Below are 56958 nucleotides of genomic sequence, written 5' to 3'. Positions count from 1 at the left end.
CAAGGTCAACCCGTTGGCCCAGGCCTCGGACGCCGTCGTGCTGGACACCACCGAGCTGGGCATCGACGAGGTCGTGGCCCGGCTGCGTGACCTGCTCACCGAGCGGGGAGTGGCATGAGCGAGGGTGGTTCCTGGGTCGAGCTGCGCGAGCCGGACCTCGTCGTCGAGGAGCCGACCGGCCCGCAGCCGGTGGTCGCGGTCGTCGGCCGTCCCAACGTGGGCAAGTCGACGCTCGTCAACCGGATCATCGGCCGCCGGCAGGCGGTCGTCGAGGACATTCCCGGCGTGACCCGGGACCGCGTGCCGTACGACGCGCAGTGGAACGGCCGGTCGTTCACCGTGGTGGACACCGGCGGTTGGGAGCCGGACGCGAAGGACCGCGCGGCGGCCATCGCCGCGCAGGCCGAGACGGCGGTGGTCACCGCCGACGTGGTCCTCTTCGTGGTCGACGCGATGGTCGGCTCCACCGACGTGGACGAGGCCGCGGTGAAGATGCTGCGCCGCAGCGCCAAGCCGGTCATCCTGGTGGCCAACAAGGCCGACAACAACTCCATCGAGATGGAGGCCGTGTCGCTGTGGTCGCTCGGCCTCGGCGAGCCGTTCCCGGTGTCCGCGCTGCACGGGCGCGGCTCCGGTGACCTGCTGGACGCCATCCTCGCCGCGCTGCCGGAAGCCCCCGCGATCGTCGAGAACCGGCCGCGCGGGCCGCGCCGGGTGGCGCTGGTCGGCCGGCCGAACGTGGGCAAGTCCAGTCTGCTCAACCGGTTCTCCGGCGAAGATCGGGCGGTTGTCGACTCGGTCGCCGGCACCACAGTGGACCCGGTCGACAGCCTGGTCGAGATCGGCGGCCAGACCTGGCAGCTCGTGGACACCGCCGGTCTGCGCAAGCGGGTCGGCAAGGCCAGCGGAACCGAGTACTACGCCAGCCTGCGCACCGCCGGCGCGATCGAGGCCGCCGAGGTGGCCGTCGTGCTCCTGGACGCCAGCGAGCCGATCAGCGAGCAGGACCAGCGGATCCTCACGATGGTGACCGAGGCCGGCCGAGCGCTGGTCATCGCGTTCAACAAGTGGGACCTGGTCGACGCCGACCGCCGGTACTACCTGGACAAGGAGATCGACCGCGAGCTGCGCCGCATCCCCTGGGCGATCCGGCTGAACCTGTCGGCCATGACCGGCCGCGCAGTCGACAAGCTGGCCCCGGCCCTCAACAAGGCCCTGGCGAGCTGGGAACTGCGCGTACCGACCGCGCACCTCAACCAGTGGCTCACCGCGCTCGTGCAGGCCACCCCGCACCCGGTGCGCGGTGGACGGGCGCCCCGCATCCTGTTCGCCACGCAGGCCGGGGTGGCGCCGCCGCGGTTCGTGCTCTTCACCACGGGCCCGCTCGACGCCGGATACCAGCGGTTCGTCGAGCGCAAACTCCGCGAGGAGTTCGGGTACGAGGGCAGCCCCATCGAGATCTCCGTACGCCCCCGCAAGAAGCTCGGCCCCGGTGGCCGGGGCAAGGCGCACGGGTAACTCGCTTCTCTTCGAGGGTGGGTCAGGCGTTCTCGCCTGACCCACCCTCCTAGGACGCTTTAGGGGTTGTGGGGTGGTTCTCCGCTCCGACAACGCGGGTGGGGCCTGTGCGGACGGGGCAGGAGTGCTGCGCTAAGCTGTACCGGCTGTCGCAGGGGGAACTCTGCGGGGGCGGGACGTGGCGCAGCTTGGTAGCGCACTTGACTGGGGGTCAAGGGGTCGTCGGTTCGAATCCGGCCGTCCCGACGCAGGTAAGGGGCCATCTCGGAAGATCGAGACGGCCCCTTTGTCGTACCTGGGTGACCAACTGAGTGACGACGAGCGCGAGCAAGGCACGGACGTCTGTGGACTCCTACGTACTGCTCGACTGCTCCCGTCTGCTGTTGGCGCAGATCACCAACGGCTAATGGTTCCTTCGGGACGAAGCGGTAGAAGGTGAAGTGGGGATCGCTGTCGTGGCAGCATGCGGCGGTGACCTTCGATGATGACCGGTACCTGGATGCCTTCGTCGACTACAGCAGGGGGCATCATTTCGTTCGGTTAGACGTCGAAGTGCCAGCGGAGACTCTGACCGAAGGGTTGGCCGGTCCCGATGACGACGTGCCGCACGGCTCGCTGTGGTTGTCGGCGGACCGGGCCGAGTCGCTGGCTAGGTCGTTGCTCAGTTGCGCGGCAGAGGTGAGGGAGCAGAGCCGCAGGCGCGAGGCGTGAGTGACTAACCGGGTGACGATCGGGTTAGACGCCGACGGACGAGCATGGACACCGTGGGACCCATCCGACAGCTCAGCGCAGTTGAAACAGCAGGTCACCGATCCGTGTTGGTTGCCTGGGGGTCTCACAAACACCGGTTTGAGGGTGTCAGCGCACCACGGCGCGGCGCGGAGCCGACACCACTTTAGTGAGCACACGCCGCAGCACCAGCCCATGGTGTTGAGCCAAGCCCAGCAGGGCGGGCGCGAGGGCGGTGGTCGCCGTGGCTAAGCACCGCGCAGACAGTGTCGGCAACCCCGACGAGCAGAGCACGACGACTGCCTCCACGAGCGCCAGCCCGATCGGACGTCGTCGGGCTGCTGCCGGCCCCCAAGGCCTGTCGGTGTGGGCGACCGCCCAGTCCACCGGCCCGGTCCAGCGCCGCGGCCGGTACGTCCGCGAGTCCGTGCGGCGCTCGGCGCGGATGCTCCCGGCGATCGCCGCGCACGCCGTCACCGCCTACACGCGACCAGCGGACTTGGTGCTCGACCCGATGTGCGCTATCGGCACCACTGTGGTCGAGGCGATCCACATCGACGTGCCGGCGAAGCGTACCGACACCCTCCGACAGCATCGGGCCGGCCGGGGAAATATCGATACTCGTCTAATTGGTCGTTCCTCGCTCCATCTGACGGTGACGGGTCCCGCCGGGCGTATCAACCGCGCCGCGCCGCGCTCCTGAACAACGTCATCGCGTCGGCCCGGTAGGAGACAACGCGGGTCGGCGGTCCCTCGACGATGGGAGAAGCCTGTCATGGGCAACGTAGGAAGATACGTCCGCCGCTCGGCGCTGGCCGTGCTTACCGGCACGGCGCTGGCCGCGCTGCTGGCGGTCACCACGGCCGCCGCCGCGCCGGTCGACGCGCGGCAGGACAAGGCCGCGGCGGCCCGCACCGACGTCTACATCCGGGACGTCACCGCCGACGTCGGCGTCCAACCCCACTCGCTCAACCCGCTGTGGGCCAGCCCCGACATCAAGGTCTGCCCGACCGCCGTCGAGTGTGCCGTCAGCCAGAACCCGATCGTCGGCGTCACCAACTACATCTTCATCAAGCTGCGTAACCCCGGCCCGTACGGTTCCGGCACCGGCAGCGGCGTGCTGCGGATTTACCGGACGACGCCGGGTGGCGGTGCCGTCTGGCCGACGCACTGGACCCAGATCGGCGCGATGAACGTGACCGTCTTCGCCGGCACCACGACCGTGACGATCCCGTGGACCGGGGTGCCCGGACCGGGCCACTTCTGCCTGCTGGCCAGGTGGGTGTCGTCCACCGATCCGATGACCTTCGAGGGTCCGGACATCAGCACCAACACCCGCAACAACAACAACATCGCCTGGCGCAACGTCGACTCGGTGCGGCTCGTCGCGGGCGGGACGCCGGTCGTGCGGCCGTTCGCCATCGGCAACTCGCTCCGGGTGGCGACCAAGAACGACCTGGTCTTCACGCAGCCGGGGGAGCCGATTCAGGGCGTGGGCGGCCGGGTCGTCGTCGACCTCGGGCCGACCCTGTTCGAGCGGTGGCAGGCCGGTGGCAAGGTCGGCACCGGCATACGCGAGGTCGGCAGGAACCAGCTGGAGGTCGTCGAACCGGCGAAGGCCCGCCTCGGCAACCTGCTGCTGGAACCGGGTGAGCGGGTCGAGTTCTCCCTCACCTTCGCGGCCGCGGTCGCCTCGGACAAGGAGTTCGCGCTCGATGTGACCCAGTTCGGTCCGGACACGAGCGGCGCGGAGCGGACCGACCTCGGTGGTGTGGAGTACCTGATGAGCGTCGGGAAGCAGTAGCCCCGGCCACCAGCGGGGGTCGTGGGCCTGGGCAGCCCGCGACCCCCGTCGCCGCGCGCTCGCCGGGACGCTCTGGGCGTCCCGGGTGCGCGCCGCTGTCCCGGGTGGACGGTGGGTCAGCGCAGCGAAACCCAGGTGGTGGCCACCGAGTAGCCGTCGGTGTGGGCGCGCAGCCGGACCGGGCCGGGCGGGGGAGCGCCCAGCGAGAAGAAGCCCACCGCGTCGACCGGTGCCTCCGCGTACGTGCCCGAGGCGGTCTGCGCGGACACCCGCCCCCCTCGGGGCGGGGCGAGTTGACCGACGATGCCGGCATCGGTCACCTCGATCTCCAGCGTCACCACGGCACTGCGGAACGACAGCGTCCGCGTTGACTCGGCCGACCGGGTCAGCGCGGGCGCCGCGTCGCACGCCGAGTCGAACGTCAGCTCGGCGAGCGCCACCTCCGCGTCAACGTTTCGCCAGGCGAACGCCGCCCGCGCGGCGGTCAGGAACTCCTCCGGGACCGACCCGACCTCCCGCAGCGCCGCACCCAGCTCGGCGGTCAGGGCCGCGTCATCGGCCGGCGGCAACGGCTCCATCGCGTTCACCTCCGTTCGTCCGGGTTGCGGCCGTTCCGAGAAACGGGGCGAGCGCCGGGCAGTCCCGTAGCCGACGCAGGCATCTGGCCTGGGTCGGCCCGATGCTGCCGACCGGCACGCTCAGCCGTTCGGCGATCTCCCGGTAGCTGGCCGGCGGGTCGGCGGTCAACAGGGCCAGGAGCTTCTGGCAGCGCGGTGGCAGCTGCGCGAAGCCCTCCCGCAGTGCCTGCCGCCGCTCCGCGCGCAGCAGCTCCTCGTCGGGGGCCGCCACGTCCGCCGTGCGGGAGAAGCCATGGTACGCGTCCAGCGCGTCATCGTACGGGTCGAAGAGCTGGGTGCGACGGCCGAGGCGGGACATCCGATAGCACTCGCGCCGGGCCGTGGTCGCCAGCCAGGAGGCGAGCGCCTGCGGGTCGCGTACCCGGCTCAGCTGCTCGACGAGACGCAGCCAGACGGTCTGGTTGACGTCGGCGGCGTCGGCGCGGCTCAGGTCGTAGGACCGGATCACCGAGTAGACGAGCGGGGTGTACCGGTGGACCAGCTCCACCCACGCCGACTCGTCCCCGCCCGCCGCGGCGGTCACCAGGTCGGTTGCGCTCGGGTCGGTCACGGCGACGCCGTCCGCCGGCTGGTGCGGCACTGCTCCGTCGCTCGCGGCCGCTCGTTCCCGCCGCGGCAACGCTGCACCCGGCACCGGCCGGGGCCACCGCACGGTGCTGCTGATCGGCTCGCGGCCCGGTCGCTCATTCGACGAGCACGCCGTAGTCGGGGTGCCAGCGCGGCGCCGCGAGCAGCGCCAGCCGGGCCGCGTCGGCGCTCAGGCCGCCGGCGGTCATCAGGGCGGCGAGCCGACCGGAGACGTGCGCCGTGGCGAACGAGGTACCGGCCCAGGTGGCGAAGCCATGGAACACCCGGGTCGGGCGGCCCGGCAGCGGCATCTGCCCCTCGACGTACGTGCTGTGGCGCTCGCCGACCGCGCAGACGTCGACCCACGGCCCGTACCCGCTGTAGGTGGCCGGCACCACGCCACCGGAGCCCTGGCTGACCGCCGCCACCGCAACGACCTGGCCCAGCGCGGCGGGCCAGATCGGCCGGCTGGTGCCGGCGTTGCCCGCCGCTGCGACCACGGCGTTCGTCGCGGGTAGCGCGGCCACGGCGTTGGCCAGGGGCAGCGACGGCCTGTCGTCCTGGGTGAATCCGCCCAGCGACAGGTTGACCACGGACACCGCCGGCGCGAGCCGGGCCATCGCGGCCACCACCGACGCCTCGTCGCCAATGCCGGTGGCGGTCAACGCCTGCTCCGGGTCGACCCGGACTCCCGGCGCGGCCTGCCGAACCACGCCGGCGATGAAGGTGCCGTGCCCGCCCTGCGGGGCGAGTACGTCGGTGTGCACGTAGAGCGGGTCCTCGTCGTCGACCTCCGGCAGGTACGCCCCGCCGAGCCACTGTGGGTGGTAGCCGCCGGCCTGCCGCCAAATGCCGGTGTCGCAGATCCCGACGGTCACCCTGGCGCCCTCACCCAGCCGGGCCGGGTCCGGCGGCGGCAGCGCGGCGACCGTCGTGGGCGGGCTGCCCGGGTTGCCCATGATGTTGCCGCAGCCCAGCAGCACGTGGTGCGGCTGCACATTCGGCACCGGCCGCCCCGGCCACTGTTGGGGGTCGCGCAGCTTGGTCACGAGCGCGGGAACGTCGGTCTCCCGGTCGAAGAGCAGCCGGGTGACCCCGGCGAAGCCGTCGCCCACGGCCACCACGTGTCCGCGGGCACGCAGCCAGGCGGTGACCCGCTGGGCGTCGGCGTCGGCGGCGAGCAGCTGCCGTGGCCGGTAGAGGAACTCCCGGCCCGGTGTGGTGTGCCGGCGGACGTTCTTGTCGGCAGCCAGCGCCTCGTCGAAGGCGCGCTGGTAGGCGTCGTCGTCCCCGCTGCCGGCGCGGGCCGGGGCCGCACGGGACCCGACGGCGAACGACGCTGCGGCGGCCAGCGCGGACGCGGCCAGCAGTCGCCGTCGGGACAGTTGGCCGGCCGGGCGCGGCGCGGCGGGATGGTCAGGCGACACGGGTCCTCCATGCGGTCGGCAGAAGCGCCCGCCACTGGCCGGTGTGGCCACGTTTCCCGGGTGTCGTCGATTCTTCCAAAGCATAGGTGCGTGTCAATGGCGTTAATGGTGGGTGCAGATTCCCGACAGGCCCGCAGAGACATTGACGGCTGGGCATCAGTTCGGGGACTCTGTGGGGCATGCCCGACAGCACCGGTTCCGGTGCCGGCACGGCTCAGGCGGCGCTTGACGCCGTCCAGCGCTACCCGCGCGAGGCGATCGCGATCGCCCAGCGGGTGCTGGCCGCCGCGCCCACGGCCGGGGCCGACGAGCGCTCCACCGCTGAGCGGGCCGTCGGTCTGGCCCTGCGAGAGCTCAACGACCTGTCCGGCGCCCTGCGCCACCTGCGCCGCGCGGTCCGGGCCGCCGGCACGCCCCGGAACCGGGCGTTGGCCCGGATGAGCCTGGGCTACGTGTTGGCCAACGCCGGCCACACCGCTGCGGCGCTGCGCGCGGTGACCGCCGCGCTGCCGCAGCTCGTCGGTGCCGACGCGGGGCGGGCCCGGATGCAGCGGGGCGTAGTGCTGCACTACCGAGGTCGCTACGACGAGGCGGTACGCGACTACGGCCTGGCCGTCGACATCGCCCTGCGCGAGGGTGATCTGTTGCTGGAGGCGCGGGCGCGCAACAACCGGGGGCTGCTCAACGCCCACCGGGGCGCCGCCGGCGGCACCGACGACGACCTGTCCCGCGCGGCAGCCGCCTTCCAACGGCTGGGCCTGGACCTCGCGGCGGCCGACGCCCGTTGGAACTGCGGCATCGCGGCCGGCCAGCGCGGCGACATCGCCGGCGCGCTGCGCTGCTTCGCCACGGTCGACGAGGAGTACCGGCGGCTCGCCGTACCCCGGCCGGCGCTGCTGCTGGACCGCGTTGAGCTGCTGCTGTCGGTGCCGCTGGTCGACGAGGCGGTGGTGGTCGCGACGGCGGCCGTCCGGGAACTGCGGCGCCGGGGCATGGCCTCCGACCTCGCCGAGGCGCTGCTGGCCCGGGCCCGCGCGGCGCTGCTCGCCGCGGACCTGGATACCGCGACCGAGGCCGCCGCCGCGGCCCGGGCCCGGTTCCGTCGCCAGGGCCGGCGCACCTGGGCCGTCTTCGCCCGGCACGTCGAGCTGCGCGCCGAGTACCGCCGGGGCACCCGCTCGGCACCCCTGTTCACCGCCATGGTGCGTACCGCCGATCAGCTCGACGCCACCGGGTGGCCGGGTCCGGCGCTGACCACCCGGATCGAGGCCGGCCTGGTGGCCGCCGCGCTGGGACGGCCAGGCCGGGCCCGGAACCTGCTGGCGGTGGCCGCCCGGGCCCGCCGTCGCGGCACCGCCGACCGGCGAGCACAGGGCTGGTACGCCCTGGCCCTGTCGCGCCGGCTCGACGGGGACGAACCCGGGGCCGCCCAGGCGCTGCGCCGCGGGCTGGTCGTGCTCGACCGGCACCGCATGTCGCTCGGCGCCACGGAGCTGCGTGCCCACAGTGGAGCGTACGGTCAGGAATTGGCGGCCGAGGGCCTCGACATCGCGGTCCGGGCGGGCGCGCCGGGGCGGGTCCTGGCGTGGGCGGAGCGGTGGCGGGCCAATGCGCTGCGGGCCCGGCCGGCCCGGCCTCCGGCCGACCCCGACCTGGTGGCGGCGCTCGCTGAGCTCCGACTGGTCAGCGGCCTGCTCGAAGACGAGGTGCTGGCCGGCCGCCCGGCAACCGCCCTGCGCGGCCGGCAGGCCCGGCTGGAGCAGCGCATCCGGGACCTGGCCCGGCGGGTGCCCGGTGGGGGCCCCGTGCTGGCCCCGCCCGGGGTGGGCGCGCTGGCCGCGCGGCTCGGCTCCCGGGTGCTGGTCGAGCTGGTGGCCCATGGCGACCGGATCCGGGCGGTGCTGGTCCGCGACGGCCGGGCCAGCCTGCACGACCTGGGCCCGCTCGCTGCCGCGGCGGACCTGGCCCGCCGGCACCGGTTCGCCCTGCGCCGGCTGGTCACCACCGGCGACGCGGCCGCCGCGCGGGCGGGGGCCGGCGACGCGGCGGCGGCCCTGGACCGGCTGCTATTCGCCCCGCTGCGGCGGTGGCTGGCCGACCGGGCCCTGGTGATCGTCCCGGTCGGGGCGCTGCACGCGGTGCCCTGGTCGGCGCTGCCCACCTGCGCGGGGCGTCCGGTGACCGTCGCCCCCTCGGCCACCGCCTGGCTCGGGGCGGATCGGCGGGAGCTGCCGGCCGGGCCGCCGGTCCTGGCCGCCGGCCCGCGCCTGCCGGCCGGGCACACCGAGGTATGCCGGCTCGCCCAGGTCCTGCCCGGGGCGCGGCGGCTCACCGGGCCCGACGCCACCGCCGCGGCGTTGACCGCCGCGCTGGACGGGGCGGGGCTGGTGCACATCGCCGCCCACGGCACGTTCCGCGCGGACAACCCACAGTTCTCCACCCTGGAACTGGCCGACGGGCCGCTGTTCGCTTACGAGTGGGAGGCGGTCGCCCGGCCGCCCGGCTGCGTGGTGCTCTCCGCCTGTGACTCCGGCCTGACCGGGCTACGCCCCGGCGACGAGGTCATGGGGTTCACCGCGGTGCTCCTGGCGCTCGGCACCCGGTGCCTGATCGCGACCGTGTTGCCCGTGCCGGCCGAGCCCACCACGGCACTGATGCTGGACCTGCACGCGCGGATGCGGGCGGGTGCCGGCCCGGCGCGAGCCCTCGCCGACGCGCAGTGGGCGTTCGGTGCGGCGGGCGACGGTCCGGCCCGGGCCACCGCGGCGGCGTTCGTCTGCTTCGGGGCTGGCTGACCGGAGCGGGAGCGGTCGCTCAGCCGGCCATGACCAGCCGCAGCGCGGCGGTGCGCGGTGCGGGCAGGCGCAGTGGGCCGGCGCCGGGCACGATGGCGCCGAGCACCCGGACCCCGACCTGTACTGTGCCGGAACTCGTTCAACGCAACACTTAATGGCAGACCGCGCGCCAGGCGGGAGAGCGCAGGGTGCGCCGTTCACCGCGATACTCGCCGTCGACGGCCGGGACATTGGAGCGTCGCCGAGGCTGACCTGGTCCCCCTCGGAGGAGGGATCGCAACTGGCGACCGTTCCGGGCGCCCGGCGGGAGAGACGATGACAACACCACCAACGCCCCCGAAATCTGGCCGGCAACGTCGCTTGTGGCGGGCTCTGGCCGTGCTCATCACCGTCGTGGTGGTGGTTTGCGCCGGTGCCGTTGGCTGGGTACGACAGTTCGGCGTTCCGATGATGGATACCGACAGTAGTGCGGAAACGTTCGTAGTGGAGAACCATCTGGCGAGCAAGCTGACGGTTGAGGAGACGGGTGGCGTCCCCATCACCCATAGCGTGTCTGCCACGAGCTCGGCATTGATTCCGCTGCGAAGCAGTTGCGCGCGTTCGATGCGGCTGGTGGCCCGAGATCCAGCCGGTCGAGAGATCGCCAGTCTGGATGACCCGCTGTGTGAGCCGCGTACCTGGGTGATCGAGGCCGACGGTTCGACGCAACTGCTGCCTGAACGCCGCTGGCCCTACCCTGGATAGTGCGCGCTCAACCCGGCCGCGCTGGCCGCGAGTTCCGTCTGGAGCGATTGATGATGTGCCGTGGGCTCGCAGGGCTTCACGGGTTGTCGCCGACGAAACCTGGCTGTAGATCTCCGTCGTGATCAAGGCGGCCCGCTTCGCAGGCCGCCCGCGCCGCCGACCAGGGGCCGACCGACCGGTCGCCGATCGGGGACCCCGCGCCTCTTAGCGCAATCGCACGAGGCGCACCCCGAACGGTTGCAGCCCCGCTGGCGACGCGACATACGAAGAAGCCCCGGGCCGCCATGGTGAGTGGCAGATCCGGGGCTCCGATGTTGAAGGCGACGACCAGGGCGAGCCTCCGGCGGGGCCCTCAGGCACTCCAGGATGGTTGGCGCCATCCCGACACCGTCCGTCCGGGCAGGCCCCACCCACTCCACCAAGGTGCGGCCGAAGGCCGACGGGCTGGCTAGCAGGCGGAACTTGCCTCGGTGTGCCAACATCGGGGTCCGTCGGAGCAGTGTTGCAGGACTTAACCGCCGGGGTTTTGGGGCTAATGACGTCGTCTTGGTGGGCGGTGCCGGCGTTATCCGGTGCTATGGCTCTTGCCGGTGTCCTCGTCGGCCAGGTTGTGGTCACGGCCAACGAACGGTGGAAGGCGAAACGCGAGGATCTGCATCGCTGGCACGCCGAACGCCTCAAGCTCTACTTAGAGTTCACAGACGCATTCGAGACGTTCCGGAATGAGCTTTCCGACTTCCTGAAGTACGGGCCTAAACAGGTGGATCTAGGTTTCGAGCATGGCAGGCCCATGTATGACATGACCAACAGGACAAGGCTGATCTCGACCACGCTCGTGCATGATGCCGCCGTGGGCGCATGGGCGGCCGCATTTTGTTGTCTTGGTGATGTCCTCAAAGAGTTTAGTGCACATGTCGAGTCACTTGACGCGGAGGACCGCGAAGCCTTTGTTGCATCACTGGAGGACGAACCCGAAGAGGCGCTGGCTTTTTTGAGAGAGGTCGTTTCTGCTCACAGCGATGCCTTGAGCAAGGCCAGTGTGATCTTCAACGACGCGGTGCGGGCTGAGCTCGGTGTGCCCGGGCGCACGGCACCGTGCGAGTGGAAACAGCGCAAGAGGCCTGCACTGAAACGCATCCTCCCTAGGAGTGCGAGAGGTGTTTGAGCGCGCGCCGGGGCGTAGCCCCTACGGCGCCACGTCCAGCAGGAGGGTCCGGCTGACCCAAGCGGCATATTCGTCCGAACTCATCACGATCGGCACGGCCGCGATCACGAGTTTCTGCCAAGGGTGATGGTCTTGGAGGAAGGCTCGTAGATCCTCGAAGCGCTGGGCGTGCGTCTTCAGGAGGAGCTGCCACTCTTCGCCGGTGAAGGGACTGTCCAGGGCTGCCCGCTGCCAACGTCAGCGGCGCGACTTCCGAGCCGGGGCCGACCCTCATGCCAGGACGTAATCGTTCGCGGACGCCACAGATGGGTCCGGCCGAGGGTCTTGTCAGGCTCCGGCATCTGGCGCGGTTCCGGTAGGAACTCACGGTGCCGACTTGGACGCCGAGGTACTCAGCGACCTCCGACGTCGTCCACCACTCCGCGTCTGGATCAGGGTTCGTCACGTAAGCCATTCTGCCTGCGTTGAACGAGCGCACCTCACCATCCCTCAGCCTCAGGACGTCGATGGCATGCCAGACGATCGCCGGAGGATGCACATCGCCAGCACCCGTGCACGGGTTGGCACGGGCTATCCAGCCGAGAAGATTTGGCTACGATGCCGTCGTGGATGACGATTCGATTGGCACCGTAGCGAACAAGCGCCGAAAAGAGCTTGCCAAGTTCGGCCGTGATGTTTTGGTCAATGTCCTAGGCGGCATTATTGCAGCGCCTGCGATTTACCTTGCTGGCGCGGCTGTGGGTCTCTTTCGCCGAACGCCAGCCGCCCTAACTCTATCGGCATCGATACTCGCGGCGGTGCTCACGGCGACGTCCTTTGTGGCAATGTTCTTTGCTTCCCGGACGTCGGGTTTTGCCAGGAAGGTTCCTAGAGTCTTCTTTGCTGCGGGCATGTCCGCGCTCGCTCCAGGCATCCTATTCTTGACGCTCGGCTTGGATAGAATTCATCGCACGCCTGTTGGTGCAACAATCTTTATAATCCCCGGCGTTTCCTTTGTGGTGATTGCGGCCGGGCTGCTGCATTCTGGTTTAAGAAATCGCCAAAACCCCGTTGAGTAGAGTGAATGCCGCAGATCACCTGGCGGACGCGTGCCGCACATCAGCCGACGGAGGACGCGCTGCTGCGTTTTGCCTGGTCTCCCATGATGGTTGACGAAGCGGCGTCGCAGGACCCTTCGCGCAGGGCCTTGATCGAATAGGTCTGGTGCCTGCTGTCGACGGTAAGGCTGGTAGCGCCGGGAGGCAGAAAGGCTAGGTTTTGCGTGTGCCTGAGGAACCTGACGGAGACCTACTGATGCACGAGGAGTCGGTGTTGGCCGGTTTGGTCGAGCTGTCCGGCGTCGAGATTCTGTGGTGCGACGACTTCTACGACGGAGCGATCGACGGGCTGGCCCGGTGGGATGGGCGGGAGTTCTGGTTCGCGGGGGTCTATCCACTCGACCGTCGTCCCCGGCGGTATGTCCTGCACGAGATCAGCGCAATGGACGTCGAGGCGGCGTCGGCGCTGCACCGCTTGCTGGGCGAAAACGCTGACGCCGCCCGGCACGGACGTCTCGACTCGACGCAGGAGCGAGCGTGGAGCCAGGCGTGGGCGAGCCGGCCGGATTACCGCCGCGCCTCGGCCGTGGGGTGGTTCTCCGCCTAACCTCAGGCTCATGTCTCAGCCAGTCGGGTGATGTGGTGGTGCGCCTTGGTGCGGTTCAGGTTGGTGGTGCTGCGGCGGGGGACGGCCGCGACCGGAGTGTTGGCGTCGTAGACGGTGATGGTGTGCCCGTCGAGGGCGACGGATACCAACTTGCGGGCGTGGACCTTGCCGACCTAGATGCGTTGCCCCGCGACCTGGATGCTGCCGTTGCTGGACACGACCCGTTCCACCTCAGGGATGGCCGCTGGCGGCGGGACTGCGGACGCTGGGCGGGCGTCGCGGATGCGGCCGAGCGCGGTGGGCGGTAGTGGACAGCGCAAGGTGCCGCGCAGCTGCCCGGCGTCGTCGATGACGTGCAGGAGTATGCCGTCGAGGCGGATCCGGACCCGTTGACCGGCGAGTGGCATGCCGACGCTGATCTGCCGGCCGGCGATGCTGATGCCGCCGCAGGCGTTGACGATCCGGTCGACCTCGACGGCGGTGGTCCGTGGTTCGGGCTGCGGCAACGGAGGCGGTCCGGCCGGTGCACCGCCCTCGGCCAGGAGCCGGGCGAGATCGCGTTGGGACAGCCTTGATGGGCTGGACTTGATGCGGGCGCCGTCGGCGGTCAGGACGTGCAGCCGGTCGGTGTCGACCCAGATTGTGACCGGGGTGCCGGCGAGGGTGGGACCGAGCCACACCTGCTGCTGGGCCACGGTCAGGTTGCCCGACGGTGGCACAACCCGGACCAGCTGCACCGGCCGGGAGTCACAGGCCGGCGAGGAACAGTGCGCCGGCGGCGAGTAGCCCGATTTCTACCAATAGGACGAACAGCCGATCGCTGATGCGGCCGACGACCTTCTTGCCGACCCAGGCGCCGGCGAGGGTGGCGGGGATGAGGGCGGCACCGTAGAGCAGCACGGTGCGGGTGAGCAGGTCGCTGGCGCCATAGGCGGCGATTTTGGAGAGGTGCATGGTGAGTGCGCTGGCGGCTTCGGTGCCGATGTAAGTGGCGCGGGTGAGGCCGTAGGCGAGAAAGAACGGGGCGGTCAGCGGGCCGACTGAGCCGAGGAGGGCGGATCCCAGGCCGGAGGCCGCGCCCACGGCGGCGAATGTCCGGTCGCGGGGTTTGCGGGGGTGTGGGGTGAGGCCCCGCCAGATGACCACGCCGATGAGGAACACGCCGAGCAGGCGCTTGAGGGGGCCGAGGGGGGCGTGGGCCAGCAGCAGCCCGCCGGCGATGGACAAGGGGACGGTGCCGACGGCGAACCAGCCGATCAAGGGCCAGCGCAGGTGGTGGCGGTTGAGCCAGACCCGGGAGGCGTTGCTGGACAGTTGGGTGAGGGTCAGCATCGGCACGGCCACGCGCAGCCCGAACAGGGCGGTGAACACCGGTAACAGCAGCACCCCACCGCCGAAACCGGCCACCGCGGACAGCACGGCCAGGATGAACGCGGCGGCGGACGCGGTGGTCAGGACCAACAGCTCGTGCACCAGCTGAGCCTGCCATCCTCATCGTCGTCGGCTATGGCTCCTGCATCTGGGCTTGGAGTCTGGCCATCGCGAGGGATCGGCCCGGTGCCCGCCTGTACCGCGCCAAAACCCGCACTGGCCCGGGCGGCCCGGTCGCCGGCCGGCGGGAATAGGCGTTGCCGGGGTCGGCGGGGCGCGTCACGGTGCCGAGGCCGGCGCACGCTTCGCCCGCTGGATCTGCGCGTAGACGTGGGTCCGCAGCTCGGTGAAGCGGGGCAGCGCCCGGGTGGTGAGCTGATCGCGCTCTGGCGGGAGGTCGATCACGAGGTCTTCCTGCACCCGGGTCGGCGAGTGGGACAGGACGAGCACGCGCTGGCCCAGATACACGGACTCGTCGATGTCGTGCGTCACGAAGACAGTGGAGATGCGGCGGTTCAGGTGCAGGTCGCGTACGAGGTCCTCCAGGTCCGCGCGGGTCTGTGCGTCCACCGCCGCGAACGGCTCGTCCATGATCAGCACTTCGGGTCGGTACGCGATGGCGCGCGCGATGGCCACCCGTTGCTGCATCCCGCCGGAGAGCTGCCACGGATGGCTGCGTGCCGACTGCGGCAGTCCGACCGCGTCAAGGGCGTCGGCGACCCTCCGGTCGCGTTCGGCGCGGGAGAGCTTCTGGTGTCGAAGGGGAAGCTCCACATTGCCCCGGACCGTGAGCCAGGGATAGAGGCTGCGGCCGTACTCCTGGAACACCACTGCCATCGCCGGGCTCGGGCCCGTCACCGGAGATCCCTCCATCGTGACGAGGCCGCTGGTGGGCCGGAGCAGTCCGGCGAGGCATTTCAGGAGGGTGGTCTTTCCGCAGCCCGACGGGCCGACGACGCACAGCAGTTCGCCGGGCATCATGGTGAAACTGAGATCCCCGATCGCCTCGACCTCGCCCCGGCCGGAGGCGTAGACCTTGCGCAGGTGCTCGACCCGCAGCAGCGGACTCGCGTCAGGCACGGGTGACCTCCCTCATTCCGTGGTACCAGCGCAGGACGCGGCGTTCGACGACGCCGAAGGCCACGGCGAGGAGGACGCCGATGAGGCCGAGCAGGAGGATGCCGCTCCACATCTCGGCGATGAGGTAGTTCCGCTGGAAGTAGGCGATCCGGTAGCCGAGGCCGGCCGAGGACGCGAACATCTCCGAGATGACCATGAGGATCAGGGCCACCGAGAGCGCCTGCCGTACGCCGGTCATGATGCGCGGACTCGCCGCCGGGAGGATCAGCAGCCACACCCGTTCCCACCGGGAGATCCGGTACGAGTCGGCGGTCTCCAGCAGCACGCTGTCGGTCGCCCGGACGCCCTCGATCGTGTTCAGCAGGATCGGCCAGATCGCGCCGGAGGAGATGACGACGACCTTCATGGTGTCGGTGATGCCGAGCAGGAGCATCGCGACCGGAATCAGCACCGGTGGCGGAATCGCGCGGAAGAACTCCAGCAGCGGTTCGAGGATCTCGCGTAGCGGGCGGAACCGGCCGATGAGGACACCCCCGGCGACGCCGAGCACGATCGACGCGAGCAGGCCGGCCAGCAGCCGGTACACGCTGGGCAGCACGTCGTCGACGAACGCCGGGCCGATCCAGGTCTGCCGGAACGCGTCGAGGAGCGGGCGGGGGCCGACGAGGAACCGGTTGGCCGACCGGGTGGACCAGACGGCCCAGAGCCCCACGGCCAGGACGGGAAGCCCGACCGCGTACAGGACGTCCTCGGCGACCCGGACGCCGAGGCCGCGCCGGGCGGCCCTGCCCGCCCCGAGGGCGGTCATCGGGTTGCCTCGTCCGCGAGCACCGACTGGTGCCAGGCCAACGAGCGGCGTTCGGCGAAGCGGAACACGACGTTCACCACCACGCCGAGAAGCCCGGTGACCACGACGAGGCCGTAGAGGCCGACGGCGTCCCCGGCGGAGCGCGACAGCTCGATCATGCGTCCGAGGCCGGGGTTACCGATCACCATCTCCGCGGTGACGGCCAGGATGAGCGCGACCGTCGCGGCGAGGCGCAGGCCGGTCATCAGGTACGGCAGAGCGGTCGGAAGGACGAGATACCGCAGCCGCTCGTAGCGGGTGAGGCCGAAGCTCCGCGCGGTGTCCCGGGCGACCGTGTCGACGTCGGCGACGCCGTAGATCACCTGCACGAACACCTGCCAGAACGCCGCGTAGACGATGATGACGAGTGCGGCGCGCATCTGCAGGCCGAACATCAGCACGGCGAGGGGGATCAGCGCGACCGACGGCACCGGCCGCAGGAACTCGACTGTCGTGTGCGTGGCGCGACGCAGGAACGGCACCATCCCGACCACGGTCCCCAGCGCGACGGCGGCGAGCGTCGCCACCGTCAGGCCGATCGCCCAGGACGTCATGGTGAGCCGGAGCCGCCGCCAGAACGCCAGGTCGCGGACCTCCTGGAACAGCCACCCGAACACGTCCGTCGCGTACGGCAGGTCGTGCGGGTCGGCCAGTCCCAGTGTCGGGATCAGTTGCCAGACGACGAGGAACCCCAGCAGACCCACGGCGCCCAGCAGGATCTTGCGCATCGGTCGGCTACTGCTGCTGAATGAGGCGGTCGAAGTCGGGTCGCCGGTCGAGGACGCGGTACTTCTGGGCCAGCGTCGCCAGTTGCTCCAGGCCGGCCCGGTCGAGCTCCCACCCGAATGCCGGGAGCCGTACCGAGTCCGCCACCGGCTCCGGCAGTTCGAGGTTGTCCTTGATGGCCTGGCGGAGGTCCTTCTCGTTCGCCGGATCCTTGGCCCAGGTGAGCGTCTTTTTCATCGCCGCCGAGAAGTCCGCGATCAGCTCGGCGTCGGAGTCCTTCAGTTTGTTCGACGTGATCGTGGTCAGGGTGGTGAGCCCGGGAACGGTGGCCTGGTACGGAGCGACCACGAGGACGTCACCGCGCTTGCGCATCTGGGTGATGAACGGTTCGGTCACCCAGGCGGCGTCGATGGTGCCGGCGGCGAGCTGGGCCGGTGCGTCCGGGAAAGCCACCTCGACGAACTTGACCTTGGTGGGATCGCCGCCGTCCTTCTCGACCGCTGCCATGATCGTGACATCGCCGGCGGCGCCCAGGCTGTTCACCGACACCTTGCGTCCGGCGAGCTGGGCCGGCCGGGTGATACCGGACTTCGCGGACGCCACCACGGCGTTGATGTCGTCGCCGTCGGCGTAGGACGACGCGTAGTTCCCGATGATCACCACGCCGAGGTTCTGCAGATCGGCGCGGAACGGGCCGAACGGCTGGCCGATGGCGAAGTCGATGTCGCCGTTGATCAGGGCCGGGATGGCCTGGGCGCCGCCCTGTGCCGGCACCACCTCCACGTCGAGGCCCTGCTCCCGGAAGATGCCCGCCTTGATGCCGCCCCACAGCGCGGCGGTCTCGCTGATCGGCAGCGCCGCCACGCGGACCTTCCGCAGGTCGCCGCTCGCCCCGGGGGACGGATCGGTGGCATCGGAATCCGTGCAGCCGGTCAGGGCGATCACGACGCCGGCGAGAACAGCGAGGGCGGTGACCTTCTTCATGGACGGGCCCTTCCGTGCGCAGCGCTTGTGCAGCCTGACAAGTGGGGTCGACGGAGTGCCGGAAGCATCCGACCGCGTCGATCAGCGTCATGCAGCAGCGATTGATTGTCAAGAATTCTTAAAGGCCGAATCGCAGAGCGGTGCGAGTGGTCCGATGGCGATGTGAACACGTCTTGACGGCCGACGATTTTGTCACCAAACTGTGCGGTTGGTGGCGTGGGGCGGAGAGGGCGACGACGTGGCAATCGTGATCGTGGGAGCTGGCATCGGAGGCCTCGCCACCGCGCTCAGCCTGCACCGGGCCGGCTTCCGTGAGATCACCGTCTACGAGCGCGCCGCCGCGCTGCGCCCACTCGGCGTCGGAATCAATCTGCTCCCGCACGCCGTCCGCGAGCTGGCCGAATTGGGTCTCGGGGAACGCATGGAAAGGCTGGGCACCGCACCCGGCACGCTTGCCTACTACAACCGCTACGGTCAGCAGATCTGGAGCGAGCCACGCGGACTGGACGCCGGATATCGCTGGCCGCAGCTTTCCGTGCACCGCGGCCGGTTCCAGATGGAACTGCTCGCCGTGGTACGGGAACGGCTGGGCGCCGACGCGGTGCGCACCGGGCACCGGCTCGTCGGCGTCCGCGACGGCGTCGCGCACTTCGAGACGGCGGCGGGGGAGGTGAGCGTCGCTGGTGACCTGATCGTCGGAGCGGACGGCATCCACTCCGCGCTGCGCCGCCTCCATCGGCCCGGCGAGGGGGCGCCACTGTGGAACGGGCTGACCCTGTGGCGGGGGACGGCACGGGCACCCGGATTCCTGGACGGGCGAACCATGATCATGGCCGGGGACGCAGAGCAGAAGTTCGTGGCGTACCCGATCGGCTCCGGTCTTATCAACGTCGTCGCCGAGCGGCGCGGGCCCGGTTTCGCCGGGCCCAACGCGGACTGGAACCGGACGGTCGACCCCGCGCCGGTCGTCTCGCTCTTCGCGGACTGGCGTTTCGCGTGGCTCAACGTGCCGGAACTGCTGGCCGCCGCCGACGAGATCCTCGAATACCCCATGGTGGACCGCAATCCGATCGACACGTGGACCCACGGCAACACCACGCTGCTCGGCGACGCGGCCCACCCGATGTATCCGAACGGTTCCAACGGGGCGTCGCAGGCGATCCTGGACGCACGTACCCTCGCCTTCCACCTCGCCACCGCGCCGACGGTCCGGGCGGCGCTCGACGCCTACGAGGCGGCCCGGCGGCCCGCGACCACCGCGCTGGTGCTGAGCAACCGGCGGCAGGGCCCGGAACAGGTGATGGTGCTCGCCCACGAGCGCGCGCCGGACGGGTTCACGCACATCCACGACGTCATCCCGCCGGAGGAGCTCACCGCCATCGCCACCGGCTACAAGAAGGCGGCCGGTTTCCTCCCCGCCGACCTCAACGAACGAGCCTCCCTGACGCCGACGGCCGTCCCGGGCGTCCTGTCGTGACCGGCCCGGAGCCGACCGAACTGGACGCGGCGCGACTGGCGTCGGTGATCTCGCCGCTGCGCCGCACGCTGCTGGCCGCAGCCCGGGCCGCCGAGCACCTGCCGGAGATCCCGGACGCGCAGATCGAGATCGTGCGGGCCCTGCCCCGAGGCACCGTGGCCGGCCCCGGTGAACTGGCCGAGCGGCTGCGCCTGAGCCGATCCACGGTCAGCAACCTGCTCACCGCGATGGAGGGCAACGGTCTCGTCGAGCGTCGCCCCCGTCCCGGCAACCACCGCCACGTCGACGTCCTCGCCACCGCGAAGGCCCGCGACCTGTTCGACCGCTTCGACCTCGCGAGCGGAGACCTGGTCGCCCGCGCCGCGGCGACCCTGCCGGCGGCGGACCGCGCGGCCCTCGCCGCGGCGGTGCCCGCGCTGGAACGCCTCCGCGACGCCCTCGCGCACGTCAAGGACACTCCATGAGTACGCGCCGATCCGCCGGTCGGGACCCCGTGACCGCCCCGCCGGTTCCCGGGCTCGAGTCCGCGTTCGAGGTGGAGGTGCGCCTCGGCGCGCTGGAGGACCACGGGATGACCCGTGCCGGTCACCGTCGCGTGGTGCCTGTTGTCGGCGGCCGGGTCACCGGTCTCTTCGAGGCCGACATCCTGCCCGGCGGCGCCGACTGGCAGGTCGTTCGCCCCGACGGCGCGATCGAGATCGACACGCGCTACTCGGCGCGTACCGCCGACGGCGGTCACGTCTACCTGCGGACGTTCGGCGTCCGCAGCGGCCGCGCGGAGGTCCTCGAGGCGTTGCTGCGCGGCGACGCCGTCGAGGTGTCCGAGTACTACTTCCGCCTGGGCGTACGACTGGAGACGTCCGTGCCCGCGCTGGCCGTCCTGGAGCAGTCCGTCTTCGTGGCATCGGCGATCCGCGAGGCCGACCAGGTCCGCTACACCGCCTACCGCGTCACGTAGCTGTTCCCGCCCGGCCGTGCCCGAGTACTGACGCTGCACCCGGCGGACTTGATCCCCTTCTTCAGCAAGCCGGTCTCGTCGACGATGAGCACCCCGTCGTCGTCGCCGAGGTGCTCGGCCACGTAGACGAACAGGTCATCGCGGACCGCGTCCATTTCCCACGCGGACCGGTTGAGCAGCCGCTGCATCCGATCCGGGGTGGTGTCGCCGGCGCTTCGGCCAGGGTCCAGCCATTCTTGCTCGCCAGCGGCGCTGCCGCAGCCCGCCTCCGAACCGTGAGAGAACGGCGGGGCCCCGTGGCACCCGCCGTTCTCACCGTGATCGTCCTCGTGTTGGGGCTAGTTACCCGCGACCGGGTAGCCGTGCCAAGCGCCGTAGTAGTTGGTGCTGCTGGCGGGGTTGTCCTCGACGACCCTGAGGTTCGTCAGCACGCTGTCGAAGTAGTACTGGCCGCACTGGTTGAAGCCATTGACCGATTCCGTCGAGCGCATGCTGGTCGACGCGTCGGTGTAGTAGTTGACCCACACCGAGTGGCCGTCGGACTCGTAGTCGCAGTACTCCAAGAAGGTTCCGTCGTAGGAGTGCGTCGCCTCGTCGCTCCCCTGATTGACCGGATGCGCGCTCGCCGGCGCGGCCCACAGCCCCGTGAAGACTGCGCTGATGGCCAGGGCTCCAAGCCCGGCCTTGAGGATACGTCGCATGTCAGGTCCTCTCTTCCCTCGCGGATGGTGCTGTCTTGTTCTGTTGCTCTCACGCGGAGCTATCCCGCTGGCCTTCCGCCTGGTGAAGGGTCCATCGGTTCCGCGGAGAGCGCTTCGGCGACGTTCCGTGCCCGGGTGTCCTCCGAGTGCTTCAGTCGGCCGAGTTCGGTGGCGTGGCGGCTGATCAGCTCGCGCTGGTGCTCAGCCGTCACGTCGATGAGAGTGGGCAGGTAGCCGGTCTTGTTCTGGCATCGGACGTCTGCCAGCGCCACGGCGCGCTCCGCCTCGGTGGGGTTGCCGGTGCCTGTCCACCGGGGGTCGTTGGCGGCAGTCCTGGGCGAGGCGTAGCGGTGGCCGGCGAGCTCCATACACGACGCCCAGGCAGCTATGGCCGGAGCAAGCCGGGGATCCCGGGTGCTCGCCGCCGCTGCTTGCTGCTCCAACTGGACCGGAAGGTTCCGGTCTGCCCTGGGCGCTCCCGTCATCAGCCGGGCGGCCGCCTCGGCTCGGCACCCGCCCGTAGGGACGCGCTTACCGCCGTACTGGGACGCGAGGCCGTAGAGCACCTCGTTCAGCTCGCTTGGCGTGTCGTGGTGGTGCTCGGTCAGGGCCGCGCGTACCTCGGGGTCGTGGGTGCTCCAGGGCGGCGCCTCGTATCCGCGCTGCGCGGCCTGGTCCTCGTCGACCACCCCGAACCGCGCGGCACGCTCCGACGCGATCGACCGTTGGCCGAAGTCCAACTCGGACTCGTCTGGTCCTTCCCAACGCAGCCCGAACTGGATCAGACAGGTGCGCTCCAGCGCCGCTTGGGCGCGGTCCGACCGAGCCTGCTCGTCGGGCGATGGCAGGTACTCGTCCAGGGGCAGTGCGGTCCCCGGCCTGGGCGGCGGTATGGCGGGCAGGGAACGCGGTGCGGCCGCTGGCTTCTGCTGGGTACCGCACCCCGCGACCAGACACAGCAGGATCACCGCCGTCCCCGCCACGCCGACACTGATTCGTCGCATGACGTCCCCTCTCTTGTCCGTCGGAATCCGTGGCGCCGGCCCTACCGCACGAGCGTCGGCCCTACCGCACGAGCGATGGCCGTGTCGCCGATCCCGCCGTCGGACCGCTGCTCGCCACCGACCGGGTCCGACACCGCGACCCGGAGGGCCGGTCTGCAATCGATGGTGAGGGCCGGGTTGTCCGGTGCGGTCCAGACTGGATGGAGTTGCAAACTGGACGGAGCTGGAAATCGGACATACGAATCATGGTTGGGTGGTTTCGGTACACGTTGTTCTTGTGGTCCTGTGAAGGACGTGACAAGCGACGATGGTGTTGGCGGTGGCCCGGTCGAAGCGTTCCGGGCAGATCTTCAACAGCTGTTCTTCCTGGTCCGCCGGCCCACGTACCGGGCGCTGGTCGCTCACGCAGACCGGGCGGGTCTGGTGTTGCGGACCTCGACGGTCGGCAATCTGTTGAATGGGCCGGGTGTCCCGCGGTGGGCAACTGTCGAGGCGTTCGTGAGCGCCTGTGCCCGCCAGGCTCAGGTGCATCGGATCGACGTACCCGCTGAGTCGTTCGATCTCGACAGGTGGCACGCCCGCTACCAGCGCCTGGAGCGGCCGGTCGTCGTGCGGCGCGCCGATGCCGAGCACGACGATGAGGCGGACCCGGAGGAGGCGTCCGCTCGTCAGGGCCGGGGTGGGCGGGCGGTCGTGCCTGCGCAGCTACCCGCCGACGTCACCGTCTTCGCCGGCCGCCGCCACGACCTCGACCAGTTGGACAGGCTTCTCTCCGTGCCCTCGTCTGCTGCGCCCGCCGGCTCTGTGCCCGTGGACCACGCCAACGCGCTCCCTGACGGCCTGAGCAGGGGCGCGGGCGCAGAGCCGTCCGCGGTGGTGATCGCCGCGGTGTCCGGCACCGCCGGGGTCGGGAAGACCGCCCTCGCGGTGCACTGGGCGCATACCGTCGCGCATCGCTTCCCCGACGGGCAGCTCTACGTCAACCTGCGCGGCTTCGATCCGAGCGGGCAGGTGATGGACCCGGCCGAGGCGATCCGCGGGATCGTCGACGCCCTTGGCGTGCCCGGCGAACGCATCCCACAGGGGTTGGACGCCCAGGCCGGGCTGTACCGCAGCCTGATCGCCGACAAGAACCTGTTGATCGTGCTCGACAATGCCCGCGACGTCGAGCAGGTCCGCCTGCTGCTGCCAGCCGCCGGCAGTTGCCTGGCCCTCGTGACGAGCCGTAACCCGCTGACCGGCCTGATCGCCGCCCATGGCGCACACCCGCTGATGCTCGATGTGCTGACCTACGACGAAGCCCGTGAGATCCTCGTCCGCCGCATCGGCGCCGACCGGGTCAACGCCGACCCGACCGCCACCGACCACATCATCACCGCGTGCGCCCGGCTACCGCTGGCATTGGCGATCGCCGCGGCCCGCGCCCAACAGACCCGCTTCCCACTCGCCGCGTTGGCCGCCGAGCTACGCGACGCCGAACAACGCCTCGACACCCTCGACACCGGAGACCCCACCCACCAGGTCCGGGCGGTGTTCTCCTGGTCCTACGCCACCCTCACCCCGGACGCCGCCCGACTCTTCCGCCTGCTCGGCCTGCACCCCGGCCCCGACACCGACGCCACCGCGGCGGCCAACCTCGCCGGGCACACCACCGCGCAGACCCGCCGGCTGCTGGCCGAGCTGATCCGGGCGAGCCTGCTCACCGAACACGCCCCCGGCCGATACACCTTCCACGACCTGCTACGCGCCTACGCCACCGAACAGACCCACACCCTCGACACCGACCAGCATCGCCGCAGTGCCACCGCCCGACTCCTGGACCACTATCTGCATACCGCGCACGCCGGTGACCGGCTGCTGTATTCGACCCGGCACCCGATCGACCTCATCCCGGCGGATCCGCAGGTCTCCCCGCATCTGCTCACCGACGACCGGCAGGCGATGCACTGGTTCAGCGTCGAACGCCTGGTGCTGCTCGCCGCCATCGAACACGCCGCGACCACCGGCTTCGACGCCCACGCCTGGCAACTCACGTGGACCCTGCGCACCTTCCTCCTCCGCCGGGGCCACTGGCACGACCTGGCTGCCGCCGGACGCACCGCGGTCGCCGCCGCCCGCCGACTCGGCGATCCGGTCGCACGGCTGAACACCCACAGCCTGCTCGCCGACACCTATATCGCTCTGCGACGTTTCGACGACGCTCATTCCCAGCTACGACACGCGCTCGAGATGGGCGTCCAGACCGGCGACCGTGCCGGGCAGGGGCACACCCACCTCAGCCTGGGGCGGATGTGGGATCGGCAGGGAGATGCCCGCCAAGCCCTCCACCACGCCAGCCTCGCCCTCGCCCTGTTCCAGGCAGCCGGGGACCTGGTCGGAGAGGGCAGGGCACTTAACGGAATCGGTTGGTGCCACACCCTGCTCGGCGAGAATGAGCAGGCCCTCACCGCCGCCCGCCAAGCCCTCACCCTGAACCAGAAGCTGGACAACCAGACCGGACAGGCCAACACCTGGGACACCCTCGGCCACGCCCACCACCAACTGGGGCACCACACCGAGGCCATCACCTGCTACCACAACGCCCGCACCCTGTTCCACGACCTCGGCAACCGTCTCCACGAGGCCCAGACCCTCACCCGCCTCGGCGACACCCACCACACCATCGGCGACACCGCTGCCGCCCACGAAGCCTGGCAACACGCCCTGGCCATCCTCGACGAACTCCAGCACCCCGACGCCGCCGCCATCCGCACCAGACTCGGCCCTCAAGCCGAACCCCGCGCCTCGACGAGGTGAGGAGCGCCGTCCGGATCTCATCGCAGGGACATCCTCAACGCTTCCTGACGGGTTCCTGACACTCGATCCGTAGGTTGTCGCGCATGACGACACCAGAACGCCGCCGGCTGGGCGCGGGCCGACGCGCCCCGATCATGCTCACGTCGGCCATGCTTGTCCTCGGCACCGCCATCTCCGTACCGAGCGCGGCCGCCGCCGCGCCTGTCTCATCGACGGTTGCCAAGGCGACGAGCGTGGCGACCCACGAGCAGGCGATGACCGTCGCCGAGCGACAGGCGGTCCTCGACTACTGGACGTCGGAGCGGCTCGCGGCGCTGAACGAGCCGCTGTCGGGCAGTCCTTCGACGAGTGGACCGGACGGTGCTCCCTGGACCCGGTCCAACGCCGTGGTGCCGACGGTGGGCCGGCTCTTCTTCACCAGCCAGGGCGAAGACTCCAGTTGCACGGCGACCGTTGTCGACAGCGCCAACCGGAGCGCCGTCGTGACGGCGGGGCACTGCGTCCACAGCACCGACCTCCTCGGCGAGAACGGCGAGTGGGCGACGCATGTGATGTTCGTACCCGGCTATCGGGAGGGCCGGGCACCGTACGGCAGGTTCGTCGGGCGCGTCGGGGTCGTCGACTCAGCCTGGACGCAGAACGATGGCCAGGACCCGAGATTCGACTCGTACGACCAGGCCTTCGTGGTCCTCAACAAGGACGAGCGTGGCCGGCGCGTGCAGGACGTGGTCGGGGTCGCGCAGAGCGTCGGCTTCGACCTGCCCGGCGGGCAGGTCGTTTACCAGTTCGGCTACCCACGCTCCGCCTCGGACCCGGCCAGGAAGGGTCTTGCGGAGTACACCGGTCGGCGGCTCGCCTACTGCACGGGTCCGGCGTGGGAGCATCCCGGTACCGCCGACTGGCCCACTCCGAAGGGCCAGTGGGGTGCTGCCTGCGTGATGGGCGGCGGCTCCAGTGGCGGTCCTCGCCTGGCGAGATTCGATCCCCTGTCCGGCCTGGGGGCCGTCGTGGGCGTCAACACCTGGGCCGACTACTTCGACGCCGCACACCAGGCGTGCGAGTTCGATGACGAGGGATGCACCCGCCATCTGATCGGCCCCCAGTTCACCTCGGCGATCACCAAGCCGCTCTACGACCGTGCCCAGCGGGCCCAGGTCAACGCCTGAATCTCCCGGTTGTGCCGACTCCGGGCAGGTCGATCGTCGAGACGGATCGACCTGCCCGGAGTCGGCACGTACGGCCGAGCCTTCCGGCATATCGCCCCGGGGACCCTCCACATACGGAGATGCTCGTGGCGCACGACAAGTTCGGTGCTGACGCGATGATCCGGATCACCTTCGGTGTCGCACCCGCCGATGCCCCGTGACGACCGCCCAGCGCCGGCTCCGGCCGTCGACGATCCTCGTACTCTTAAGGTTCTTTGAAGTTCTTCCGCTCCGCTTGATGCTCGGCAAACCGGCTCACTAACCTCATCTCGTCCGGATCACCCTCAGCTCCACGATCCGGGCGAAACGTCCCCTGAGGAAAGTGGCCACTGTCATGAGGCTGTCCCGCCGTACCCTGCTCGGCTCCGCGATGGCCGGCACCGCGGCCACCGTCGCCGGCGTCTCGCTCGACGCCCTGACGGCCGGTCCCGCCGCCGCCGCGGTCAGCCCGCCCGGCGACGTGGTCGGAAAGATCACCGTCGGCTACCAGGGGTGGTTCACCGGGGCCGGCGACGGAAGCCCGCTGTCGGGCTGGTGGCACTACGGCCAGGACTGGCAGAAGACCCCCTCGCCCGTCAACGAGGCGCTCAAGTCGTGGCCGGACGTGCGCGACTACGACCGGGTGTACAAGACCGGATACCAGAACCTGGGCAACGGGCAGCCCGCCTCGCTGTTCTCGTCCTACGACCAGCAGACCGTGGACACCCACTTCCGCTGGATGCGGGAGAACGGGCTGGACACCGCCGCGCTGCAGCGCTTCAACCCGGTCGGCGGAGAGGGCCCGATCCGCGACGCCGTCACGATCAAGGTCCGCAACGCGGCCGAGGAGTTCGGCCGCAAGTTCTACATCATGTACGACGTCAGCGGCTGGACGGACATGCAGCAGCAGATCAAGGACGACTGGACGAGCAAGATGAAGGCGTACACGGTCTCCCCGGCGTACGCCAGGCAGAACGGCAAGCCCGTCGTCGGCATCTGGGGATTCGGCTTCAACGACAGCAACCATCCGTGGAGCGCCCCGGTCTGCCTGGACGTCATCAACTGGTTCAAGGCGCAGGGCGTGTACGTCATGGGTGGTACGCCGACGCACTGGCGCAGCGGCGACAGCAACGGCGACTCGCGGTCCGGCTTCTCCGACGTCTACCACGCGTACGACATGATCTCGCCGTGGATGGTGGGCCGGATCGGCGACGTGGCCGGGTCGGACTGGTTCTACACGAACGTCACGCTGCCCGACGTGCAGGACTGCGTGGCGCACGGCATCGACTACCAGCCCTGCGTGCTCCCCGGTGACCTGCAGGAGCGTCAGCGTGCGCACGGCGACTTCATGTGGCGGCAGTTCTACAACGTGATCAGGGCCGGCGCGCCGGCGATCTACATCTCGATGTTCGACGAGTACAACGAGGGCAACCAGATCGCCAAGACGGCCGAGACCGCCGCGTTCGTCCCGGTCGGCTCGAAGTTCCTGCCGTTGGACGAGGACGGCACGAAGTGCTCGGCGGACTACTACCTGCGGCTCAGCGGTGACGGTGGTCGGATGCTCAAGGGCGCGATCGCGCTGACCCCCACCCGGCCGACCGCACCGGTGCTCGGCTCCACTCCGACCGCGCCCGCCGCCGTCGGCATCCGGTCCCGGGCCAACGGCCGCTTCGTCGGGGGCTCGCCGTTGGTCGCCTCGCTGACCTCGGCGTCGGAGACGTTCACCGTCGTCGACGCCGGTGGCGGACTGGTGGCCCTTCGATCCAGCAGGACCGGCAGGTACGTCTGCGCGGAGCAGGCCGGCGCGGCGGCGTTGGTGGCCGACCGCGACGCGATCGGCGGCTGGGAGACGTTCACGAAGGTGACGAACCCGGACGGCAGCGTCAGTTTCCGCAGCGCCGCGAACGGCAGGTACGTCTGCGCGGAGGACGCCGGCGCCGGGGCGCTGATCGCGAATCGCACGGCGATCGGCCCGTGGGAGTCCTTCGACCTCGTCTAGGGGCGCGGTCCTGGCCTGTGGCAGAGCGGGTGTCGCGGGCCAGGACCGTCGTTACGGCTGCCTCGTCAGGCTGGCACGTGTCCGGCCGTCCAGCACGCCGAGTGTGCAGGCCTTCGGCGAACGCCGTGGATCTGTCGGGGCATGGATGGTCCGGGAGCCCGGGGTGGGCGGCACCCGGCCCGCCGTCCGGGAGGACTGTTCCGGAACACCAAAGTGCCACGGCTCGGGCCCGGTTGTCGCGGACGGTAACGCTCAGGTTCGTATCAGTTGACATCCGGATTCATGATGACCCGGATGCGACGAGTAGCGAAAGCGATGATCAACCGTCATTGGGGCCTGACGGAGATGGTCGGCGCCGTGCTCGGGTCGATGGTTGGTGGCGTGGCCGGTTGGGTGTTCGGCAGCGGCGCGGGCTATGCCGGCTGGGTCGGCGTCACGCTCGCCGCGTACTTTCTGGGACTGGGGCCCGTCGTCGTCGCGATCGAGCACGAGCGGGGCGTTCTACGTGGCCTGGGGGTCGCTGTCTCGCGCGTCGCCTGGTCTGTCGCCGGCGCGGCGGTGGTGGCGGTGCTCATGACAATCGTCGCCATGCCGCTGGCCGCGATCCTGGTCGCCCCGGTGGGCGGTTGGCTACTGGAGCGCTTTCCCAACGCAACGGACGCTCTGGTCCAGGGGGTGCTCGTGGCGGTCAGCGTCGCCATCGTCGGACTGCTGGTCAAGACGAAGATCGGGTCTGTGGTCCTGGGCTTCGCGTTCCGCGGAATGGGCAACGGCGCTTTCATGATCGTTCCAGTGGTGTGGCTGGTGTTCATGGCGCTGCCGACCTACCCGATCGTCCTGTTGATCGTCTGGCTGCACGGGTGGATCGGAGGGCTCTTCGGTCTGACGCTGGGCGCCGCAGTCGGTGGCTTCCACGGATATCGGTCCGCGGGCGACATATCCATCGAGGCGGGGCAGGACTGGTGACGGCGTCGCGATGCCAGGGGCGGCGATCCCGCGCAACCGGGCCGTGATCACCGTTCGCGAAACGCCATCTGTGCTTCTCACTGCTTGATACTCCGGGCGCGCAGTGTCTGCTCATCCCCCCGGGCGACCAAGGTCGGGCTCGAACCACCTACTTCCGTCCACGATGGACCGGCCCGGTCGAATCCGCTGGGTGGTTGAACCTCCCGGACGCCGCTGCGTAGAAGGGGGCCGGGACGGAAGGATGGCGATGATGCGAGGGCGTGGAGGGCAGCGGTGTTGATGCGGAAAGCGCTGGCGACGGTGCTGCTGATGGTCGGTCTGGTGCTGACCGCGCCGACGGTACCGGCGGTTGCGGCACCGGACGAGACAGGAAGGTACTACGTGGTCGGACCGCCGGTGAACGGCCAGCGGGAGTACCTGTACGACATCGCCCTGCGTACCCTTGGTAACGGCAACCGGTTCCGGGAGATCACGCAGCTCAACATCGGCAGAAAGCAGCCCGACGGCGGCACCTTCACCGACGGCGTCGAGTTGCGACCCGGCTGGCTTCTCGTGCTGCCGCGCGACGCCAGGGGATCCGGGGTGCGCAGTGGAGCGCTGCCGACGATCGGGGTGAAGTCCTCGCCACCCGGCGGGAGCGCTGCGGCGCCCAAGCCGAGCACCACTGCGGTGAAACCCAGTTCTACGGCGTCCAGCGCCGTCGCCCGGTCCCCGACGCCGGCCCCGGCGGTGACGGAGAGCGCCGCCGCCCCACGGGCCTCCGGCAACCCCGACGCTGGTCGGTTCGCGCCCCTCCTGGTCAGGGGTGGTGCCGGCATCCTCGCGATAGTGCTCGCCATGTTCGCCGTGCTGACGCTGCGTCGGGGCGGGTACCGGTTGCGCACGGCTGCGCTCGACGACACCGGCCCGTGGCCGCCGGAGCGACACCACACCCCGGCCCCCGCCGAGGTCGCTACCGACACCGTTGACGGCGCGACTGCCGCAGCCCCGCTACCGCAGGAAACGCCCGCGCCGCCTCGTGCGTCCCCGCCGTCCAGCCCGTCGTGGCCCCTGCCGCCATCGCGAACCGTGCCGCCGCCACGTACTCCGACGCCAACCGCCTTGCCGTCAGAGCCGCAGGCACTGGAGCCGCTGCCGGCAGAGTCGCTGCCGGCAGAGTCGCGGGCAGCAGAGCCGCTACGAGCAGAGTCGCGGGCAGCAGAGCCGCTACGAGCAGAGCCGCTGCCAGCAGAGCCGCTACGAGCAGAGCCGCTGCCGGCAGAGCCGCGGGCAGTGGGGTCGCGGCCGGCGGCTCTGGCCCCGGGCGAGGTGCCCTATCTGCGGGCCGATCTGCTCAGCGAGGAAGGTCCCGTGCACGTCCGACTGGTCGGAGCAGCGAAGCGTCGGGAGACACCCGCCTACGCCTGGCTCGGCGAAACGGAACCGGCGCCCCCGGCAACCGTGCCGCTGGTGCTGGGCAGGCAGGGCCCGTGGCGGCTCCACGTCGATCTCGGCCAGGTACCCGACGTCCTCACGGTTGTCGGGGCCCTCGACGTTTGCCAGCGGCTGGCCACCGCACTCGCCCGACGACTCCACTCCGAGGGCGTCCGGGTCGCCGTGGTCGGTGAAGCGCTCGGCGCGGTGGACCTGAACGGCTACGAGACGCTGCCCGGCCTGCCGTCACCGCCACCTCCGGGCGAGGGGCCGCCGGATCCGTGCGTGATCTTCGTCGCTGGCCTGCCGGCAGGCGCGGCGGACGACATGCGCGGGCTCGCCGCAGCGACAGGCGGTCGCTACGTGCCGGTCGTGGTCGGTCCGATCCCCGGCGGCCGGTGGTCGGTTCGGGTGGGGGACGGAGGCTGAACCTGGCTGAGTACGGCCGGGAGCGGCCCGGTCACGGTCCCCGGCACGCGCCGCCAGGCGTGCTCCTCTGCGCGGTACACGCGGCGGACCTGGACACGCTCGTACGAGCGGCTGCCCACGATCAGCTCCACCCCGGCGGCCCGGAGCCGCTCGGCCTGGCTCCGCAGCCGGGTGAGCGGGGCGAGCATCTCGGCCGTCGACGTGACGTCGATCGTGCGGCCCCGGGGCACCCGGACCTCCAGCAGGAGCCGGCCCGGCCGGGCCGGCGGGGCCTTGCGGTGCAGACGCAGCCAGCCGCGTGGCAGGCGGCTGCCCGACGCCGGTACGAGGGCGTACGCCCGCCGGCTGCCGACACCGGGCCAGCGGCGGACATCGTTGGGCAGGCCGGCGATCGTCCGGTACCGGGAAGAGCAGTGGATTCGCAGCGGTCCGTCTGCGCAGTCGGTCGTTGGAAGGAGCCGGCCGAACCGGTAGGTGCGGAATCCGCTGAGCGGGGACACCCGGTCCAGCCGTCCCGCCGGCAGCAGATAGGCGTCGTTGACTCCGCGCAGATGCTGCAGACGCGCGGGTATGTGCGAGCGGAGCGTCGTCATGGGGATCGCGCCTCCGGGCGCGACGCGTACCCGCAGCAGGTAGGTGTCGTTCGGCACGGCACCCGGGTCCAGGAGGGCGGTCAGGAAGAGCTCGGCGCTCTGCACGCCCTCGGCGACCGCGCGGGCGGGGTCCACGGGGCAGACGACGAACGCCTCGAACTCTTCGGCGTTGACCTGCTGCCCGGGTGGAAGCCACGCGGGGCCGTACACCGGGGCCCGACGACTCTCGGTGATCAGGGCGGGGCGATCAAGGGCCGTGGCCGGTACGGTGACCGGATCGTGCGCCGAATCCGGCTGATCCGCCGGCGTGGAGGCGGGCAGCGCGAGCCGCGGGGACACCGTGATGCGGACGCGGGCCAGCGCCGGCACGAGGAGACCGTCCGGCGTCGCACGCAGTGCCAACGGGCCGGCGGCGGATCCGGGCCGGTACGCGTGCCACTCACCGGCGTTTCCGGCGGGGTCGAGCGCGCGGAGGTCGCGGCCACCGTCGACCAGCTCGGCGCTGCCGCCCGGCGCCGGTGTCCAGACCGTGGCGCCGGTCTGCTCGGCGAGGTCCCGTGCCTGCTCGGCGAGGCCCCGCTGCTCCTGCGGATCTGACGGCCAGGTGACCCAGAGCCGCAGGTCACTGCCGTACAGCGGAAGGTCGCCGAGGAGGGCGGCGAGTTGCTCACCACCGTGCACCGTCTGGGTCCCGCCGTAATCCCCGACGAGGAATCCCTCTGCCCGCGCCGTGACGGCGACGGTGACCAGTCCGTCCGATGTGGCAGTGAGCTGGTGTGCGATGGCGCGACGGGTCACGAAGTCGGCCCGGGTGGCGAGGGCGAGTCCGGCCGGCAGCGGGAGGCCGACCAGACCGGTACGGGGACGGACCACACCCCGGTCGACTGCGAACCAGCCGGGCAGCGGGGTGGCGAGGTCCGGCGGTTGGATCACGACCCAGTCCATGCTGCGGCGGGTGACCCGGTCCAGCGGTACCGCGTGCAGCGGGCCACCCTCCGCGTTCTCCTGGCGCCGGTACCGGTGTCGGACGTCGGCGCCGTCGGGGCTCACGAGCACGTCATGTCCGAGCAGGCCGGCGACCTCGCTGAACAGGTCCCTGTTGCGGGTGCCGTCGCTGGTCAGGATCCGGACGTCGTGCGCGGCCTCACCGGATCGTCGGACCAGGTCGGTGATGCCTCGCGCATTGAGCGGCACGCTGGGCTCGGTCGGCACCACCAGCCCGCCTTCGGGCCCCGGCTCCAGCCAGAGGTCGAACAGGCCGGCGATCCGCAGGTGTCTGCGCGGGTCAAACCGTCGGGTGGCCGGCAGCTCGTCGATGCCCGCGTCGATCGTCGGTGTCACCGGGTTCATGCGCTCACCACCATCCATCCACTCTGCCTTCGTGCCCGCCGGGATCGGGGCGGCCAGCCGCGATCCACCGCACACCGCGCTCTCGGTACCCTCGGTCCGCCGACACCAGATCTGCCCACACCACGAAGTTGATGAAACTTCGGTTCAGATTGATTTGAACCAACCGGCCGCTGATCCGCAATAGACGGTGACAGCCGAGGCGATCGGGCTCGGCGATTGAAGGAGGACATCAGTGCTAGCGAAGCGTCCAACCCTTGCACGCCTGATGGCGGTCGTTGCGACTGCCTGCTGCGTGCTCGTGGCGGCGGCGGGAGCGGCTGCGGCTCAGGCGCCCACCCCGGACCCGCAGGCATATGTCAAGTTCTACGTGGTCGCGGCGGAGCACCAGGGGCAGCCGGAGAACCTGACCGAGATCTCGGTGCGCTTCCTCGGTAGCGGCGAACGGTCGGCGGAGATCTACAACCTGAACGCGGGGCGTGTCCAGGCCGACGGCGCGGGGCTGACCGATCCGGCCAAGCTCAACCCCGGCTGGCGCCTGGTGCTTCCGTGGGACGCAGCAGGTGAGGGCGTGCAGTATGGCCAGCTCCCGCCCGGCCCGAAGCCCTCCCGGCCCGGCCCGAAGCCGTCCCGGACCGCCCCGAAGCCGCCGGTCACCACGTCGCCCTCGGCCGGACCCGGCCCGGGCGCTTCGCCGAGCGGGCCACCGAACGGCAGCGGCGCGCCTTCCGGGTGCACCGCCACCGCCGGGTCGAGCAGCCGATCCAACTGGGCCCAGCTGCGGCTGGCGGCCGACGGCGCCTGGGATATGAGCCGGGGCAACGGTGTCATGGTTGCCGTGGTCGACTCCGGTGTGGACGGCAAGCTCCCGCAGCTCAATGGTCGGGTTGCCGTCGGCGCGGACGTCACCGCCGGGAACGGCCGGGGTGATACCGACTGCCTCGGTACCGGCACCGCGATGGCGTCCATCATCGCCGCGAGCGCTTCCACCAGCGCCGACAAGACTCCCGTCGGCATCGCGCCCGACGCCACGATCCTGCCCATCCGGATGCTGGGGCCCTCCGCGAGCAGTCGGGCCATGGACGCCTCGAACGCCATCGAGGTGGCGGTCAGCGCCGGCGCCTCGGTCGTCGCGCTGGGCGCCGACGTCGACCTCGGAGCCCCCACGGTGGCGGCGTCCATCACCACGGCGTTGAACCACGACGTGGTCGTGGTGGCGGGGGCGCCGACGAAACCGGTCACCGCCCCATCGGGCTCTGAGCGGTCCGCGACCGGTGCGCTGCTCCTGGCCGGTGGTGTCGGCGCCGATGGGCAGCTCGCCGAGGAGTACCAGCAGGGGACAGTGGAGGTCGTCGCTCCGGGGGTCGAGGTGGCGAGTCTCGGGATCAGTGGCACCGGGGTGATGAGCAACACGGGTACCCGGTTCGCGGTGGCGTTCGTGGCCGGTCAAGCGGCGCTCGTCCGGGCGGCCTACCCCGACCTGACTGCCGTTCAGGTGAAGGAACGCATTCGGAGTACGGCCGACGCGATGGAGAACGGGGACGCCCGATATGGCGCCGGAATGATCAATCCGGCTGCCTCCGTGGCCAAGAAGCTCGACGAGGAGCGGCAGGTGTCCGGCGAGCAGAACGCGGGGGGCGGCGGTGGGACCGCGCTCGCCGTCCTCCTCGGCCTCGGGCTGGTCGCCGCGATCGGTCTTGTCTTCGCGATCCGCTTCCGGCGCCGCGCGATCGGATAGCGGAGCAGGCACGGCCCGGGTACGCGGACGAGCCGCGTACCCGGGCCGTTCGTCAGCGCCAGGCCCACTGCTGCTCGCGGTTCTCCACGAAGGTCCAGACGAGCAGCGGCTTGTTCGGCACGTTCACGTTCGCATCCAGCGCCTTGAGGATGTGCAGGTTGAGAACGCCGCCCTTGCTGTTCATCCGCCACACCTGGGTGGGGCTTCCGTTGCAGGTGGCGGCCATGACGGCCGCCCCGTCCTTGTTGGCGCCCTCCTGCACGTCCATGCAGAGGCCCGAGGCGCGGAACGTTCCGTCGGCGAGTACCACCCACCACTGGGTCGGGTCGTCGTTGTCGCACGTCTTCAAGGTCAGCCGGGTCCCCCCGACGGTCCCGCCGGTGCTGACGCAGAGCTTGCTCATCGGGTGGTAGAGCTGCTTTGCGCCGACGGGACGGACGGGCCGCTTGGAGGGCGTCGGCGGGGCCGGCGGATCGCCGGCCGTCGGGGTCGGCGTGCCCGGACCGGCCGGCGTCGGCGCGGCAGGGGTCACCGACGGTGGCGCGGGCGTGGACGGGGCCGGCTTGACGCCGACCACCAGCCGCCCGTCGAGCGCGTAGAAGTCGGTGAGTGACTTGACCGACTTCAGGAAGGCCTTGGTGTCGCCGTCGAGGACGCCGCCGCTCTGCCGCACCGCGGTCGGGCCGCTGCGGTAGGCGGCGAGCGCGAGCAGGTAGGGGTCGCCCTCAAGGGGGGACAGTTCGCCGGCCATCGCGCACATGGCGGTGCCGACGGCCGGGATCGCGACGGCGGGCTCCCAGGCGGAGGCGTCGCTTGGCCCGTACGCCTGCCACACCTCGGGAAGGAACTGTGCGATTCCCCGCTGGCCGGCGGGCCCGAGCAGGTTCGGGTCGAACCTGGAGAGCGCCATCAGCTGCGCCGCGACCGCCGGGGGAGTCACGGCCGGGCAGACCGAGCCGGCCCGCAGGAGCAGATCGACGTACTCGTTCGGGACTCCCTTGGCGTCCACCTCCGGCCCGGTCGGCGCGACGCCACCGGGCCCGCCGAGATGGGTCCGCTTCCCGTAGTACGCGGCGTAGCCGCTGACCTGGTCGACGTAGTCGACCGCGTCCGGCGGCACCGCGCCGGCCGTGGTCACCGACTCCAGGCCGCTGTGGAAGGCGGCGACCGACAGCCGCCACGAGTCACCGGAGACGTTGGCGAGGCGCAGCTTGCCGCTGTAGTCGCACACCTGGTGAGCCAGTGCGACGATGTTCGCGGCCCCGTCGGAGCGTTCCGCGTCCGGCCACGGCTTCCAGAGTTTCCAGTCCTGGTTGTCGAGTCCGGCGATGCCCGTGCCTCCGGAGGCGGTCTCCGTCGCGCTCCAGGCCAGTTTCGACTCGGCCATGAGCTGGCCGGCGAGCCGGGCCGGGCTCAGCATCGGGCAGGAACGGGCGGCGGCCACGATGACCGCGGCCTGTTCGTCGGAGACCGGTCCGCCGATCAGCTGGTCGCGGGCCGAGGCGACGCCCCAGCCGATCGCGGCGATCGCCGCGCAGACGACGGCCAGGGCAGCTGCGGCGACGGCCACGATTCGGCGCGGTGTCCGGCCGAACCAGGGCCGGATGGTGCGGGGGTCGGTTGTCACGGGGCCATCCCTTTCGGCGGGGCGACATCACTGTCGTGACGGATCAGCTGCCGCATATGTTCACCGCACGACCACGAATCCATCAAATTTTGTCTCCTCGGCGATTGAACCGGAGGGGGGTCGGGACCGTGGACGTGGCTGTCTTCGACGGTTCGCGCCTCGCTGCGCCCCACCGTCCAGCATGCCGATCGATGGAGGTGTGTCCGTTGCTGACCAGACGAAAGATGCTCGGACTGGGGGTCGCCGGTGCGGCGGTGGTGGGTGTGCCGCTGGTGGCGACACCGTTACTGGCGCGAGCCAGGGCCGAAGGTGGACTGCCGCTGACCGTGGTCAACAGTACCGGTCGCTACGCGAACTCCTCGATCCACATGTACATCACCGGGTACGACCCCGTCACCAGGGAGATGGGCTACGTCAGGAGCCCGGGAAGGTTCACCCCCGCCTCGTTCGCGGACAACGGCACGGACGGGTTCCTGGACATCGCCGTCCCCCTCGCCGAGGAGGGCGCCACTCCGTTCGTCCTGCCGATGCTCGACGGTGGACGGATCTACTTTTCGATCGACGGGCGGCTGCGATTCAAGGTGGTCGACGGCGGCGGAAGGCCGATGTTGCAGGAGCCGGCGGGGTCCGTCGAGAGCGATCCGAACTTCGGGGTGCTCTGGGATTTCTGGGAGTTCACCTACAACCCGAACGGCATGCACTGCAACACCACGATGGTCGACATGTTCAGCATCCCGATCGCGACGCGGCTGGTCGGCGCGGGAGAACACACCGCCGGGAAGCTCACCGACGGCGGCCGAGACGCGATCTTCGCGGAGGTGGCACGGCAACCCGGGTATGAGCGGCTGATCATCGGAGACGGGCTTCGCGTCATCGCGCCGGGTCACGGCATCGTCGCGGGTCGCTTCTCGCCCACCTACTTCGACGGCTACATCGCCGAGGTGTGGGATCGGTACCGTGGCACCGACCTGCGTGTCTCCAACGAGTTCGGCGCCTTCACCGGTCGGGTGGGCGACGACGGGAGGATGCACTTCGACGGCGGGATCGGCGCCTTCGACCGGCCGACCACGATGGACGTGCTCATGTGCAACGGCACGTTCAGCAGGCCCAATGACGCGAGCGGAAAGGTGGCCGCGGCGCTGGCCGCCGGGTTCAACCGGTCGGTGCTGGACCGGCCGTTCCAACCCGTCGACGACCGAGCGGCCTTCTACCAGCACTCGGTGACCAACCACTACTCCCGGATCCTGCACAACCACTCCGCGAACGGTCGGGTGTACGGCTTCCCGTACGACGACATCGTCGGGGACGCCTCGTACATCCAGGATTCGACGCCCCGGGAGGTGACCGTCACCCTCACCCCGTTCGCCGGCGGCGAGGCGTCGTACCCGATCGCGCAGCCCCCGCCCGCGGCGGTGCCGGCCCCGGCCCCGACGGCCGCGGCGGGAGTGGCCGTCGCGGCCGGGACCGCCGGTGGTCAGGTCCGCGTCGCCGATCAGGAGATCGCCGCGTCCGGTTTCGACCGCGAGCAGGGTGTACGCCGAGAGCCCTGCGGCGAGGGCGGCGAGAACCTCTGTTCCATCGCCAACGGTGACTGGGTCGCCTACCACGGGGTCGAGTTCGGCGACCGGCCGATGACGCAGTTCGTCGTCCGGGTCGCCTCTGGCGCCGACCTGGGGCTCTCCGGGCTGATCCAGGTACGCCTGGACAGCGAGACGAGTCCGCCGATCGGAACCATCGCGGTGGCCAGCACCGGTGGTTGGCAGCGGTGGTTGACCATCCCGGGGAACATGGCGGCGGTCACCGGCCGGCACGACGTGTTCCTCACCTTCGCCAGCGGGCAGCCCCAGGAGTACCTGAACATCAGGTGGTTGCGCTTCGGACGGTGACACGGACAATCCTCTGTGGATCCCCACCGGCGGCCGGTCGCTCTCAATCGTCTCGTAGCCGAAACACGCCGACTGGCGGGTACGGCTATCCTCCCCGGAGAGCGTCCGGTCGAAAGCGGGCGAGGCGCCGGTGTGGTCGTGCGGGTCCTACCCGTGCGTCAGGGGAGGCGGTCTGTGTCGGCGGTGCACAACGAAGCGCTCGGTCCGTGGGCTGGGGACTCCGCCGCCAGTGGCCCTTCCGCCGCCGAAGCCCTGATGCGGCAGATCTTCGAGGAGCACCGGGTCCCGCTGTTGCGGTTCCTCACCCGGCTCGTCCTCGGCCAGCGGGAACTGGCCGAGGATCTGGTGCAGGAGACGTTTCTGCGTACCTGGCGGAACCTGGACATGCTCGCCACCGACCCGCAGAGGATCGCCCCGTGGTTGTACACGGTCGCCCGGCACGTGGCCATCGACGCGATCCGGTCGCGGCAGTCACGTCCGCAGGAGATCAACCTGCCGGACCTCAACCGGGTCTCCTCGGCCGAGGACGTGATGGATCGCGTGGTGAGCAACCACACCGTGCAGGTGGCCCTGAAGCAGATCAGTCCGGAGCATCGGCAGGTGCTGATCGAGATGTACTACAAGGGGGCTTCCATCGCCGAGGCGGCGGAGCGCCTCGGGATACCCGAGGGTACGGTAAAATCCCGGACGTACTATGCGGTTCGCGCGCTGCACGCGGCGATCGGCTCGACGGAGTCGTCGTGATCCCGGCCCGGCCGTTCCGAGCCTGGCCTGTCGACCAGCACGCAAGCGGTCCCGGGATGCCACCACCTGGTGCGGTGTCGACGCGTTGAGGAGAAGCGGGATGGGTCCAGGCGGTGAGCATGCCACCGACGAGCAGTCGAGGCTGGCGCTCTACCTGCTCGGCGCCCTCGACGAGGCCGACCGTGTCGCGTTCGAGGAGCATCTGGCTGGGTGTTGGCGCTGCCTGAACGAGGCGACTGAGGTCGGGGCCTCGACCAGCGGCCTGGCCGGTCTGGCGGACGTCGACTGGGAGCTGCCGGTGGCGGCGGACCCGCCGCCGAACCCCGCCGCGCGATCGGGCGGTGACCCGGCCGGGTCGGCTCGACCCACCGGCGCGCGGCCCGGCGGGGATCGGCCGGCGGGTGCCCGCCCGGATCGCGGCCCGACCAACGATCGCGGCGGCGCACGTCGTCGTCGCATCCGGATCTGGGGCGGTGCGGCCGCCGCGGTTCTGGCCCTGGCCCTGGCCGGTGGGGTCGTCGTGGTCAACGGGCGGGGCGACCCCGAGCCGACGCTGACCGCCTCGGGTGAAGCGCCCGCCTACGGCGCGAGCCTCTCCGTCCTGGTCACCGCCGACGACAGCGACCACTCCACGATCCGGATCACCGTCACGGGCCTGCGACCGGGCCTGCGCTATCGGCTCTACGCGGTGACCCGCGACGGGGTCACCCACACGGTACGGGACTGGTTGGCGTCGAACGGCCCGCAGAAGGTGACCGGCGAGACCGCGTTGCCGATCGACGAGCTGGCGTTCATCACCGTCGGGACCAGCGACGGCGTCGGCGTCGTCACCGCTCCGATCACTCGCGGCGCCGGCTCTCCCCGCTGAACGAGGTGAACCCGCGCCAGGGGTGAGCCGTAGAGCTCCGGACAACAGAACCCGAAGCTCTCCGGAGGTACCGCCATGCCCGAGGTAAACGCACCCGATCCGCGTGGCTCGCGAGCCGGTCAGCACCATGACCGGCCGCGCGACCCGATCGAGGTCGAGGTGGAAGCTCTGGCGCTCGTGACCCTCGGCAATGAGCTGCACAAGCTCTGGGCCAGGCGCGAGGCTGCTGGCCAACCGCCGTCCGACGACGTGGTTGAGGCGATCGGGATCGTCAAGGAACGCATGGGGCGCCTTCCACTGGAGACACCGGCGCGGGACGCCGCCGCCGGTGTTCCGTCCACCGCGCCGACAGCCCCGCCCGTCGGGTCGGCGGCGCACGTTCAATGGCACGACGAATTCCTCAACCTTCTCGTGCGTACCGCCCGGAAGGTGAGGCGTTGGCTGAAGGAACTGGACGCGAGATCGGACCGCTCTGACGGGCTCCCGACCGATCTGCGGAATCTGCCGGACCTGAGCAGCATCGATCCCCGCAGCGATCTCTATCGGCGTACGAGCAACCGTCTCGGTGAGCTGCTCGACCAGAGCCCGGTCCTACGGCGACTCTCGTCGAGCGGGAACCTCGACGGCGTGTCCAGGCACCTCCCGCAGCTCAGGATCGAACGTCGGGAGTACCCGATCCCATCCGCCCGGCCCGGCCCGCCGCTGGCGGACATCGCGGCCATGCCGTCGTTGCGGGCCGATCGAGCCGGCGGACCGGACCACGATTCCGGCCGGGCAGAGCCGAATAGCCCGGCACACCTGCCGCGCCAGCAACGACGGGCCACTTCAGCGGGGCTGTGAGCGCGCGTCCGGATCGCGTGGTGACTCAGGTCGGGCTGGCGGACGGGAAGGACGGCGGTGGGCCACCGAGGCCCTGGTACTGGCCGAAACGGGCCCGCACCTTTGCCAGGTAACCCTGGGCCTGGGCCGTCGCGGGGATCCCACCTGCCTCCCGCACGGCGTCCATGCCCTGGTCGTACGCGACAAGGGCCAGGTCGAGCGCGCTGCCGATCGCCTGCTTGCTGTCGATGAGGCTCTGCGCCTCGTCGGCCAGGGCGCAGAGGTACCGGCCCTGCGCCATGATCGAGTCCTTCTGGTCGAGGGCGGACGTCTTGTCGTTCTTGTCGGTGTCCTTGCCGTACCGGGTGAAGACGGCGGGTGGCAGTTGGGAGATGCCCACCTCACCGTCCGCGCCGACCTTGGCGCCATCCCAGCGCGATTCGACCTCGATCTGCGCCGCGATCACGATCGGGCCGATCGAGGTGCAGATGGCACCCGCGTCCTCGATCGTGTCGGCCAGGGACACCGGCACCTGCGTCCGGTCCAGCGTTCCCTTGCCGTCGCCCTGGAACGCGGCCAGCGACTCGTCGGCCCGGTCCCAGGCGTCGCCGCTGTCGCTGCCGCCGGGGCCGGTGAACAGGATGATCAGCACGATCAGTGGGAACAGCAGGACGCCGAGCCCGCCGATGATGAGCACCGCCCCGGCGACGACGACAACGACGACCGGGCCGCCCATCAGACAGGTCGTGGCTGTCGCGATCGCCGCGCCGACCAGGACGGCCGTGCTCTTCTGCGAGCCACCGTCCTTCGCGCTCGAACCGCTCATGTCCCTCTCCCTCGGGGTTGTCGTGCACGAAAAATGTCGAACCCGCCTTGAACCGGGGGCTGAGGTCCGCCGTAGAGGCGTCCGTCATCCGGTCCGGGGTCGCCGGTCCAACGGGACCAAGCAGCGCCTGGTTCAACGGCGGCGGCCCGAATACCAACCGGACCGATGGCATCGGACGTCGAGAGCGGTGCGGACAGGAAGAGGGTGGTGATTCGGATGGGCGTTCCATCAGCGGTCGACGCGGCACGGCGGGTGCCGCTGGGAGCGGCCGGTCACGCCGGGGCCTACGGCGACGTCGTGACCCCGCAGTGGGCCCTTTCCGAGCAGGGGATCGGGTGGATAGCGGCGCACGGCGGCGCCGGGACCACCACGCTCACCCGGATGCTCGGCGGGATCGACCTCGGCTGCCGCTGGCCGGACGCCGCGCTCGGGGAGCCGGCGAAGGTGATGCTGGTGGCACGGACCAACGCCGAGGGGATGGGTGCCGCCGGACGGGCGCTGAACGCGTTGCGCGAGGGCCGGCATCCGGCCGCCATGCGGCTGATCGGTCTGGTGTTGGTGGCGGACGCGCCCGGTCGGCTGCCCCTTCCGCTCGCGCGCCGGATCCGGGTGCTGCGGTCGATCGCCCCGGTGCACCGGGTGCCGTGGATGCCTGCCTGGCGTCTGGGGATCCCACCCAGACAGCTGCCGAAAGAGTTGTTCGGCCTGGCCGGTGTCGTCGGTGCCGATCGTGAGCTACCCGGGCGCAAGGGGTGATCCAGGTGAACGTCGCACCGCGGGGCATGCCGGTGCCGCAGCGGGAACCGATGCCCTCGCTCGCGCCGCTGCCCCAGTACGACCCGCTGGGAAGCGGCGGGCTGGAGCCCCTGCTCAACCTGCTCGCCTGGGCGGTCACGGCCACCAGCGTCGCGGGACTGATGATCGTCGGCATCCTGATGATGCTTCAGCTGAATCGAGGCACCCCGGGTGAGGAGAGCGAACACTTCCGCGGCTTCACCATCGTCATGTTCGCCTGCCTGCTCGGGGCCAGCGCGGGGCCGCTGGTGACCTGGTTCGGCGACCTTGGACTCTGAGCCGTTTTCTACCTTTTCATACGAGTTGAGTCCCACCTATGCGGTCACATCGGTGGCCTACGCCTCAAGGAGACGCACCCCATGAACCTGATGGATCTTCCCTACGTCCTCGCCGCCTCCATCTCCGTCCGCGTGCCGGAACTCCCCAGGCCGGTCGCGGGCGTCTTCGACCCCAAGCCCGGGGCGCCGGGTCAACTGAAGGATCTCGTGGACAAGTTGCTCGGTCTGATCGCCTGGGCCGGTACCGCCGCCGGTACCGCCGGGGTGCTGATCACCGGGGTCATGATGGCCATCTCGATGAAGCGCGGCGAGAGCTCGGAGCACATGTCGCGGCTCGGCATGGTGCTCGGCGGCTGCATCCTGGTCTCCGCCGCTGGTCCACTCGCGGACTTCTTCCTCTGACGTCGACCGGCTGACACGGGAGAGACGCATCATGTTCGGTAGCGGCAGACGACGCTCCGATGAGGATCCGCCGTTCTGGCGGCAACAGGGGTGGATCCTGTCGGCCGCGTTCATCGTGGGTTCCGCCCTGCTCGCCGCGGCCATCGGCCTGACGGGCCGGGACGGGGAGTCGGTAGGGCTTGCCACGGGTGGCGAGACGACCAGGCCACCGTGCGGCTCCGGGACACCGGCGGCACCGACGTCGAGCCTGCCCCCCGAGGACCTGACCTGGCAGGTTCTGGAGAGCGGGAAACGGATACCGACCTCCGCGAGCGACGGCCCGAGAGAGGTTGACGGGCAGGTTCTGCGGTGTTTCGCGCACACCCCGATGGGGGCGGTGTTGGCGGCGCACGTGGTGCCGACCCAACTCGGCGAGCGGGGTTGGCGGGCCACCGTGGAGCACCAGGTGATGGCGGGAACCGGCCGCGACGTCCTGGCGGGACGCCTCGGCTTCGCCACGCCCGGCGCGGGCGGAGGGCACGGCAGCTATGTCGGCTACCGCGTCGTGACGTATTCGCCGGAGGCCGCGCTGGTGCGATTGCTCGTCCAGACCACGGCTGGGCAACACGTCTCGACCGACGTCGAACTGCGGTGGGATGCCGGCGACTGGAAGATCCAGCCATCCCGGGTCGGCGAGGTGCGCACGCCGTCGGAGACGGTCCTGGCGAACGCCGGTTTCACCATGTGGACGAAGTGAGGGTTGGGCGACATGGACTGCGCTCCCGGAGACGCGCTCGACAGCGGCGGCACGGGCTTCTTCGACTTTCTCGGCGACCCGATCGGGACGCTGATGCGGATCGTGGCGAACATCATCCTGGCCGCCGCGATCAAGATCTTCGGCGAGCTGAGCGAGTCGGTGCCGACCCTCGGTCCCGGCTTCAGCGAGAACAACGCCGGCGTCCCGGGGCAGATCAGTGATCAGGTCCAGTGGGTCGTCACCTACCTGGCGATCGGATCGGTGCTCTTCGCCGCGGCCAAGATGGCGCTCGACCGGCGTGGTGAAGCCGGGCGGGTCGCGATCCAGGGCTTCCTGCGGGTCATCCTGGTCGCGGGCGCCGGCACGTACGTCGCCGCCAATGCCGCGAAACTCTCCGACGACTACTCCGACCACCTCTATTCCAGCGCGGCGCTCAACCTCGTCAAGAGTGTCCCGTGTATCGGCCTGGGAACCACCATGGAGGCCTTTCTCCTGCTGTTTCTCGCCTTCCTGTTGCTCCTCTCGGCAATCGTGCACGTTCTCATGCTCTACATCCGCCTGGGCGTGGTGACCATGCTGCTCGGCACGCTGCCGATGGCGGCTGCCGCCTCCATGACGAACTGGGGCACCGGGTGGTGGCGCAAACACCTCGGCTGGCTGATCGCCTGGCTCATCTACAAGCCGGCCGTCGGTCTGATCATGTTCTCCGGCTCCGCGATGATCGCCGAAGGCAATCGGACCAGCCTCGTCCATATGCGGATCGCGGGCGTCGGCGTGCTGCTGCTGTCCGCGATCGCGATGCCCGCCCTACTGAAGATCATTGTGCCGGCCACGGCGGCCCTCGGCACCGGCGATCCGTCCGGCGCCGTCGCCTCGTCCGTCGTGGGCGGAGTCGCGTCCGGAGCGAAGAAGGTCGCCGGCTCCGCGATGTCCTACGGCGGCGAGAGCGGGCCGTCCGGCGCGCGCGGGGCAGGATCCTCCCAGGGTGGAGGCGGAGGACGCGGCCCCTCCGGTAGCCAGGGGGCCGGTGGAGCCCCCGGGTCCAACGGCGACCAGGGCCAGCGGGGTAACCAGGGCCAGCGGGGCAACCAGGGCGCTTCGGGCAGTAGCGGGAGCAGCGGGGCCAGCGCGGTCCGGGCGGCGGGCACCGTCGCCGGGGCCGCCACCGACGCGGCGGTCCGCGCCGGCCGGCACGGCAGGGCCATCGTGACGGGCGCCGTGGACGGCGCCGACGGCAACGCCGGACACAACCAGTGACGGCGCCCGAGCGTCGCAAGGGCCACCGCCGGGCGGCGTCCCCGCTGATCAAGGCAGGTAGACCGGAACGAAAGGATTCACGGTGATGTCGGTGGAAGCCGCGGTCGAACCAACGTACGGCAACTGGCGGCGACCGCGTCGGGCCGGACTCGGCCCGCTCGGGCTGGTCGGTACGGTCGGCGTCTTCGGCGGCCTGGTCGTGGTGCTGTTCGCGTCGATGATTTCGCTCGGGGCGGCGATGGTGGTCGGCGTCCCCTTCGTCGTCCTGCTGGCGCCCCTGGCGATCCGCACCCAGGACGGGCGCAATGTGTATCAGCTCATATCCCTGCGGATCGGTTGGTCACAGCGCAAGTCCCGGGGCGAGCACCTCTACGTCTCGGGCCCGCTGTCGGCGCGCCCCGGTGGTCGGTTCCGTCCGCCCGGCCTGCTCACCCGGGTGAGCGCGCTGGAGGGCCGCGACGCCTACGACCGCGCCTTCGGAGTGCTGCACCACAAGGGACGCAACCTCTACACGATCGTGCTGCGGTGTGAGCCGGACGGCGGCTCGCTGGTCGACCCGGACCAGGTCGACACCTGGGTGGCGCTCTGGGGCGAATGGCTGGCCCGGCTCGCCCACGAGCCGGCCCTGCGGGGCGCCTCGGTCATCGTCGAGACCGCCCCGGACCCGGGAACCCGGCTGGCGAACGAGATCCTGCCCCGCCTCGCCCCGGACGCGCCGGCCGCCGCTCGGGCCGTTATGGAGGAGGTGGTCGGCGACTATCCGTCAGCCTCGTCCGAGATGAACTCCTACATCACGCTCACCTACGGCGCGTCGGGTGGGCCACGACGCGACCCCGAGGACGTGGTCGCGGACCTGGCCGTCCGGGTGCCGAGTCTGCTGACTGGGCTGATCAGCGCGGGCGGCGGTGTGGCCGAGCCGTTGAGCGCCGAGCAGATCGCCGAGATGGTCCGGGTCGCCTACGACCCGGCCTGCGCCGCCGAGGTGCTCAACGTACGGGCCGAGCACGGCCACACCGGTCTGGAGTGGGAGGACGCGGGCCCGGTCGCGGCGGTGGAGTCGGTCGACGCGTACCACCACGACTCGGGTGTCTCCCGGACCTGGCTGCTGACGCTCGCGCCCCGGGGCACGGTGCGGGCCAGCGTCCTGCGCACGATGCTGGACGCCTCCGACGGAACCCGCCGCAAGCGGGTCGCCCTGCTCTACCGACCGCTCGATCCGGCGACGTCCGCCCGGATCGTCGAGTCGGACCGACGTACGGCGCAGTTCATGGCGACATCCAAGCGCGGCATGGTGCAGGCCCGCGCCAGCGCCGAGGTGCGCGCCGCCGAGCAGGCCGCCGCCGAGGAGGCGACCGGGGCGGGGCTGGTGGAGTTCTCGTTGATGCTCACCATCACCGTCGACACCCCGGACCAGCTCGACGACGCGGCGGTGGTGGTCCGCAACATGACCGGTTCCAGCCGGATCGCGATGCGCCCCGCCCACCGTATGCAGGCCGCCGCGTTCAGTTGCACGCTCCCCGTCGGGATCCTGCCCTGGGAGCAGACCCTGCTGCCGCACGAACTTCAGGAGGCGATGTGACAGACATCCGAGCGCGCCCTGCCGGGACCGTTACGCGTGCGGTCGACCTCAGCGCCGGCTGGCCGGCCGGACACTCGGGTGGGCAGACCGCTCTGACCGGAGTCACCGGCGACCTGGCCGAGGGCGTCCCGGTGACCCGGAATCAGAAGCCCAGGAAACGTCCGGCCGTGCCGGAGTCGACGCGCGGTTGGGCGGGCCGGGGTGGAGGCCGGGTCGGCTATCTCGACTCGCCGACGATGTGGCGGGCGACCACCGTGCAGGCGTGCGGCCTGTGGCCGTTCTCCGCCGGCTCGGGTGCGCCGATGTCCGGCGTACCGATCGGACAGCACCTCTTCACCGGTGCCACGGTCTGCGGCGATCCGCTCTCCTGGTTCACCCGGGCCCGCTATATCTCGAACCCCTCGCTGTTCATGCTCGGCATGCCGGGCTTGGGAAAGTCCACGCTGATCAACCGGATGGCGGTCGGGCTGGCCGCCACCGGCGTGGTTCCGCTGGTGCTCGGCGACCTCAAGCCGGACTACGCGGACACGGTCCGCGCGCTCGGTGGCCAGGTCATCCCGATCGGACGCGGGGTCGGCGGCATCAACGTGCTGGACCCGGGGGCGATGGGCATCGCCGCCGAGCGGATCGGCGGTCCGGCGGGCAAGGCGCTCGCCGCCGAGACACACGGCCGGGTGCTGAACATGGTGGCGGCGCTGCTGACCATCGTGCGGGGCCGGGCGCTGGACGACCACGAGCAGGCAGTGCTCTCTGCCTGTCTGCGTCACCTGCGGGACCGTACGCCGAGCAACCGCGCACCCCTCCTGCCCGACCTGCTGCGGGTGCTGGACGAGGGGCCGGACCGGGTCCGTGCGGTGACCCTCGATCGGGGGCAGGACACCCGCTACCGGGACGCGGTGGACCCGCTGCACCGGTCGTTGCTGGGCATCCTCGACGGGGCGCTGGGGGACACCTTCGGCTCGGAGACCTCCACCCGCATCGACCCGGACGCCCCGGCCGTGTGCATCGACATCTCCCGGATCGGTGAGGCGGACACCCAGCTCACCGCGGCGGCGATGCTCGCGGCCTGGTCCGACGGCCTGGGTACGGTGGCCGCCTCGCACGCCCTGGCCGACGCGGGGTTGGCGCCGCGCCGCTGGTTCTTCACCATCCTCGACGAGCTGTGGCGTCCGCTGCGGGCCGCCTCCGGGATCGTCGACCGGATCGATGCCCTGACCCGGCTCAACCGCTCGCTGGGCCTCGGCGACGCGAAGATCACCCATACCCTCAAGGACGCCGAGGCGCTGGGCACCGACGCGGACCGGGCGAAGGCGCGCGGCTTCGTGGAGCGGGCCGGGATCGTCGCCTGCGCCGGCCTGCCGATGGCCGAGATGCAGGAGCTGGGTCGGGTGGTGGGCATGTCCCGGCGGGAGATCGAGCTGGTCTCGTCGTGGTCGTCCCCGCCCGGCTGGGCGAGCACCGGCTCGAACGAGGAACCCCCCGGTCGCGGCCGTTTTCTGATCAAGGTCGGTGGACGTCCGGGCATCCCGATCCGGGTCACGATCACCGAGACCGAGCGGCGGCTGCACGACACGAACCTGCGCTGGGTGCAGAACGGGTACGCGCAGGAGCAGGCCGCCGAGCGCGCGGCGGCCCGGATGGTGGCCTTCGAGGCCGAGGCCGAACTGGGCAACCTGGCCATCCGTCCCGAGTTGGTGTCCGACGCCGAGGGGTGGTCGTCGTGAGCCGCTCACCCGGTGGCCGTCCGCACGGCGCCGACCTGTTCTTCTGGGCCTTCACCGTGATGGTGCTCGCCAACGCGGGGATCTTCCTGGTGGCCTGGTTCGGCGGCACCCTCGGCGCTGTCGTGACCCTGCACGGTTGGCACCCGCCACCGGTGACGCTGGACTCGTACGTCCTGCTGGTCTCCGGGCGGATCGAGGTGCTCTGGCCGGGGGTCTCACCGTTCGCCGTCTACAGCGGCATGGTGGTGTCGTTCGTGCTGCTCGCCCTGTCCGCCGCGCTGGGCGTCCGCAAGGTCCTGGAGCTGCGGGCCCGTGGCAAGGGACTGGCCGGTACGCACGAGCTGGCGTCGCTCGCCCCCGCGGGGATCGCGGCCCGCGCCCGCGAGTTGCGGCCCTCGCTGGCGGGCATGCGGGAGCTGCCGCCGGACGAGCGGGGCAACCTCCTGGGCGACCTGATGCCGAACGGGCCGGAGCTGCGCTCCTCCTATGAGGACGTGGAGCTGGACCTGATGGCCCCGCGCGCGGGTAAGTCGACCGGAATCGCCATTCCCCGGGTGCTCCGGGCCCGGGGCGCGGTGCTGCTCACCTCGAACAAGTCCGACGTGTACTCGGTGACCAGGGCCGAGCGGGAGCGGATCGGCACGGTCTGGACCTTCGACCCGCAGGGCATCGCGCACACACCCCGCGAGATGTGGTGGGACATGCTCGCCGTCTGCGTGACGATCGAGGGTGCGCGGCGGCTGGCCGGGCACTTCGTGGCCTCGGTCAACGACGACACGACCAAGAAGGACTTCTGGATAGCGGCCGCGCAGAACACGCTGACGGCGCTGTTCCTCGCCGCGGCTCGGGGCGGGGCCACCATCTCCGACCTGTTGGGCTGGCTCGCCGACCCGGCCGACCGTACGCCGATCGACCTGCTCCGCGATGCCGGGATGGGCGCGATGGCCGAGCAGTTGCAGGGAACGGTGCGCGGCGCGGTGGAGACCCGGGACGGCATCTATGAGACCGCGCGCCAGTGCGTGGCCTGCCTGCTCGACCCGGAGATCCTCGCCTGGGTGTCATACGACCCGGATCTGCCGGAGTTCCTGCCGGACCTGCACGTACTCGGTCGGGACACGCTCTACCTGCTCTCCAAAGACGGCGGCGGTTCGGCGGCCGGGGTGATCGCCGGCATCGCGGACGCCACGTTGCGGGCCGGCGTGGTCGCCGCGGAGCGGATGGGCGGGCGGTTGGACCCGCCGATGACGGCGGTGCTCGACGAGGCGGCCAACGTCTGCCGGATCTCCGACCTGCCCGACCTCTACTCGCACCTCGGCTCGCGGGGGATCAACGTGGTGACGCTGCTGCAGAGCTACCGGCAGGGGTCGCGGGTCTGGGGCGATGCGGGGATGGACGCGTTGTGGGGCGCCGCCACGATCAAGCTGCTCGGTGCGGGCCTGGACGACGCCGACTTCGTGGAGAAGGTCTCCAAGCTGGTGGGCCAGCACGACGTGAGCACGCTCAGTGTCTCGCGCAGCCGCGACGGTTCCTCGCGCTCCACCTCGTTCCGGCAGGAGAACATCCTGCCCCCGGACAGGATCCGCGCCCTGCCGAAGGGGACCGCGCTGCTGCTGGCCACCGGCATCCGCCCGGCGGTGATCCGGCTGCGCCCCTGGTACAAGGAGCCCGACGCCGCCCGCATCTCCGCCGCCGCGAAGCAGGAGGTGGCCGCGATCACCGAGCGGGCCACCCGTAAGCAGTTCCCCAGCTCGTTCGCGGCGCCGTCGGACTGACGATCCTCGGAAAAACCCCAGATCCTCATGAACCCCGGCCAGGTGTGCCGCGTAGAGCGGGTATCCGGTTCCACAGATGGTAGGAGGAAGAACAGATGTCGGATCTTTACAATGAGTGGGACTACTACAACCAGGACGGCAGCTACGCCAACGCTTACAGTGGCCGGAACTCGCCGACGGCCGCCGGGTCGAACAATTATGCCCAGTACGCTCAGTCGCCGGGGGCTGGATCGGACCCGAATCTGGCTGGCTACCGGTCGGGTGACGTCGTCTCGTACGACCGACTGAGCGTTGACACGCAGTATGTGGACAGCGGTTCGCAGTATGTGGACAGCGGTTCCCAGGGTTACGCGCAGTACGCCGCCGCGCCCACGCCCTACCGGATCGACCCCGTCCCTCGGGAGCAGTTGCTGTTCTCGCAGACGGACGGGCGAACGGTAAATGACTTCTACCCGAATATCGACTACAACTACCGGCTCATGGGAGAGGGAAACTCGCCAACTTCGCCGGTAGCTGAACGGTCGGGCCTGGATCTCGATCGGAACCACAGCGAGTACCGCGGGCTGGAAGCCGGCTTCATCGCCGCCCTCGAGGGAAGGCCGGTCAGTATCGTGTCGACTGGTGATGGCAAGGTGGGTGTGGTTCCCGCTCCGGAGCCCGGGTCTTATCAGCCTTCCCTGCAGGACGGTGGGTCGAGCCTGGGGGTGGGTATGGCTTCGCAGCCCGGGTCTTATCAGCCTTCCCTGCAGAACGCCGACTCCGATGCGAGCATCAGAGGGTTGGCTCCCTCCGATCAGTATCAGATTTCGGAAACCCCAGACCGCCGCAGTCACGATCAATCAAGTGTGGTGCGGATCGATGCGGCCGGCCGAAGGCATTGGGCGACCTGGGAACAGGCCGCCCTGCTCGGGGCCGCCGTGGGATTGACGGGGGAGGCTCTGGCGAGGGCATTGGTCGCCCCTGCGGGCGTTGTCGCCGCTGTTGCCGCGACAAGCGCTCCGGATGTGGTGCACGGGCTGTGGAACGCCAAAGCTGAATTCGTGAAGTACCAGAACGGTCAGAAGCCAAACTGGGACAGGGCGTTGAGTGGTCTTTCGAAGGCCATCGCGTACGGGGCGACCGCTGGCATCCCTGCTCAGATGTACCGCGCCTACCAGCCAGGTGCGGGGGACTCGAACCAGGTTGTGTTCAATCGGGCCGAGATGCGATTGGCGGCTATTCCCGCCAGTATCGCCGCCGGGGGTGCCTTCGCGGCCCTCGTGTTCGACAAGCGGGCGCGGGCGCAGCAGGAGAAGGAAACGGGGGTCAATCAGCATCACGGCTTCGCCGGCCTGGAGTCGCAGAGCGCGGAGGGCCGGGATCGAGGGCGGGAAGACAACCCGGGCCTCCACCGCCGCAAGGGTAAGGAGAAGGTGAAGGCCGCGGCTCAAGGCTCGTGATGGTCGGGCTCAGCGTTGTCGCAGAGGAATTGTGAGGACTATCCGTGACAGGCGAAACTCGGCAGTCCGAGTCGCTCCGAGATGACGTTCCCGACGCACAGTCGCCGCGGGAAGCGCCTGCGTCCGAGAAGAAGAGCGAGCCGTTCTTCATTCTCTACCTCAACGGCCCAACCTACCTGGAGGAGATGCGACGGCTGTCGCTGTGGGTGGAGAAGCTCCTGATCCCGGTGTACGGCGAGGAGGTGACATCCGGGGCGCCGTGGTGCCCGCGCTGGCACGAGCACACCGAGGCCGTCGCCTACTTTCACGGGCTGTGGCTGGCCTGGCAGGACAAGACCGGCCCAAAGGCCAGTCTCACCGGCCCCTCCGAGTGGCACCGGGACCACCTCGGCCCCACCATGACCGCGCTCCGCAACCCTTCGGGTCCCTTCGCGGGTTGCAAACCCGGGGCACACCGCGCGAAGGAGCGCCCATCCGTCGAACCGGCCGGCCCCGAGAACTTCGGACCCTGACGCCGCACCCCGTACCGGCCCGCCGAGATCGAACGGCGGGCCGGCCCGGCGTGGCGGACGTGCAACGACGGCTGGGCGGATGGGCCTGGACTTCATCCGGCACTCCCACCGAGGCGTCGGCGGCGGGTGAGGTTCAACAGGTGTGGATGATCCGATCAACACCGGGCCGCGTCCCGCTCCGGCGCGCCCTGACTAGCATGCCCTCGTGATCGAAGAATTGGTCAGGAGCGCTGCCGCCGAGGACGACGACGCCATCGAGAAGCTGTGCGTGATCGCCGACGCCGACCCGCAGAGCCTGACCCCGTACCTGGGCGCCCTGCTCGATGCCGACGTGCTGTGGCCCGCGAGGGTGTACCGGGCGGCGGACGACGACGTGGTACGCCGGATCATCGAGCGGATCGACGGCGGGCGCACGCCGGACCGGCTCAACCATCTGCTCGTCATCCTCGCGCACACCGCGCACCCGCTCGCCGAGAGCGCCATGCGTCGCTGGTCGACGCGACCGCCGGCCGGCGCGGACGAGCTGCACGTCAGCGTCCTGAGCTACGCGCTCGAGGGCGGCTGGACGGTCGACGTGGACGGCGGCCGCCGGGATCTCTGCGGGACCACCGCGTACCAGTGGGTCATGCGCGACGCACCGCGACGTGCGGACGGTCCCACCTGCCCGTGGTGTGCGTCGCCACGGTGGATCGCCGCGGACCTCGACACGGCGGAGCCCGCTGTCCGGGACGCGATGGCGCACACCGGCTGGTCCGGCCGGCTGGTGATCGAGACCTGCCAGTTCTGCGCCTGCTACGCCACCCTGTACAGCCAGGTCACCCCGGCCGGCGACAGCACCTGGTGGACCGGCAACACCCGCCCGAGCTACCTCGGTGATGCTCAACCGGAGGACCCGCCGGCGCTGGCGCCGGTTCTGGGCCCGGCGCGGTCGACCCCCTACCAGGCGAGCGCGTGGGACCAGGGCGGCTCGACGCTGGGCGGGCGGCCCGACTGGATCCAGGACGCCGAGCACGCGGACTGCCCCGGGTGCGGTCAACCGATGGACTACCTGGGCCTGGTCGGCGGCGCGGACCTGGACGAGTACGGCGAGGGCGCCTACTACCTGCACCTGCACCAGCCCTGTGGGTTCGCCGCGGTGAACTACCAACAGAGCTGATCGCCGTACCGGCGGAATGAGACGTTCAAGGTGGAGATTCCCGGCCGGGGCGGGAAGGATGCTCTCGTGTCACCGGACGTGCAACCCGCCACGGAGGTGCAGGCGTGGCGGCCGAAACTGTCGGGCGTCACCGAGGTGCTACACGCCCATTTCACCGATCATGCCTATCCGATGCACGCTCACGACACCTGGACGCTCCTCATCGTCGACGAGGGCGCGGTGCGCTACGACCTGCACCGGCACGAGCGCTACGCCTTCGGTGAGCTGGTAACCCTCCTGCCTCCGCACGTTCCGCACAACGGTCGCTCGGCCAGCCCGGAGGGTTTTCGGAAACGGGTGATCTACCTCGACGCGAGCAGCCATCTGTCGGCCGACCTCGCCGGTCGATCGGTCGGCATCTCCAGCTTCCCCGATCCCTGGCTGCGCGACGCCATCTCGGCATTGCACGGCGCTCTTCTGCAACCCGGGGACGAATTGCGGGCCGAGACGCTGCTGACTCTGCTCACCGACAGTGTGCGCGCCCGCCTGGGGGAGCGGATCGTCATGCCGGACGCCGATCCCAGGGCGGCCTACCTGCTTCGCGACCTGATCGAGCAGCACATTGCCGACGGGGTCTCGCTGTACGAGGCCGGTCGGCTGCTGCACTTCGACCCCTCGTACCTGGTTCGGGCGTTCAGCCGCGAGTTCGGCATGTCGCCGCACCGCTACCTGACCTCCCGGCGGGTCGACGAGGCGCGACGCCTGATTCTGGACGGGCACCCCCTGGACCGGGTCGCCACGAGCAGCGGCTTCTACGATCAGCCGCATCTGGCCCGCCACTTCAAGCGGATCCTCGGCGTCAGCCCGGGGGTCTTCGCTCGCACGGCTGGGCTCGCCGCGGCGTCGACGTAGCTGCCGGGAAGTGCCGTCCTTGCCCGTGCCGAGGAGTCACGTCAACTTCGTACAAGACCCCTGAGATGCCCAGGCCACATGATCGAGCCATGCAGCCTGAACCAGCGCCCGTGCGCTTCGACACCAAGATTGCCGTGCTACTCCGCGACGACGTGCTGCCCTGGCAGCGCCTGAACATCACGGCGTTCCTGGTCAGTGGAGTGGGCACGGTGGTGCCCGAGGTGATCGGCGAGCCGTACGAGGACGCGGACGGCGCGCAGTACCTGCCCATGTTCCGCCAGCCCGTCCTGGTCTTTCAGGGCGACCGGGATGTGTTGCGGTTGGCGCACCAGCGGGCCCTGAGCCGCGACCTGCCCATGTCGGTGTTCACGGCCGAGTTGTTCGGCACGGCCCACGACCGGGACAACCGGTCCGCCGTGCGGGCGGTACCCACCGAGAAGCTCGACCTCGTCGGGCTGGCGGTCTACGGTCCGCGCAACGCGGTGGACAGGGTGTTGAAAGGCGCCGACATGCACCCCTGACCGGTGGTCGCCGGTGAAGGGGTCAGGCACTAGATCATGCGACGCCGTACCCGCCACACCACCACACCGATCAGGACCCCCGCGACCGCGACGAACAGCGCGGCCTCGATGAGCTGGAACGTCCAGAACCGGTCCGCCGGGTGGTAGACCCCGAACTGCTGGATGCCCCGCGCGTGCAGGAACTGGTTGAGGTTGGTGCCGGCCTGGTTGGCGGCGTCCTCCAGCTCGTGGTACTCGGTCGAGCTCAGCCTGCGCCCGGTGGCGTCCGCGTAGCCGCGCTCGACCACCCAGTCGGCGAACCCGGGCGCGGCCCGTTGCCCCGCCTTCGAACCGCCGACGGGGACCGGCGTCATGGTGGTGAGCGGGGTGGCGTACGCGGGACGGGCCAACAGCGCCACCGTCATCCGGGCGGCGAGGAACGCCCCGAGCGCGACGCCGAACGCGGGCAGGCTGCGGCGCAGGATCGCCCCGGCGGCGGTGGCGACGCCGAACGCGAACAGCGCGTACGCCACCGGAACAAGCCCTTCCAGGTCGAAGGCGTCGTACTGGAACCGCCCTTCCCACGCGTCGAACGGCTGACGGAACCAGGTGAGCAGCCGTGAACATCCCGGTGAGCGTGACGGTGACGCCGGCCAGCGCCACGAGTTTGGCCGCCAGCCAGCGCATCCGCGGCACGGCCTGCGTCCAGGCGAGCTGCCAGGTGCCGTCCTCCAGCTCACGCGCGAGCAGCGGCGCGCCGAGGAACGCGCCGATGACGACGGGGACCAGGTAGAAGGCCGCCAGGAGGTTCTCGACGTAGCCGTACCCCTCGTCGAGCCGGCGGAAGGACGCCGCGCAGGCCTCGTTGACACCGGCGTCTCTCGCACACCGGGCGGGACCGCCGGGGAACAGGTCGTGGGCCTGCGTTCCGAGCACGAGCAGGGCGATGCCGAACAGACCGACGAGCAGACCCAGGACGCAGACCTCGGACCGGACCGGTGCCGGTCCGATGGAAGTACGGCCTCAGTTCCAGGATCTTCCAGCCCGGGTCCACGCCTCCTGGTCCACCGGCCGAGGACCCTGTTGCAGCCACGTGATGATGCGCTGGGCGTGTTCCTCGGGGGTCTCGGCGGATGACTCCAGGCGGAGGGCCTCGTCGAAGTACGGGAACGCATGGGCCCGCTCGCGAACGAGCGCTTCGTCGAGATCCGTGGCCTGATGACGGTCCCGGAATCGGCTCACGGCCTCGTCGGGCGTCACGAAGAACTCGACGACCCAGAGCGATGCGGAGGAGCCGGCCAACGCTTTGCGGAGACTGGCACGCTGGTCACGCCGAGCGTAGGTGCACTCGAGGACGACCGTCTCTCCCTGATCCACGAACATGCGGGCGAGGAGATGCGCGGCGTCGTAGGCGCGCAGGCGATCGTCACGATTTCGATCGGATCCAGGAAACAGGAGGTCGAAGAGGGTGTCGACCTGCAGGTGGATCCGACCGCGACCCGGCCAGGACCGCCCGGCGGCCAGGACCGCCCCGGCCGTGGTCTTGCCCGAGCACGGAGGGCCCGAGAGCAGGACGATCCCGTTGCTGGTCATTCCGCTCGCGTTTCATGATCGTGGAGGACGCGTCCCCAGTTCCGAACGGACACGGTCTCGAAGCGCCCGAAAGTGTATCCACCCGGATCTGCCGCAGTTTGGTCGCCAGCCCTCGTCCAACGATCAATCATCGTGAGCAAGGGAACCGGGCCGCCGGTGCCGGTCAGCCGACGGCCGGGGCGAGCACCGATTCGCACCAGTGGCGGAACGTCGTGCCGACGCCTTCCTCGCGGGCGGGTGGGTAGACACCCGCCGTCTGCGCCTCGGCCATCTCGATCATGGCGTCGACGACGGCCGGGCTCGCTCCGGACGACGCGTACCGGGCGCGATAGTCGGCGAGGGTGGCCTGCTGGTAGGTGACCGGCCGGCCGAGGGTCTCGGAGATGATCTGCGCCATCTCGCGCGGGGTGTGGTCAACGGGTTCGCGCACGGGTACGTCCTGGTGGCCCGTCCAGGTGGTGTCGGCGAGCAGGCCGGTGGCCGTGCGGGCGATGTCGGCGGTGGCTACCGCCGCGAGCGGCGCGTCGGGGTCGGCGGTGAGCACGAACATTCCCTGGCCGCTGATCAGGTCGACCTGGTGCAGCAGGTTCTCCATGAAGAACGCCGCCTGTAGCGAACGGTAGGCGGCGCCGCTGGACTCCAGCGTGTCGTCCATCGCCCAGGCCGCCGAGAGCAGTCCGGCCGGGCCGTCGAATCCGCGGCCGAGCGAGGAGACGGCCACGACGCGGGGTACGGCGTGCGCACGTACCGCCTCCGCGATGGGGCGCGCGAAGCCGAGGTAGTGCTCGGTGACGTCCGGGGCGCCGAAGTTCGGTGGTACGAGCACGAAGAGCGCCGTGGCGTCGGTCAGCGCGGTCGTGAGCACGGCGGGGTCGGCGTGGGAGCCGACGATCACGTCGGCGTGCTCGCG

At 70.5% G+C, this 56958-nt stretch carries 54 protein-coding genes, 1 tRNA gene and 2 pseudogenes (2 of these 57 only partly in view); 37 read left to right on the top strand and 20 right to left on the bottom strand.

The window, feature by feature from the left end; translation table 11 throughout:
- From cmk to ACIBTX_RS18795, 6 genes and pseudogenes are all read left to right on the top strand, one after another.
- On the top strand, positions 1–118 hold the 3' portion of the coding sequence (cmk, locus tag ACIBTX_RS18820) for a (d)CMP kinase (RefSeq protein ID WP_357122145.1). It extends 563 nt beyond the left edge of the window; the window shows 118 of its 681 coding nt (coding positions 564–681); the start codon falls outside the window, past its left edge; its stop codon occupies positions 116–118.
- The gene (gene der, locus ACIBTX_RS18815; RefSeq protein WP_357120887.1) at positions 115–1518 is read left to right on the top strand and encodes a ribosome biogenesis GTPase Der; all 1404 of its coding nucleotides are present in this window, start codon (positions 115–117) and stop codon (positions 1516–1518) included. Before cmk ends, der begins: the two co-directional genes overlap by 4 nt.
- A gap of 172 nt (positions 1519–1690) precedes the next feature.
- Positions 1691–1764: transfer RNA gene (locus ACIBTX_RS18810), tRNA-Pro, on the top strand.
- Between the two features lie 225 nt (positions 1765–1989).
- A complete protein-coding gene (locus tag ACIBTX_RS18805; protein WP_357120891.1) occupies positions 1990–2229 on the top strand; it encodes a hypothetical protein in 240 nt (79 codons plus the stop codon).
- A gap of 340 nt (positions 2230–2569) precedes the next feature.
- Positions 2570–2800: pseudogene (locus tag ACIBTX_RS18800) on the top strand (site-specific DNA-methyltransferase); the annotation flags it as partial.
- Positions 2801–3022: 222 nt separating this feature from the next.
- The gene (locus tag ACIBTX_RS18795; RefSeq protein ID WP_396832785.1) at positions 3023–4051 is read left to right on the top strand and encodes a hypothetical protein; all 1029 of its coding nucleotides are present in this window, start codon (positions 3023–3025) and stop codon (positions 4049–4051) included.
- Positions 4052–4167: 116 nt separating this feature from the next.
- On the opposite strand, the gene ACIBTX_RS18790 is transcribed toward ACIBTX_RS18795, so the two are convergent.
- The 3 genes from ACIBTX_RS18790 to ACIBTX_RS18780 form a co-directional block, all read right to left on the bottom strand.
- Entirely contained in the window at positions 4168–4629 is a 462-nt protein-coding gene (locus ACIBTX_RS18790) for a hypothetical protein (RefSeq protein WP_357120897.1), read from the bottom strand.
- Positions 4604–5269: an RNA polymerase sigma factor gene (locus tag ACIBTX_RS18785; RefSeq protein ID WP_396832784.1), complete on the bottom strand. Its 666-nt coding sequence runs from the start codon at positions 5267–5269 to the stop codon at positions 4604–4606. The genes ACIBTX_RS18790 and ACIBTX_RS18785 overlap by 26 nt, the downstream gene beginning before the upstream one ends.
- A 103-nt stretch (positions 5270–5372) precedes the next feature.
- A complete protein-coding gene (locus ACIBTX_RS18780) occupies positions 5373–6683 on the bottom strand; it encodes a S8/S53 family peptidase (RefSeq protein ID WP_357120903.1) in 1311 nt (436 codons plus the stop codon).
- Positions 6684–6862: 179 nt separating this feature from the next.
- Here ACIBTX_RS18780 and ACIBTX_RS18775 point away from each other — a divergent pair, with 179 nt between their 5' ends.
- The 3 genes from ACIBTX_RS18775 (at position 6863) to ACIBTX_RS18765 (ending at position 11387) form a co-directional block, all read left to right on the top strand.
- Entirely contained in the window at positions 6863–9478 is a 2616-nt protein-coding gene (locus tag ACIBTX_RS18775) for a CHAT domain-containing protein (protein ID WP_396832783.1), read from the top strand.
- Between the two features lie 378 nt (positions 9479–9856).
- Positions 9857–10222: a hypothetical protein gene (locus ACIBTX_RS18770; protein WP_357120909.1), complete on the top strand. Its 366-nt coding sequence runs from the start codon at positions 9857–9859 to the stop codon at positions 10220–10222.
- A gap of 502 nt (positions 10223–10724) precedes the next feature.
- Positions 10725–11387 carry a hypothetical protein gene (locus ACIBTX_RS18765; protein WP_396832782.1) on the top strand — a complete coding sequence of 221 codons (663 nt, stop codon included), beginning with the start codon at positions 10725–10727 and terminating at the stop codon, positions 11385–11387.
- A 21-nt stretch (positions 11388–11408) separates the two neighbouring features.
- Here ACIBTX_RS18765 and cutA read toward each other — a convergent pair whose 3' ends face one another.
- Positions 11409–11606 carry a divalent cation tolerance protein CutA gene (gene cutA, locus ACIBTX_RS18760; protein ID WP_396832798.1) on the bottom strand — a complete coding sequence of 66 codons (198 nt, stop codon included), beginning with the start codon at positions 11604–11606 and terminating at the stop codon, positions 11409–11411.
- 386 nt (positions 11607–11992) lie between these two features.
- Here cutA and ACIBTX_RS18755 point away from each other — a divergent pair, with 386 nt between their 5' ends.
- A complete protein-coding gene (locus ACIBTX_RS18755; RefSeq protein WP_357120915.1) occupies positions 11993–12445 on the top strand; it encodes a hypothetical protein in 453 nt (150 codons plus the stop codon).
- Between the two features lie 205 nt (positions 12446–12650).
- Positions 12651–13031 carry a hypothetical protein gene (locus ACIBTX_RS18750; RefSeq protein WP_357120918.1) on the top strand — a complete coding sequence of 127 codons (381 nt, stop codon included), beginning with the start codon at positions 12651–12653 and terminating at the stop codon, positions 13029–13031.
- Positions 13032–13039: 8 nt separating this feature from the next.
- Here the strand turns inward: ACIBTX_RS18750 and ACIBTX_RS18745 are convergent, their stop codons facing one another.
- The 7 genes from ACIBTX_RS18745 to ACIBTX_RS18715 form a co-directional block, all read right to left on the bottom strand.
- On the bottom strand, positions 13040–13180 hold the full coding sequence (locus ACIBTX_RS18745; RefSeq protein ID WP_357120921.1) for a hypothetical protein: 141 nt from the start codon (positions 13178–13180) through the stop codon (positions 13040–13042).
- A 24-nt stretch (positions 13181–13204) separates the two neighbouring features.
- The gene (locus ACIBTX_RS18740) at positions 13205–13768 is read right to left on the bottom strand and encodes a hypothetical protein (protein WP_396832781.1); all 564 of its coding nucleotides are present in this window, start codon (positions 13766–13768) and stop codon (positions 13205–13207) included.
- A 10-nt stretch (positions 13769–13778) separates the two neighbouring features.
- Positions 13779–14504 carry a sulfite exporter TauE/SafE family protein gene (locus ACIBTX_RS18735; protein WP_357120927.1) on the bottom strand — a complete coding sequence of 242 codons (726 nt, stop codon included), beginning with the start codon at positions 14502–14504 and terminating at the stop codon, positions 13779–13781.
- 177 nt (positions 14505–14681) lie between these two features.
- Positions 14682–15482: an ABC transporter ATP-binding protein gene (locus ACIBTX_RS18730; RefSeq protein WP_357120930.1), complete on the bottom strand. Its 801-nt coding sequence runs from the start codon at positions 15480–15482 to the stop codon at positions 14682–14684.
- Positions 15475–16290: an ABC transporter permease gene (locus ACIBTX_RS18725; RefSeq protein WP_357120933.1), complete on the bottom strand. Its 816-nt coding sequence runs from the start codon at positions 16288–16290 to the stop codon at positions 15475–15477. Before ACIBTX_RS18725 ends, ACIBTX_RS18730 begins: the two co-directional genes overlap by 8 nt.
- On the bottom strand, positions 16287–17057 hold the full coding sequence (locus ACIBTX_RS18720) for an ABC transporter permease (RefSeq protein WP_357120936.1): 771 nt from the start codon (positions 17055–17057) through the stop codon (positions 16287–16289). Before ACIBTX_RS18720 ends, ACIBTX_RS18725 begins: the two co-directional genes overlap by 4 nt.
- Positions 17058–17064: 7 nt before the next feature.
- Complete coding sequence (locus ACIBTX_RS18715; RefSeq protein ID WP_357172051.1) at positions 17065–18039, bottom strand: ABC transporter substrate-binding protein; 975 nt, start codon at positions 18037–18039, stop codon at positions 17065–17067.
- Between the two features lie 238 nt (positions 18040–18277).
- Between ACIBTX_RS18715 and ACIBTX_RS18710 the strand changes: the two genes are divergently transcribed.
- The 3 genes from ACIBTX_RS18710 to ACIBTX_RS18700 are packed head-to-tail and all read left to right on the top strand — an operon-like array spanning position 18278 to position 20474.
- Positions 18278–19516 (top strand): flavin-dependent oxidoreductase, encoded by a 1239-nt coding sequence (locus tag ACIBTX_RS18710; RefSeq protein ID WP_396832780.1) that lies wholly within the window; start codon positions 18278–18280, stop codon positions 19514–19516.
- Positions 19513–19980, top strand: coding sequence for a MarR family transcriptional regulator (locus ACIBTX_RS18705; RefSeq protein WP_357120946.1), 468 nt, complete (start codon positions 19513–19515; stop codon positions 19978–19980). Before ACIBTX_RS18710 ends, ACIBTX_RS18705 begins: the two co-directional genes overlap by 4 nt.
- Positions 19977–20474 carry a DUF3237 domain-containing protein gene (locus ACIBTX_RS18700; RefSeq protein WP_396832779.1) on the top strand — a complete coding sequence of 166 codons (498 nt, stop codon included), beginning with the start codon at positions 19977–19979 and terminating at the stop codon, positions 20472–20474. Before ACIBTX_RS18705 ends, ACIBTX_RS18700 begins: the two co-directional genes overlap by 4 nt.
- 6 nt (positions 20475–20480) lie before the next feature.
- Here ACIBTX_RS18700 and ACIBTX_RS18695 read toward each other — a convergent pair.
- The 3 genes and pseudogenes from ACIBTX_RS18695 to ACIBTX_RS18685 all read right to left on the bottom strand — a co-directional run.
- Positions 20481–20796, bottom strand: a pseudogene (locus ACIBTX_RS18695) (transposase); the annotation flags it as partial.
- A 16-nt stretch (positions 20797–20812) separates the two neighbouring features.
- Entirely contained in the window at positions 20813–21175 is a 363-nt protein-coding gene (locus ACIBTX_RS18690; RefSeq protein ID WP_396832778.1) for a hypothetical protein, read from the bottom strand.
- 59 nt (positions 21176–21234) lie between these two features.
- On the bottom strand, positions 21235–22179 hold the full coding sequence (locus tag ACIBTX_RS18685; RefSeq protein WP_396832777.1) for a hypothetical protein: 945 nt from the start codon (positions 22177–22179) through the stop codon (positions 21235–21237).
- A gap of 294 nt (positions 22180–22473) precedes the next feature.
- Between ACIBTX_RS18685 and ACIBTX_RS18680 the strand changes: the two genes are divergently transcribed.
- From ACIBTX_RS18680 to ACIBTX_RS18660, 5 genes are all read left to right on the top strand, one after another.
- The gene (locus tag ACIBTX_RS18680; RefSeq protein WP_396832776.1) at positions 22474–24975 is read left to right on the top strand and encodes an ATP-binding protein; all 2502 of its coding nucleotides are present in this window, start codon (positions 22474–22476) and stop codon (positions 24973–24975) included.
- An 83-nt stretch (positions 24976–25058) separates the two neighbouring features.
- Positions 25059–26141: a hypothetical protein gene (locus tag ACIBTX_RS18675; RefSeq protein ID WP_357396570.1), complete on the top strand. Its 1083-nt coding sequence runs from the start codon at positions 25059–25061 to the stop codon at positions 26139–26141.
- A gap of 373 nt (positions 26142–26514) precedes the next feature.
- On the top strand, positions 26515–28158 hold the full coding sequence (locus ACIBTX_RS18670; RefSeq protein ID WP_357120964.1) for a lectin: 1644 nt from the start codon (positions 26515–26517) through the stop codon (positions 28156–28158).
- A gap of 294 nt (positions 28159–28452) precedes the next feature.
- Positions 28453–29124 (top strand): hypothetical protein, encoded by a 672-nt coding sequence (locus tag ACIBTX_RS18665; protein WP_357172064.1) that lies wholly within the window; start codon positions 28453–28455, stop codon positions 29122–29124.
- Positions 29125–29397: 273 nt separating this feature from the next.
- Positions 29398–30966 carry a hypothetical protein gene (locus tag ACIBTX_RS18660; protein WP_396832775.1) on the top strand — a complete coding sequence of 523 codons (1569 nt, stop codon included), beginning with the start codon at positions 29398–29400 and terminating at the stop codon, positions 30964–30966.
- Here the strand turns inward: ACIBTX_RS18660 and ACIBTX_RS18655 are convergent.
- Positions 30897–32909, bottom strand: a complete 2013-nt coding sequence (locus ACIBTX_RS18655; RefSeq protein ID WP_357172066.1) for a hypothetical protein — start codon at positions 32907–32909, stop codon at positions 30897–30899. The genes ACIBTX_RS18660 and ACIBTX_RS18655 overlap by 70 nt on opposite strands.
- Before the next feature lie 265 nt (positions 32910–33174).
- Here ACIBTX_RS18655 and ACIBTX_RS18650 point away from each other — a divergent pair, with 265 nt between their 5' ends.
- On the top strand, positions 33175–34644 hold the full coding sequence (locus ACIBTX_RS18650; protein ID WP_396832774.1) for a S8 family serine peptidase: 1470 nt from the start codon (positions 33175–33177) through the stop codon (positions 34642–34644).
- Between the two features lie 52 nt (positions 34645–34696).
- On the opposite strand, the gene ACIBTX_RS18645 is transcribed toward ACIBTX_RS18650, so the two are convergent.
- A complete protein-coding gene (locus ACIBTX_RS18645; protein ID WP_396832773.1) occupies positions 34697–36271 on the bottom strand; it encodes a ricin-type beta-trefoil lectin domain protein in 1575 nt (524 codons plus the stop codon).
- 206 nt (positions 36272–36477) lie between these two features.
- Between ACIBTX_RS18645 and ACIBTX_RS18640 the strand changes: the two genes are divergently transcribed.
- The 4 genes from ACIBTX_RS18640 to ACIBTX_RS18625 all read left to right on the top strand — a co-directional run bounded on the left by ACIBTX_RS18640 (position 36478) and on the right by ACIBTX_RS18625 (position 40609).
- Positions 36478–38157, top strand: coding sequence for a beta-1,3-glucanase family protein (locus ACIBTX_RS18640; RefSeq protein WP_396832772.1), 1680 nt, complete (start codon positions 36478–36480; stop codon positions 38155–38157).
- A gap of 174 nt (positions 38158–38331) precedes the next feature.
- A complete protein-coding gene (locus tag ACIBTX_RS18635) occupies positions 38332–38901 on the top strand; it encodes a sigma-70 family RNA polymerase sigma factor (protein ID WP_363659841.1) in 570 nt (189 codons plus the stop codon).
- 100 nt (positions 38902–39001) lie between these two features.
- Positions 39002–39769, top strand: a complete 768-nt coding sequence (locus ACIBTX_RS18630) for a zf-HC2 domain-containing protein (RefSeq protein WP_357120985.1) — start codon at positions 39002–39004, stop codon at positions 39767–39769.
- A 75-nt stretch (positions 39770–39844) separates the two neighbouring features.
- Positions 39845–40609: a hypothetical protein gene (locus ACIBTX_RS18625; RefSeq protein WP_396832771.1), complete on the top strand. Its 765-nt coding sequence runs from the start codon at positions 39845–39847 to the stop codon at positions 40607–40609.
- 25 nt (positions 40610–40634) lie between these two features.
- Here the strand turns inward: ACIBTX_RS18625 and ACIBTX_RS18620 are convergent, their stop codons facing one another.
- Positions 40635–41414: a lytic transglycosylase domain-containing protein gene (locus ACIBTX_RS18620; RefSeq protein ID WP_357120991.1), complete on the bottom strand. Its 780-nt coding sequence runs from the start codon at positions 41412–41414 to the stop codon at positions 40635–40637.
- Positions 41415–41630: 216 nt separating this feature from the next.
- Between ACIBTX_RS18620 and ACIBTX_RS18615 the strand changes: the two genes are divergently transcribed.
- The 13 genes from ACIBTX_RS18615 to ACIBTX_RS18555 all read left to right on the top strand — a co-directional run bounded on the left by ACIBTX_RS18615 (position 41631) and on the right by ACIBTX_RS18555 (position 54476).
- Entirely contained in the window at positions 41631–42170 is a 540-nt protein-coding gene (locus ACIBTX_RS18615) for a DUF6668 family protein (RefSeq protein ID WP_357120994.1), read from the top strand.
- A gap of 5 nt (positions 42171–42175) precedes the next feature.
- Positions 42176–42487, top strand: coding sequence for a hypothetical protein (locus tag ACIBTX_RS18610; protein ID WP_357120997.1), 312 nt, complete (start codon positions 42176–42178; stop codon positions 42485–42487).
- Positions 42488–42568: 81 nt separating this feature from the next.
- Positions 42569–42889, top strand: a complete 321-nt coding sequence (locus ACIBTX_RS18605; protein ID WP_357121000.1) for a hypothetical protein — start codon at positions 42569–42571, stop codon at positions 42887–42889.
- A 31-nt stretch (positions 42890–42920) separates the two neighbouring features.
- Positions 42921–43625 carry a hypothetical protein gene (locus ACIBTX_RS18600; protein ID WP_357121003.1) on the top strand — a complete coding sequence of 235 codons (705 nt, stop codon included), beginning with the start codon at positions 42921–42923 and terminating at the stop codon, positions 43623–43625.
- A gap of 12 nt (positions 43626–43637) precedes the next feature.
- Positions 43638–44882, top strand: a complete 1245-nt coding sequence (locus ACIBTX_RS18595; RefSeq protein WP_357121006.1) for a hypothetical protein — start codon at positions 43638–43640, stop codon at positions 44880–44882.
- A gap of 85 nt (positions 44883–44967) precedes the next feature.
- Positions 44968–46461, top strand: coding sequence for an SCO6880 family protein (locus ACIBTX_RS18590; protein ID WP_357398285.1), 1494 nt, complete (start codon positions 44968–44970; stop codon positions 46459–46461).
- Positions 46458–48185, top strand: coding sequence for an ATP/GTP-binding protein (locus ACIBTX_RS18585; RefSeq protein ID WP_357398268.1), 1728 nt, complete (start codon positions 46458–46460; stop codon positions 48183–48185). Before ACIBTX_RS18590 ends, ACIBTX_RS18585 begins: the two co-directional genes overlap by 4 nt.
- Positions 48182–49957 (top strand): TraM recognition domain-containing protein, encoded by a 1776-nt coding sequence (locus ACIBTX_RS18580; protein ID WP_357172072.1) that lies wholly within the window; start codon positions 48182–48184, stop codon positions 49955–49957. The genes ACIBTX_RS18585 and ACIBTX_RS18580 overlap by 4 nt, the downstream gene beginning before the upstream one ends.
- A 95-nt stretch (positions 49958–50052) precedes the next feature.
- Complete coding sequence (locus ACIBTX_RS18575) at positions 50053–51396, top strand: hypothetical protein (RefSeq protein ID WP_357172073.1); 1344 nt, start codon at positions 50053–50055, stop codon at positions 51394–51396.
- 44 nt (positions 51397–51440) lie between these two features.
- Positions 51441–51908, top strand: coding sequence for a DUF4913 domain-containing protein (locus tag ACIBTX_RS18570; protein WP_357121020.1), 468 nt, complete (start codon positions 51441–51443; stop codon positions 51906–51908).
- 205 nt (positions 51909–52113) lie between these two features.
- The gene (locus ACIBTX_RS18565; RefSeq protein ID WP_396832770.1) at positions 52114–53064 is read left to right on the top strand and encodes a hypothetical protein; all 951 of its coding nucleotides are present in this window, start codon (positions 52114–52116) and stop codon (positions 53062–53064) included.
- Positions 53065–53100: 36 nt separating this feature from the next.
- Entirely contained in the window at positions 53101–53955 is an 855-nt protein-coding gene (locus ACIBTX_RS18560) for a helix-turn-helix domain-containing protein (protein ID WP_396832797.1), read from the top strand.
- Between the two features lie 89 nt (positions 53956–54044).
- Entirely contained in the window at positions 54045–54476 is a 432-nt protein-coding gene (locus ACIBTX_RS18555; RefSeq protein WP_357121029.1) for a DUF2000 domain-containing protein, read from the top strand.
- 29 nt (positions 54477–54505) lie between these two features.
- On the opposite strand, the gene ACIBTX_RS18550 is transcribed toward ACIBTX_RS18555, so the two are convergent.
- From ACIBTX_RS18550 to ACIBTX_RS18540, 3 genes are all read right to left on the bottom strand, one after another.
- On the bottom strand, positions 54506–54988 hold the full coding sequence (locus ACIBTX_RS18550) for a hypothetical protein (protein WP_357121032.1): 483 nt from the start codon (positions 54986–54988) through the stop codon (positions 54506–54508).
- A gap of 490 nt (positions 54989–55478) precedes the next feature.
- Positions 55479–56048, bottom strand: coding sequence for an AAA family ATPase (locus tag ACIBTX_RS18545; RefSeq protein WP_357398259.1), 570 nt, complete (start codon positions 56046–56048; stop codon positions 55479–55481).
- Positions 56049–56211: 163 nt separating this feature from the next.
- Positions 56212–56958, bottom strand: partial view of an NAD(P)H-binding protein gene (locus tag ACIBTX_RS18540; protein ID WP_357121038.1) — the 3' portion only. It continues 120 nt past the right edge of the window; 747 of the gene's 867 nt are visible here — the last part of the coding sequence; its start codon lies beyond the right edge, outside the window; it ends in the stop codon at positions 56212–56214.

It is taken from the genome of Micromonospora sp. NPDC049359, from assembly GCF_044466585.1.
Taxonomy (GTDB): Bacteria; Actinomycetota; Actinomycetes; order Mycobacteriales; family Micromonosporaceae; genus Micromonospora.
This window is presented reverse-complemented; position numbering and strand designations above follow the sequence as displayed.

Coding starts and splice junctions, on each gene's coding strand:
- ACIBTX_RS18790 (WP_357120897.1), bottom strand. CDS start 4,629: ATGGAGCCGTTGCCGCCGGCCGATGACGCGGCCCTGACCGCCGAGCTG.
- ACIBTX_RS18685 (WP_396832777.1), bottom strand. CDS start 22,179: ATGCGACGAATCAGTGTCGGCGTGGCGGGGACGGCGGTGATCCTGCTG.
- ACIBTX_RS18620 (WP_357120991.1), bottom strand. CDS start 41,414: ATGAGCGGTTCGAGCGCGAAGGACGGTGGCTCGCAGAAGAGCACGGCC.
- ACIBTX_RS18720 (WP_357120936.1), bottom strand. CDS start 17,057: ATGCGCAAGATCCTGCTGGGCGCCGTGGGTCTGCTGGGGTTCCTCGTC.
- ACIBTX_RS18600 (WP_357121003.1), top strand. CDS start 42,921: ATGTTCGGTAGCGGCAGACGACGCTCCGATGAGGATCCGCCGTTCTGG.
- ACIBTX_RS18700 (WP_396832779.1), top strand. CDS start 19,977: ATGAGTACGCGCCGATCCGCCGGTCGGGACCCCGTGACCGCCCCGCCG.
- ACIBTX_RS18625 (WP_396832771.1), top strand. CDS start 39,845: ATGCCCGAGGTAAACGCACCCGATCCGCGTGGCTCGCGAGCCGGTCAG.
- ACIBTX_RS18715 (WP_357172051.1), bottom strand. CDS start 18,039: ATGAAGAAGGTCACCGCCCTCGCTGTTCTCGCCGGCGTCGTGATCGCC.
- ACIBTX_RS18655 (WP_357172066.1), bottom strand. CDS start 32,909: ATGAACCCGGTGACACCGACGATCGACGCGGGCATCGACGAGCTGCCG.
- ACIBTX_RS18650 (WP_396832774.1), top strand. CDS start 33,175: ATGGCGGTCGTTGCGACTGCCTGCTGCGTGCTCGTGGCGGCGGCGGGA.
- ACIBTX_RS18630 (WP_357120985.1), top strand. CDS start 39,002: ATGGGTCCAGGCGGTGAGCATGCCACCGACGAGCAGTCGAGGCTGGCG.
- ACIBTX_RS18605 (WP_357121000.1), top strand. CDS start 42,569: ATGAACCTGATGGATCTTCCCTACGTCCTCGCCGCCTCCATCTCCGTC.
- ACIBTX_RS18545 (WP_357398259.1), bottom strand. CDS start 56,048: ATGACCAGCAACGGGATCGTCCTGCTCTCGGGCCCTCCGTGCTCGGGC.
- ACIBTX_RS18590 (WP_357398285.1), top strand. CDS start 44,968: ATGTCGGTGGAAGCCGCGGTCGAACCAACGTACGGCAACTGGCGGCGA.
- ACIBTX_RS18615 (WP_357120994.1), top strand. CDS start 41,631: ATGGGCGTTCCATCAGCGGTCGACGCGGCACGGCGGGTGCCGCTGGGA.
- ACIBTX_RS18690 (WP_396832778.1), bottom strand. CDS start 21,175: ATGCGACGTATCCTCAAGGCCGGGCTTGGAGCCCTGGCCATCAGCGCA.
- ACIBTX_RS18665 (WP_357172064.1), top strand. CDS start 28,453: ATGCGACGAGTAGCGAAAGCGATGATCAACCGTCATTGGGGCCTGACG.
- der (WP_357120887.1), top strand. CDS start 115: ATGAGCGAGGGTGGTTCCTGGGTCGAGCTGCGCGAGCCGGACCTCGTC.
- ACIBTX_RS18575 (WP_357172073.1), top strand. CDS start 50,053: ATGTCGGATCTTTACAATGAGTGGGACTACTACAACCAGGACGGCAGC.
- ACIBTX_RS18725 (WP_357120933.1), bottom strand. CDS start 16,290: ATGACCGCCCTCGGGGCGGGCAGGGCCGCCCGGCGCGGCCTCGGCGTC.
- ACIBTX_RS18775 (WP_396832783.1), top strand. CDS start 6,863: ATGCCCGACAGCACCGGTTCCGGTGCCGGCACGGCTCAGGCGGCGCTT.
- ACIBTX_RS18675 (WP_357396570.1), top strand. CDS start 25,059: ATGACGACACCAGAACGCCGCCGGCTGGGCGCGGGCCGACGCGCCCCG.
- ACIBTX_RS18670 (WP_357120964.1), top strand. CDS start 26,515: ATGAGGCTGTCCCGCCGTACCCTGCTCGGCTCCGCGATGGCCGGCACC.
- ACIBTX_RS18795 (WP_396832785.1), top strand. CDS start 3,023: ATGGGCAACGTAGGAAGATACGTCCGCCGCTCGGCGCTGGCCGTGCTT.
- ACIBTX_RS18595 (WP_357121006.1), top strand. CDS start 43,638: ATGGACTGCGCTCCCGGAGACGCGCTCGACAGCGGCGGCACGGGCTTC.
- ACIBTX_RS18555 (WP_357121029.1), top strand. CDS start 54,045: ATGCAGCCTGAACCAGCGCCCGTGCGCTTCGACACCAAGATTGCCGTG.